General features: G+C 58.1%; 58 protein-coding genes (2 of these 58 only partly in view). 26 read left to right on the top strand and 32 right to left on the bottom strand.

Going from position 1 to position 56,096, the window contains the following annotated elements; all coding sequences use genetic code 11:
* The 8 genes in view from ACQUQP_RS18010 to ACQUQP_RS17975 are tightly spaced (at most 16 nt apart) and all read left to right on the top strand, a layout consistent with a single transcriptional unit that may run on beyond the window.
* Positions 1–860: the 3' portion of a carbon-phosphorus lyase complex subunit PhnI gene (locus ACQUQP_RS18010; protein WP_432696415.1), read on the top strand. The gene continues 232 nt to the left of window position 1, outside the view; only the last 860 of its 1,092 coding nucleotides appear in the window; the start codon falls outside the window, past its left edge; the stop codon is at positions 858–860.
* A complete protein-coding gene (locus tag ACQUQP_RS18005) occupies positions 857–1,717 on the top strand; it encodes an alpha-D-ribose 1-methylphosphonate 5-phosphate C-P-lyase PhnJ (RefSeq protein WP_432696414.1) in 861 nt (286 codons plus the stop codon). Before ACQUQP_RS18010 ends, ACQUQP_RS18005 begins: the two co-directional genes overlap by 4 nt.
* Entirely contained in the window at positions 1,714–2,490 is a 777-nt protein-coding gene (gene phnK, locus ACQUQP_RS18000; RefSeq protein ID WP_432696413.1) for a phosphonate C-P lyase system protein PhnK, read from the top strand. The genes ACQUQP_RS18005 and phnK overlap by 4 nt, the downstream gene beginning before the upstream one ends.
* 16 nt (positions 2,491–2,506) lie before the next feature.
* Positions 2,507–3,220: a phosphonate C-P lyase system protein PhnL gene (gene phnL / locus ACQUQP_RS17995; protein WP_432696412.1), complete on the top strand. Its 714-nt coding sequence runs from the start codon at positions 2,507–2,509 to the stop codon at positions 3,218–3,220.
* Positions 3,217–4,353 carry an alpha-D-ribose 1-methylphosphonate 5-triphosphate diphosphatase gene (gene phnM / locus ACQUQP_RS17990; protein WP_432696411.1) on the top strand — a complete coding sequence of 379 codons (1,137 nt, stop codon included), beginning with the start codon at positions 3,217–3,219 and terminating at the stop codon, positions 4,351–4,353. Before phnL ends, phnM begins: the two co-directional genes overlap by 4 nt.
* Positions 4,354–4,355: 2 nt before the next feature.
* Positions 4,356–4,925 carry a ribose 1,5-bisphosphokinase gene (gene phnN / locus ACQUQP_RS17985; protein WP_432696410.1) on the top strand — a complete coding sequence of 190 codons (570 nt, stop codon included), beginning with the start codon at positions 4,356–4,358 and terminating at the stop codon, positions 4,923–4,925.
* Positions 4,900–5,688, top strand: coding sequence for a phosphonate metabolism protein PhnP (gene phnP, locus ACQUQP_RS17980; protein ID WP_432696409.1), 789 nt, complete (start codon positions 4,900–4,902; stop codon positions 5,686–5,688). The genes phnN and phnP overlap by 26 nt, the downstream gene beginning before the upstream one ends.
* A complete protein-coding gene (locus tag ACQUQP_RS17975) occupies positions 5,678–6,532 on the top strand; it encodes an EamA family transporter (RefSeq protein ID WP_432696408.1) in 855 nt (284 codons plus the stop codon). Before phnP ends, ACQUQP_RS17975 begins: the two co-directional genes overlap by 11 nt.
* Before the next feature lie 260 nt (positions 6,533–6,792).
* On the opposite strand, the gene ACQUQP_RS17970 is transcribed toward ACQUQP_RS17975, so the two are convergent.
* The 16 genes from ACQUQP_RS17970 to ACQUQP_RS17895 form a co-directional block, all read right to left on the bottom strand.
* Positions 6,793–7,953 carry an alpha-D-ribose 1-methylphosphonate 5-triphosphate diphosphatase gene (locus tag ACQUQP_RS17970; protein ID WP_432696407.1) on the bottom strand — a complete coding sequence of 387 codons (1,161 nt, stop codon included), beginning with the start codon at positions 7,951–7,953 and terminating at the stop codon, positions 6,793–6,795.
* Between the two features lie 54 nt (positions 7,954–8,007).
* Complete coding sequence (gene phnE, locus ACQUQP_RS17965) at positions 8,008–8,814, bottom strand: phosphonate ABC transporter, permease protein PhnE (protein ID WP_432696406.1); 807 nt, start codon at positions 8,812–8,814, stop codon at positions 8,008–8,010.
* Between the two features lie 13 nt (positions 8,815–8,827).
* Complete coding sequence (locus ACQUQP_RS17960) at positions 8,828–9,625, bottom strand: phosphonate ABC transporter ATP-binding protein (RefSeq protein ID WP_432696405.1); 798 nt, start codon at positions 9,623–9,625, stop codon at positions 8,828–8,830.
* Between the two features lie 22 nt (positions 9,626–9,647).
* Positions 9,648–10,529 carry a PhnD/SsuA/transferrin family substrate-binding protein gene (locus ACQUQP_RS17955; protein WP_432696404.1) on the bottom strand — a complete coding sequence of 294 codons (882 nt, stop codon included), beginning with the start codon at positions 10,527–10,529 and terminating at the stop codon, positions 9,648–9,650.
* 411 nt (positions 10,530–10,940) lie between these two features.
* On the bottom strand, positions 10,941–11,510 hold the full coding sequence (locus ACQUQP_RS17950; protein WP_432696403.1) for a transglycosylase SLT domain-containing protein: 570 nt from the start codon (positions 11,508–11,510) through the stop codon (positions 10,941–10,943).
* 276 nt (positions 11,511–11,786) lie between these two features.
* Positions 11,787–12,332, bottom strand: a complete 546-nt coding sequence (locus ACQUQP_RS17945) for a hypothetical protein (protein WP_432696402.1) — start codon at positions 12,330–12,332, stop codon at positions 11,787–11,789.
* A 31-nt stretch (positions 12,333–12,363) separates the two neighbouring features.
* Positions 12,364–13,476, bottom strand: coding sequence for an extracellular catalytic domain type 2 short-chain-length polyhydroxyalkanoate depolymerase (locus ACQUQP_RS17940; protein WP_432696401.1), 1,113 nt, complete (start codon positions 13,474–13,476; stop codon positions 12,364–12,366).
* Between the two features lie 644 nt (positions 13,477–14,120).
* Positions 14,121–14,351 (bottom strand): hypothetical protein, encoded by a 231-nt coding sequence (locus ACQUQP_RS17935; RefSeq protein WP_432696400.1) that lies wholly within the window; start codon positions 14,349–14,351, stop codon positions 14,121–14,123.
* A 252-nt stretch (positions 14,352–14,603) separates the two neighbouring features.
* Positions 14,604–15,998 carry an aminotransferase gene (locus ACQUQP_RS17930; protein WP_432696399.1) on the bottom strand — a complete coding sequence of 465 codons (1,395 nt, stop codon included), beginning with the start codon at positions 15,996–15,998 and terminating at the stop codon, positions 14,604–14,606.
* 228 nt (positions 15,999–16,226) lie between these two features.
* Positions 16,227–17,648 carry an APC family permease gene (locus ACQUQP_RS17925; RefSeq protein ID WP_432696398.1) on the bottom strand — a complete coding sequence of 474 codons (1,422 nt, stop codon included), beginning with the start codon at positions 17,646–17,648 and terminating at the stop codon, positions 16,227–16,229.
* Positions 17,649–17,766: 118 nt separating this feature from the next.
* Positions 17,767–18,924: an acetylornithine deacetylase gene (gene argE, locus ACQUQP_RS17920; protein WP_432696397.1), complete on the bottom strand. Its 1,158-nt coding sequence runs from the start codon at positions 18,922–18,924 to the stop codon at positions 17,767–17,769.
* A gap of 188 nt (positions 18,925–19,112) precedes the next feature.
* The gene (locus ACQUQP_RS17915; RefSeq protein WP_432698718.1) at positions 19,113–19,745 is read right to left on the bottom strand and encodes a DUF1028 domain-containing protein; all 633 of its coding nucleotides are present in this window, start codon (positions 19,743–19,745) and stop codon (positions 19,113–19,115) included.
* Positions 19,746–19,793: 48 nt separating this feature from the next.
* Positions 19,794–21,476, bottom strand: a complete 1,683-nt coding sequence (locus ACQUQP_RS17910) for a GMC family oxidoreductase (RefSeq protein WP_432696396.1) — start codon at positions 21,474–21,476, stop codon at positions 19,794–19,796.
* Between the two features lie 26 nt (positions 21,477–21,502).
* The gene (locus tag ACQUQP_RS17905; protein ID WP_432696395.1) at positions 21,503–22,336 is read right to left on the bottom strand and encodes an ABC transporter ATP-binding protein; all 834 of its coding nucleotides are present in this window, start codon (positions 22,334–22,336) and stop codon (positions 21,503–21,505) included.
* A gap of 5 nt (positions 22,337–22,341) precedes the next feature.
* Positions 22,342–23,145, bottom strand: a complete 804-nt coding sequence (locus ACQUQP_RS17900; RefSeq protein ID WP_432696394.1) for an ABC transporter permease — start codon at positions 23,143–23,145, stop codon at positions 22,342–22,344.
* A gap of 14 nt (positions 23,146–23,159) precedes the next feature.
* On the bottom strand, positions 23,160–24,155 hold the full coding sequence (locus ACQUQP_RS17895) for an ABC transporter substrate-binding protein (protein ID WP_432696393.1): 996 nt from the start codon (positions 24,153–24,155) through the stop codon (positions 23,160–23,162).
* A gap of 649 nt (positions 24,156–24,804) precedes the next feature.
* On the opposite strand from ACQUQP_RS17895, the gene ACQUQP_RS17890 reads away from it, so the two are divergent.
* The 8 genes from ACQUQP_RS17890 to dnaB all read left to right on the top strand — a co-directional run bounded on the left by ACQUQP_RS17890 (position 24,805) and on the right by dnaB (position 30,677).
* Entirely contained in the window at positions 24,805–25,386 is a 582-nt protein-coding gene (locus tag ACQUQP_RS17890) for an anthranilate synthase component II (RefSeq protein ID WP_432696392.1), read from the top strand.
* A gap of 11 nt (positions 25,387–25,397) precedes the next feature.
* Entirely contained in the window at positions 25,398–26,432 is a 1,035-nt protein-coding gene (trpD, locus tag ACQUQP_RS17885; protein WP_432696391.1) for an anthranilate phosphoribosyltransferase, read from the top strand.
* 5 nt (positions 26,433–26,437) lie between these two features.
* Positions 26,438–27,247 carry an indole-3-glycerol phosphate synthase TrpC gene (gene trpC, locus ACQUQP_RS17880; RefSeq protein ID WP_432696390.1) on the top strand — a complete coding sequence of 270 codons (810 nt, stop codon included), beginning with the start codon at positions 26,438–26,440 and terminating at the stop codon, positions 27,245–27,247.
* Between the two features lie 20 nt (positions 27,248–27,267).
* Positions 27,268–27,675, top strand: coding sequence for an OsmC family protein (locus tag ACQUQP_RS17875; protein WP_432698717.1), 408 nt, complete (start codon positions 27,268–27,270; stop codon positions 27,673–27,675).
* A gap of 200 nt (positions 27,676–27,875) precedes the next feature.
* A complete protein-coding gene (rpsF, locus tag ACQUQP_RS17870; protein WP_432696389.1) occupies positions 27,876–28,286 on the top strand; it encodes a 30S ribosomal protein S6 in 411 nt (136 codons plus the stop codon).
* A gap of 17 nt (positions 28,287–28,303) precedes the next feature.
* Positions 28,304–28,534, top strand: a complete 231-nt coding sequence (rpsR, locus tag ACQUQP_RS17865; RefSeq protein ID WP_027852917.1) for a 30S ribosomal protein S18 — start codon at positions 28,304–28,306, stop codon at positions 28,532–28,534.
* A 145-nt stretch (positions 28,535–28,679) separates the two neighbouring features.
* The gene (rplI, locus tag ACQUQP_RS17860; protein WP_432696388.1) at positions 28,680–29,126 is read left to right on the top strand and encodes a 50S ribosomal protein L9; all 447 of its coding nucleotides are present in this window, start codon (positions 28,680–28,682) and stop codon (positions 29,124–29,126) included.
* A gap of 225 nt (positions 29,127–29,351) precedes the next feature.
* Entirely contained in the window at positions 29,352–30,677 is a 1,326-nt protein-coding gene (gene dnaB / locus ACQUQP_RS17855) for a replicative DNA helicase (protein WP_432698716.1), read from the top strand.
* 20 nt (positions 30,678–30,697) lie between these two features.
* Here the strand turns inward: dnaB and ACQUQP_RS17850 are convergent, their stop codons facing one another.
* The 11 genes from ACQUQP_RS17850 to ACQUQP_RS17800 all read right to left on the bottom strand — a co-directional run bounded on the left by ACQUQP_RS17850 (position 30,698) and on the right by ACQUQP_RS17800 (position 41,448).
* Complete coding sequence (locus ACQUQP_RS17850) at positions 30,698–31,132, bottom strand: acyl-CoA thioesterase (protein WP_432696387.1); 435 nt, start codon at positions 31,130–31,132, stop codon at positions 30,698–30,700.
* Between the two features lie 79 nt (positions 31,133–31,211).
* Positions 31,212–32,501 carry an adenosylmethionine--8-amino-7-oxononanoate transaminase gene (bioA, locus tag ACQUQP_RS17845; protein ID WP_432696386.1) on the bottom strand — a complete coding sequence of 430 codons (1,290 nt, stop codon included), beginning with the start codon at positions 32,499–32,501 and terminating at the stop codon, positions 31,212–31,214.
* A 95-nt stretch (positions 32,502–32,596) separates the two neighbouring features.
* Positions 32,597–32,818, bottom strand: coding sequence for a hypothetical protein (locus ACQUQP_RS17840; RefSeq protein ID WP_432696385.1), 222 nt, complete (start codon positions 32,816–32,818; stop codon positions 32,597–32,599).
* Between the two features lie 100 nt (positions 32,819–32,918).
* A complete protein-coding gene (locus ACQUQP_RS17835; protein ID WP_432696384.1) occupies positions 32,919–34,520 on the bottom strand; it encodes a cryptochrome/photolyase family protein in 1,602 nt (533 codons plus the stop codon).
* On the bottom strand, positions 34,517–34,756 hold the full coding sequence (locus ACQUQP_RS17830) for a DUF2256 domain-containing protein (protein ID WP_432696383.1): 240 nt from the start codon (positions 34,754–34,756) through the stop codon (positions 34,517–34,519). Before ACQUQP_RS17830 ends, ACQUQP_RS17835 begins: the two co-directional genes overlap by 4 nt.
* The gene (locus ACQUQP_RS17825; protein ID WP_432696382.1) at positions 34,677–36,158 is read right to left on the bottom strand and encodes an FAD-binding domain-containing protein; all 1,482 of its coding nucleotides are present in this window, start codon (positions 36,156–36,158) and stop codon (positions 34,677–34,679) included. Before ACQUQP_RS17825 ends, ACQUQP_RS17830 begins: the two co-directional genes overlap by 80 nt.
* Entirely contained in the window at positions 36,151–37,482 is a 1,332-nt protein-coding gene (locus tag ACQUQP_RS17820; protein ID WP_432696381.1) for a DASH family cryptochrome, read from the bottom strand. The genes ACQUQP_RS17825 and ACQUQP_RS17820 overlap by 8 nt, the downstream gene beginning before the upstream one ends.
* Positions 37,483–37,564: 82 nt before the next feature.
* Positions 37,565–38,284, bottom strand: a complete 720-nt coding sequence (gene tsaA / locus ACQUQP_RS17815) for a tRNA (N6-threonylcarbamoyladenosine(37)-N6)-methyltransferase TrmO (protein ID WP_432696380.1) — start codon at positions 38,282–38,284, stop codon at positions 37,565–37,567.
* Positions 38,285–38,292: 8 nt separating this feature from the next.
* Positions 38,293–39,039 (bottom strand): sulfite exporter TauE/SafE family protein, encoded by a 747-nt coding sequence (locus ACQUQP_RS17810; protein WP_432696379.1) that lies wholly within the window; start codon positions 39,037–39,039, stop codon positions 38,293–38,295.
* Positions 39,036–40,676 (bottom strand): Na/Pi cotransporter family protein, encoded by a 1,641-nt coding sequence (locus ACQUQP_RS17805; protein ID WP_432696378.1) that lies wholly within the window; start codon positions 40,674–40,676, stop codon positions 39,036–39,038. Before ACQUQP_RS17805 ends, ACQUQP_RS17810 begins: the two co-directional genes overlap by 4 nt.
* 67 nt (positions 40,677–40,743) lie before the next feature.
* On the bottom strand, positions 40,744–41,448 hold the full coding sequence (locus ACQUQP_RS17800; protein WP_432696377.1) for a ComF family protein: 705 nt from the start codon (positions 41,446–41,448) through the stop codon (positions 40,744–40,746).
* Between the two features lie 70 nt (positions 41,449–41,518).
* On the opposite strand from ACQUQP_RS17800, the gene bioB reads away from it, so the two are divergent.
* The 7 genes from bioB (at position 41,519) to ACQUQP_RS17765 (ending at position 47,363) form a co-directional block, all read left to right on the top strand.
* Positions 41,519–42,568: a biotin synthase BioB gene (gene bioB / locus ACQUQP_RS17795; protein WP_432696376.1), complete on the top strand. Its 1,050-nt coding sequence runs from the start codon at positions 41,519–41,521 to the stop codon at positions 42,566–42,568.
* 5 nt (positions 42,569–42,573) lie between these two features.
* Positions 42,574–43,740: an 8-amino-7-oxononanoate synthase gene (gene bioF / locus ACQUQP_RS17790; RefSeq protein WP_432696375.1), complete on the top strand. Its 1,167-nt coding sequence runs from the start codon at positions 42,574–42,576 to the stop codon at positions 43,738–43,740.
* On the top strand, positions 43,737–44,501 hold the full coding sequence (bioH, locus tag ACQUQP_RS17785; protein ID WP_432696374.1) for a pimeloyl-ACP methyl ester esterase BioH: 765 nt from the start codon (positions 43,737–43,739) through the stop codon (positions 44,499–44,501). Before bioF ends, bioH begins: the two co-directional genes overlap by 4 nt.
* Positions 44,498–45,289, top strand: a complete 792-nt coding sequence (gene bioC, locus ACQUQP_RS17780) for a malonyl-ACP O-methyltransferase BioC (protein WP_432696373.1) — start codon at positions 44,498–44,500, stop codon at positions 45,287–45,289. The genes bioH and bioC overlap by 4 nt, the downstream gene beginning before the upstream one ends.
* Positions 45,286–45,978 carry a dethiobiotin synthase gene (gene bioD / locus ACQUQP_RS17775; RefSeq protein ID WP_432696372.1) on the top strand — a complete coding sequence of 231 codons (693 nt, stop codon included), beginning with the start codon at positions 45,286–45,288 and terminating at the stop codon, positions 45,976–45,978. Before bioC ends, bioD begins: the two co-directional genes overlap by 4 nt.
* A gap of 118 nt (positions 45,979–46,096) precedes the next feature.
* Positions 46,097–46,366 carry a hypothetical protein gene (locus ACQUQP_RS17770; protein WP_432696371.1) on the top strand — a complete coding sequence of 90 codons (270 nt, stop codon included), beginning with the start codon at positions 46,097–46,099 and terminating at the stop codon, positions 46,364–46,366.
* Positions 46,367–46,427: 61 nt separating this feature from the next.
* Positions 46,428–47,363, top strand: a complete 936-nt coding sequence (locus ACQUQP_RS17765; RefSeq protein WP_432696370.1) for a putative metalloprotease CJM1_0395 family protein — start codon at positions 46,428–46,430, stop codon at positions 47,361–47,363.
* Here the strand turns inward: ACQUQP_RS17765 and ACQUQP_RS17760 are convergent.
* From ACQUQP_RS17760 to xseA, 4 genes are read right to left on the bottom strand one after another with little or no spacing between them, the layout of a single operon-like run.
* The gene (locus ACQUQP_RS17760) at positions 47,354–48,121 is read right to left on the bottom strand and encodes an alpha/beta fold hydrolase (RefSeq protein ID WP_432696369.1); all 768 of its coding nucleotides are present in this window, start codon (positions 48,119–48,121) and stop codon (positions 47,354–47,356) included. The two genes, ACQUQP_RS17765 and ACQUQP_RS17760, sit on opposite strands and share 10 nt — an antisense overlap.
* A 39-nt stretch (positions 48,122–48,160) precedes the next feature.
* Positions 48,161–48,787, bottom strand: coding sequence for an FKBP-type peptidyl-prolyl cis-trans isomerase (locus ACQUQP_RS17755; protein WP_432696368.1), 627 nt, complete (start codon positions 48,785–48,787; stop codon positions 48,161–48,163).
* A gap of 56 nt (positions 48,788–48,843) precedes the next feature.
* On the bottom strand, positions 48,844–49,683 hold the full coding sequence (locus ACQUQP_RS17750) for a peptidoglycan DD-metalloendopeptidase family protein (protein ID WP_432696367.1): 840 nt from the start codon (positions 49,681–49,683) through the stop codon (positions 48,844–48,846).
* Entirely contained in the window at positions 49,680–51,041 is a 1,362-nt protein-coding gene (xseA, locus tag ACQUQP_RS17745; RefSeq protein WP_432696366.1) for an exodeoxyribonuclease VII large subunit, read from the bottom strand. The genes ACQUQP_RS17750 and xseA overlap by 4 nt, the downstream gene beginning before the upstream one ends.
* Positions 51,042–51,180: 139 nt before the next feature.
* On the opposite strand from xseA, the gene guaB reads away from it, so the two are divergent.
* The 3 genes from guaB (at position 51,181) to tadA (ending at position 54,944) form a co-directional block, all read left to right on the top strand.
* Positions 51,181–52,650, top strand: coding sequence for an IMP dehydrogenase (gene guaB / locus ACQUQP_RS17740; protein WP_432696365.1), 1,470 nt, complete (start codon positions 51,181–51,183; stop codon positions 52,648–52,650).
* 95 nt (positions 52,651–52,745) lie between these two features.
* Positions 52,746–54,326 (top strand): glutamine-hydrolyzing GMP synthase, encoded by a 1,581-nt coding sequence (gene guaA, locus ACQUQP_RS17735; RefSeq protein ID WP_432696364.1) that lies wholly within the window; start codon positions 52,746–52,748, stop codon positions 54,324–54,326.
* An 81-nt stretch (positions 54,327–54,407) separates the two neighbouring features.
* A complete protein-coding gene (tadA, locus tag ACQUQP_RS17730; RefSeq protein ID WP_432696363.1) occupies positions 54,408–54,944 on the top strand; it encodes a tRNA adenosine(34) deaminase TadA in 537 nt (178 codons plus the stop codon).
* On the opposite strand, the gene mltF is transcribed toward tadA, so the two are convergent.
* On the bottom strand, positions 54,939–56,096 hold the 3' portion of the coding sequence (mltF, locus tag ACQUQP_RS17725; RefSeq protein ID WP_432696362.1) for a membrane-bound lytic murein transglycosylase MltF. It continues 345 nt past the right edge of the window; 1,158 of the gene's 1,503 nt are visible here — the last part of the coding sequence; the start codon falls outside the window, past its right edge — the gene reads right to left on this strand; its stop codon occupies positions 54,939–54,941. The genes tadA and mltF overlap by 6 nt on opposite strands.

Below are 56,096 nucleotides of genomic sequence, written 5' to 3'. Positions count from 1 at the left end.
TGCGCGCCTATCGCACCACGCTAAACCGTTTCTACAGCAGTGAACCGATCAATACCGACGCCATGGAAATAGAGCGTCGAATTTCCGCTACTTACAAGGATCTGCCGGGCGGACAGGTGTTGGGGCCAACATTCGACTACACCCATCGTCTGCTCGACTTCGCGCTCTTGGCCGAGGGGAAGGTCGGGGAGCTGACCACCGAAGAGATGGCTGAGCGTGTAGAGGAGTCCATGGCCCGAGTCTCCCAGCTGCTGGAGCAGGAAGGCCTGATGGTTTCCGAGTTGGACACCGGCTCTGAGCCTGCCGATATCACCCGCGACCCGCCTACCTATCCCAGTGATCGCAGCGCCCGGATGCAGGCGCTGGTCCGTGGCGACGAGGGCTTTCTGTTGGCTCTGGGGTACTCCACCCAGCGCGGCTATGGCCGCAACCACCCCTTTGCCGGAGAGATCCGCATCGGTGAGGTGGATGTGAGCATCGTACCGGAAGAGCTGGGATTCGAGGTGGAGATCGGCTCGATCCAAGTCAGCGAGTGCGAGATGGTCAACGGCTTTACCCGGCTTGAAGAGGGCGAGGTCAAGTTCACCCGTGGCTATGGTCTTGGCTTTGGTCAGTGCGAGCGCAAGGTGATGTCGATGGCACTGGTTGATCGTGCCCTGCAGGCCGGCGACTACGACGAGGAGGTCAAGTCTCCGGCTCAGCAAGAGGAGTTTGTGCTCGCCCATTGCGACAACGTGGAAGCAGCCGGTTTCGTGTCCCACCTGAAGTTGCCCCATTACGTGGATTTCCAGTCGGAGCTGGAGTTGATACGGCGAATTCGCCAGGCCGATGCGGCGTCGCAAGAGGAGAATCAATCATGAGTCGTTCCCCCATCAGAGCGGGCTACAACTTCGCCTATCTCGATGAACAGACTAAACGGATGATCCGTCGGGCGCTGCTCAAGGCGGTGGCCATTCCCGGTTACCAGGTGCCTTTCGGCGGCCGTGAAATGCCCATGCCCTATGGCTGGGGCACCGGAGGTATGCAGGTCACAGCAGCGGTTGTCGGTGATGATGACTGCCTGAAAGTGATCGATCAGGGTGCCGATGACACCACCAACGCGGTGAGTATTCGAGCATTTTTCCGTGACCTGACAGGGGTGGAAACTACCGAGCAGACCGAAGAGGCGACCCTGATTCAGACGCGTCACCGAATTCCGGAAAAGCCACTGCACGAGGATCAGATCCTGATCTACCAGGTGCCGATCCCGGAGCCGCTGCGCTTTATCGAACCCAGCGAGGTGGAAACACGCAAGATGCACGCGCTGGAGGATTACGGCGTCATGCACATCAAGCTGTACGAAGATATTGCCCAGTTTGGCCATATCGCTACTGCCTACGCCTATCCGGTGCAGGTCAACGGTCGTTTTGTGATGGATCCGTCGCCGATTCCCAAATTCGACAATCCCAAGATGGACAATTCACCGGCACTGCAGCTGTTTGGGGCTGGGCGCGAGAAACGGATTTACGCCGTACCGCCCTACACCGAAGTACGCAGTCTGGACTTTGAAGACCACCCGTTTGAGGTTCAGCGCTGGGAAGCGAGCTGTGCCATCTGTGGCTCCGAGGAGAGCTTCCTGGATGAGGTGGTGATGGATGACCAGGGTCACCACGAGTTTATCTGTTCCGATACCGATTACTGCCGGACGCGCCTGGCCCTGCAGGAGGAGAGCGCATGAGTACCGAACCTTTATTACAGGTGAGGGATATCACCAAGCTCTATGCGGCGAACAAGGGGTGTGCCGACGTCAGCTTCGATCTCTACCCCGGTGAAGTGTTGGGCATTGTTGGCGAATCAGGCTCCGGCAAGTCGACCCTGTTGAGCTGCCTTTCGGCACGCCTGGCCCCGGATAGTGGCTCGATCCACTATCACAATCGGCACGGGGAGTGTCTGGATCTGTACAGCCTGAGTGAGTCACGTCAGCGTCAGTTGCAGCGAACCGAATGGGGCATCGTGCATCAGCATGCCAGGGATGGTCTGCGTATGGGCGTTTCTGGCGGCGCAAATATTGGCGAGCGGCTGATGGCCACCGGTGAGCGCCACTACGGCAACCTGCGTGCGACCGCCGAGCAGTGGATGGGCGATGTGGAGCTGGATATCGACCGCATCGACGACAAGCCGACCACCTATTCAGGGGGGATGCAGCAGCGTCTGCAGATCGCCCGCAATCTGGTGACCCATCCGCGCCTGGTGTTCATGGATGAGCCTACTGGCGGCCTGGACGTCTCTGTGCAGGCGCGTCTGCTGGACCTGCTGCGACGCCTGGTGACCGAGCTGAATCTGGCGGTGGTCATTGTTACCCACGACCTAGCGGTGGCGCGTCTGCTGGCGCAGCGGTTGATCGTTATGCGTCGGGGGCAGGTGGTGGAGACGGGGCTGACCGATCAGGTTCTCGATGATCCTCAACACGCCTATACACAGTTGCTGGTCTCCTCGGTGTTGACCCCCTGATTTTGGAGCGATGAACATGCAAACCATGATTGAAGTAAAGGGGCTCACCAAGGTGTTCACCCTGCATAACCAGGGTGGTATCCAGCTCCCTGTTTTCAGCGGAATCGATTTTAGAGCGCACCAGGGTGAGTGCACCGTACTCTTTGGTGAGAGTGGCTCCGGTAAAAGTACATTGCTGCGTTCGCTCTACGCCAACTACCTACCCACCAGTGGCAGCATCCGGGTCCGTCATCGTGGTGAGATGGTGGAGCTAACCGGTGCACCCAGTCAGACATTGTTGGATATTCGCCGTGAGACCATCGGCTATGTGAGTCAGTTCCTGCGCGTCATTCCCCGTGTATCCACACTGGATGTGGTTGCGCAGCCCCTGCGCGAGCGCGGCGTGGAGCAGACGCTTGCTCATCAGCGAGCCGGTGAGCTGCTTGAGCGCCTGCATATCCCTGAGCGTCTTTGGTCATTGCCGCCGGGCACCTTCTCCGGTGGCGAGCAGCAGCGCGTCAATATCGCCCGTGGTTTTATTGTCGACTACCCCATTTTGCTGCTCGATGAACCCACTGCATCGCTGGACCAACGTAACGCCAATATTGTTGTCGAGCTGATCCGGGAAGCGCGTCAGCGCGGCACCGCGCTGGTCGGTATCTTCCATGACGCCGATGCCCGTGAGGCGGTTGCCGACCAGATATTTGAAATCGATCACACCCGAAAATCTGCAAACAGGGCTGCATCATGATTCTTACCAATGCCAAGATCGTTCTTAGCAACGAGGTGATTAATGGCAGCTTGCACATCAATCGGGGCTGCATCGAGGCAATAGACTCCGGCGGTGTCAGTCTGCCCGGTGCCGTAGACTGTGAAGGTGGCTACCTGATGCCGGGTATGGTCGAGCTACACACCGACAATATGGAAAAACACTTCACGCCCCGTCCCGGTGTAGCCTGGCCAGGCATGCAGGCGTTCAAAGTGCATGACGCTCAGATGATCAGTGCAGGCATCACAACGGTGTTTGATGCGATCTCCGTGGGTGATGTGGTGGAGGGCAGCGAGCGCCTGAATAATCTCAGCCGCATGGCGGATGCACTGCATGCAAGTCGCGACCGGGGGCTGACCCGCGCTGATCACCTGCTGCATCTGCGTTGTGAAGTAAGTCACCAGGATACGTTGCACAACTTCAGAACTCTGCTCGAGTCGCACCCGCCACAGCTGGTCTCGATCATGGATCACTCGCCGGGCCAGCGTCAGTTCGCCAATATCGATAAATACCGTCAGTACTACCAGGGCAAATACAAAATGTCCGATAGCGAGATGGAAGCGTTTATCGTGCGCCAGTCTGAGGCAAGTAATCTCTACAGTACCGATTATCGTCGTGCGATTGCCGATATCTGCCTTGGGCTGGGAATTCCGTTGGCCAGCCATGACGATGCCACGCTGGAGCATGTGACCGAGTCACTGGAGCATGGCATGGTAATCGCTGAATTTCCGACCACTGAGGTGTCGGCACGGGAAGCTCATCGCCATGGCATGGCGGTATTGATGGGGGCGCCCAATGTGGTTCGTGGCGGCTCTCACTCTGGTAACGTCGCTGCCCATAGTCTGGCCAGCGAGGGGTTGCTGGATGTTCTTTCCAGTGATTACTACCCGGCCAGCCTGCTTGATGCTGCCTTTAAACTGGCGGCAGATGAGCGTAATGGATATGACCTGGCTGCCGCCACGCGCCTTGTCAGTCAGCGTCCAGCCCTGGCAGCAGGGCTTGAGGATCGTGGCGAAATCGCCATTGGTAAGCGCGCTGATCTGGTTTGGTACGAAGGGCTTGAGGATCACGCCCATATCAAGCATGTCTGGAAAGATGGCGGCCGGGTATTCTGATCATGGCACACCTGTTTTACCTGATGGGCCCCTCGGGCAGTGGCAAGGACTCGCTGATCACCGGTCTGCGGCATCGGTTGGGTGGGCAGAGTCCGCTGCTGTTCGCTCACCGCTACATCACTCGATGTTGGCAGTCCGGCGGCGAAAACCATGTGGAGCTTTCGGAACGGGAGTTTGACCAGCGGATGAAGTCCGGTCTCTTCCTGTTGCACTGGAGTGCCAATGGCTGCCGCTATGCTGTCGGAAGAGAAGTGGAGTACTGGCTTGGCTCGGGTCACTCGGTGCTTGTCAACGGCTCACGCGGCCACCTCGATCAAGTGCGGCAATGCTTCGGAGCGACGCTGGTGCCGGTGCTGGTATGCGTAGAGCCAGAGCAGCTCAGAGAGCGGCTGACAGCACGCGGACGAGAGAGCGCCGAGCAGATTGAGGAGCGGCTCGAACGCAATCGGCTGTTTCAGCAGCAGCTGGAAGGGCAGGCTGAGCTTCTCGACAATAGCGGTGATCTCGAACAGAGCGTGATCCAGCTGACCCGGTTGGTTCGGCGTTATGGCGGAGCGCCAGTGGATGCTTGAGTTCGAGTTTCTGGGTACAGGCAATGCGGGTGGCGTGCCGTTGTGGGGCTGTCATTGTTCCGCGTGTGAGTCGGCGAGGCAGGACTCCCGGTTACGGCGAAAAAGCGCGTCTGCAGTCATCCGTTGTGGGCAAAAGGCGACCCTGATCGATGCCGGCATAACGGAGCTGGCTGAATATTTTCGCTTTGAGGAGGTAGAGCGGGTTCTGCTGACTCACTTTCATATGGATCATGTGCAGGGCTTGTTTCCGCTGCGCTGGGCTGAATGTGGGGAGCGGATCCCGGTCTACCGGCCGGATGATCCTGAAGGCGCCGATGACCTCTACAAGCACCCCGGTGCTTTTGAGTTTTTACCTCCCAGTGAGCTGTTTCGCGAGATAGATTTCGGTGAGTTTTCCGTAACGCCACTACCGCTGATCCACTCCCGCGTTACCCAGGGATTACTGATTCGGAAGGGCAACTGGCGTCTGGCCTACCTCACGGATACCGTTGGCCTGCCGGACCAGACACTGGAACATCTGCAAGCCTATCCGCTGGATGAGCTGGTACTTGATTGCAGCGAGCCGCCCAGAGAAGCACCGCCACGTAATCACAATGATCTGAATGCGGCCCTGTCGACCTGGCGTGAAACGGGCGCCAAACGATTGTGGCTGACTCATATCAGTCATCGACTGGAGAACTGGTTGATGGAGGGAGGCAAATTACCCGATGGCGTAGCACCGGCTTACGATGGCTTGATTTTAAGCCCCTCACATGACTTTTGATCCGCAACTCGCGATTCTGATTTCAGTGGCGATGCATGTAACCTGGAACCTGATTGCTCGTCATCAGCCTGCTGCGGCATTGCCGCTCTGGTGGGTACTGCTGGCTCACCTGCTGCTGCTAGCACCCTGGGGCTTCTGGTCGCTGCTAACCCGTGTTGATTGGAACCCGGATTTGCTGCTGCTACTTGCTACCTCGGCGCTGGCAAACAGCCTCTACTTCCTGGGGTTGCATCACGCCTATCGCAGGGCGTCCGCAGCACTGGTGTATCCATTGGTTAGAAGCTCGCCTTTGCTTATAGCGCTATGGAGTCTGCTTCTGCTGGACGAGCGGCTCTCCGGCACGGCGTGGTTGGGCATCGGTATCAGCGTTGCGGGGTTGTTGGTCATGGCCCGCAGCGCAGATGCTGGAGAGGGGCAGGGAGCACTACCCTGGGCATTTCTGGCCATGTTTGCCACCAGCGTCTACTCCATGAGCGACAAAGAGGCCGTTCAACATCTGCCCGATATGGGGTCTGTGATCGGGTTTATCTCCGTGGGTTATCTGCTCTCCTGGCTTACTATAACGATGCTGCTCAGAAAGGAAGCGGGGCGCTGGTGGCCCGAGGCGAATATCGGCCTGGGTCCCATGGTTATTGGCGGGCTCTGTGTAGGATTAGCCTATGCGCTGGTGGTCTATGCCATGCGTAGTCTGCCATCGGCGGTGGTAGTGGCCTTCTCCAACACAGGTATCGTCATCGCGGCGCTGATCTCTATCTTCTGGTTCCAAGAGTTCACAGCGTGGAAAAGTCGCCTGATCGGCAGTGTTGTGATTTTAGTCGGGATCCTGTGCCTGAAACTTGCTTGATTGGGGGGGGGGGATGCTCAATCGTCCGCGACGGGGTTGAGCTCCGGTAACGGGGCTATGCACTTTCTGGCTCGCGCTCCGCTGGGCGAGATCGGTGTCCCTGGCAGGATCGGGGTAGGATTGAGGGCGCGTGTCCCTGTCCAGCAAGGTGGGGTTCAAGAATGCGGTCAACATCAAAATGATAACCCCGACCAAGCACCACAGGGCCACGCCGATATTGGTGTTCTGATATTCGGTGATAGTGAACGACGGTGTTTCTTTTAGTCCACGCTCAAAACGCTACGACCTTTTACCCAAACACGTTTGATCGACAGTGGGGAACCGTCCAGACGATCCAGCAGCAGTAGATCTGCATCCTTGCCTTCCTCTATCGAACCGGTCACATCGTCAATACCAAGGGCTTTCGCCGGGCCGGTACTGACCCGTTGCCATGCGGACTCAAAGCTGCAAAGTCCTTCTTGGGCGGCGACAAAGGGTGCTCTGAAAAGAGAGGCGTAGTGGTAATCACTGCATAGCAGATCGGCGCAATCGTTCTGTATAGCATCCGCAGCCGCCAGTGCTCCAATGTGAGAGCCTCCCCGCACCAGGTTGGGTGCTCCAACCAGAACCGATACTCCCTTATCGCGCATGGCACTGGCCACTTCCAGAGTGAGCGGGAATTCGGCAATGGACACACCGAATGCTACTGCCCGCTCTACATCCTCCTGATTCCCATCGTCATGGCTGGCGATGGGAATCCCATGCTGACGCGCCAGGGATGAAAGTTCACCAAGCTGTTCCAGGCCGGTTTCACGCCGGGTCTGAAGCCCGGCGATAAAGGTATCGAGTTCTTCATCACTCATCTTCAGGCGCCGGGAAATACTGGTTTTGAAGCGTTTTACCTTGTACTCGTCGTCTGGCAGGGGCAGATGATTATTCAACGACAGTAGGTCGATTCGCCCTCCGCTCAACCATTCGCACAGCTCCTGATGGTCCTCAGTGTTCACCTGCTCATGGCGAATATGGATTCGGGTATCACATTTCAGCTGTTGCTTGTGCTTTTCGATCAGCGATAGCAGCTCACGTACCGTCTTACGCGAGCGCATCCCCGGCTCAAAGCCATCAGTAATGCTGAAATAGAATGTGGTAATACCGGCGCCCACCAACAGGTGATCGTTGGTCGCCAGGGCGAGATCAAGTGGAAACTCGCTGCCCGAACGTGGTGAAATCTCGCGCTCAAACGCATCACCATGGGAGTCGATAATGCCGGGCAGCAGGTAAGGGAGCTCCGGATCCGGTGTATCCACCTGTGGTTTTATAAAATGGATCTGGGCGATAAGCCCATCCTCCAACACGACCTGATCGGCAATGGCCCAGCCATTTGGAGTAAGCAGGTTCACCTGTCCGGTACGTTGTTGAAGTGGCTGTGAAAACTCTAGCATGGATTGATTACTCTTTATAATTCAATGACGTGTTTGGAATGTTCTGACTAATAATCAGAGGCACTTTTCTCGTGCCCAGCCACTCAGACGCTCGACGCCGTATACCAGGACAAACACCATCAAGATGATGGTCGCGGCCTGGTCGTAGCGGAACATCTCCATCGATACAGCCAGCTCTGCCCCGATACCGCCGGCCCCGACAAGACCCAGTACCACAGAGGAGCGAACCGCTTTCTCCAGCGAGAAGAGGCTGGAGTTGATCATGCTTGGCGCGGCTTCTGGCAATATTGCGACGACCCAACGGTCAAAGGTGTTTGCACCGATCGCTTTCAACGCTTCGTTGGGCTGAGGGTCTGCTTCCTCAATAGCCTCGGCAAAAAAGCGAGCACAGAAGCCAATGGTATCGACGATCAGCGTCAGCACCCCGGCAAAGGGACCCAGCCCTACAGAGGCGACAAAGAAGAGTGCCCAGGCCAAATCGGGGATTGTTCTGACTAGGCTGACCCAGGCACGTACCAGGCGGTAAACCAACGGGTGGGGAGAGGTGTTGCGCGCTGCCAGGAAAGCCAGGGGTAAGCTCAACAAAATGCCGATCACTGCACCAACAAGAGCCATCTGCAGGGTGACAAAGACCGACTTGGCGATGGGCCAGACACGTTCGGTATCTGGCGGCATCATCTCCGACATAATCACTCCCATATTGGGAATTCCCTCGATCAGATTGTTGAGGGAAAATTCCGACCCATAGAGAGCCCAACTGAAAAAGCCGATGAACAGTACAAAAAGCAGCCCCGATAACCACCCTGGATTATCGAAACGGCTCGGCATCACCGACGCAGAAGCGTCAGACTTAATAGCCATAGAGAACCTATCGTCAGAAGAAATCTTTGAGTTCGGACAGCGAGCAGTACTCAACGGGAGCATTTAACTTCACGCTTTTGTCGCGCAGACCAACTATCCGGTCCGAGAAGGTATGTGCATGGGACATGTCGTGGGAAACCATGAGTACCCCAAGGTTCTGCTCATGGCTGAGCCGCTGCAGAAGCTCCATGATTTCATTGCCTGACCGGGGGTCCAGACTGGCTGTTGGTTCATCGGCAAAGACCATTTCTGACCTTTGCATAAGTACCCTGGCAACAGCCACTCGTTGTGACTGACCTCCAGAAAGTTGATCAGCCCTACGCAGGGCAAGATCCTGTAGACCAACCTGCTGCAGACACTGGTAAGCGGCCTCCCGCTGATCGTTCGGCGCGAGCGCTTGAGCCCACAAGCGTGGCCCAGAATGTCGACCTAGTGCGCCATGTAGGACGTTTGAAAGCACGCTCATGCGGCCGATCAATTGATGTTTCTGAAATACGAAACCTACGCGTGTGCGGGCTTTTACCAACTGCCGGTGTGAAAGGGCAGTCAGTTCGCACTGCCCAATCTTCACCGAACCGCTATCCGGCTCGACCAGGCGTACACAGCATCTCAGCAGTGTACTTTTGCCTGCTCCGTTGGGGCCTATGATTGATACCACCTGCCCTTTGGGTGCTTCAAAATTGACATCGCGGAATATCACTTCCTGTCCGTCGTAGCATTTGCTGAGCGAAGTAACGCTCAGCAAGGGGGTTGCGGGCTTCGCAACAGTCCTCAAACCACTCTCGATAGCGCTAGCCATTCCCATATTCATCGCAACCCCCTCAAACGTTTACTCAGTCGCCGATGAAGTCGGCATATTCAGGGTAACCGGCGGTCGCATACATGGAGCGGACATAATCGTAGTCACTGTCCTGGATACCGGTCAGGAATTTCATTCCGGTATACTTTTTGTTGTCATCACCGGCCAGAATTGCAGCTATCAGTTCCTGGGAGTTTTCGGTGAATGCGGTGCGCATACGGTCAATGACAGCGGAATCCACATGTTCCCCGGACATCAGAACATCATTGGGCAAATCTGGACCACGTGCGATTACACGGAATGCGCCGGCTTCCAGTCCATCCTCTTTTTCAGCTTCCTTATCTCTTAACTTCAGGAAGTTAAGATGGTTCATGCCAACAGCAGCCACATCACCGCGCTTGAGGGATTCCCAGCCAACAGTGATCTTGGTGTGAATCTCGTCAATATCTTCACGGCTCAGTTGGTAGTCAGCCAGTGCCTGCATGGGTCCCAGGTGCTTTGAGGTGGAACCGACAGAACCAAAAGCGACTTTCTGTCCGGCCAGGGATTTCACATTGGAATAGGGGCTGTCGGATAGGGTAATAACGCTGGCGAAGTAATCGGGACGTGAAAAGCCTACAACGATATTAGCGTTGGTACGCTTTTTAATAACGACATACTCAGCGGGGCCGGTCATTACGAAATCGACTTTTTTGAAACGTAGTGCTTCCACCGCCGCAGTACGGTTGGTGACCGGGTAAAACTCAATATCGTCACCGGTCTTTTCTTCCAGGACCTTAACGAACTGACCGAATTCTCGTTGCAGTTCTTCCATGCCAACCAAGTCTGTCACTGCAAGCTTTACAGTTTCTGCTTGTGCGGCAAGAGAAGCCATACCAAGCACTGCCCCGGCGGCTAAAGACATCAAGCGGTTCATACTTCTTCCTTTAGATTTGAAAATTAATTTGGAAGAAGTCTATACAAGTTATATGACTGACTCAGTGACTTAAAATTTCAGTTACGTTTAAGGGTGGATACAATATTCTGACGGAAATCCTTCAGTTAAATTACGGTGCCGTGAATGAGAAAATGCATCTATTATTTAAGCCCTGTCAGCTTAAAGGGGGCATTATTTTTCAAATCCCAGATTAGGAGCAGAGCAAAATTTTATAATGTCCGCTATTTGCTGTAGCGGCGGTTGAGGCAGATTCTACCGAATGTCCGCTTTAAGGATTTCAGTTCGATCCTGTTACGTCAGTAAAGTGCGTGAAGAAGATTCTTTACTATCAGAGGACGGCTGCCCGTTTGGTAGCGATAGCTGGCACTTGCAGCTCTCATATCCAGGCGTTTAAAAAGGCCACCACCAGGGGGACGATCCCAGGCTATCCCTGCAGCCTCTGAGCTGCTCTCCATACATCCGGGCGTTCGCATCAACGTTCCTGGCGACCCTGACCAGCCAGCCCTTGCGGTTGTAGGTTTTCCGTTTCCAGCCTCCATGTCCTTCGTGGTACGCCAGATACTGGTTGTATGCGTCCCATTTGGAGATGCCCAGGGTGCGTTGAGACAGGTCGGCATACCACCCCATGAAATCGACGGCATCATCGTAATCATCACGGTCGGCTCCCCAGTTGCCCGTCTTATCCTTGTACCAATCCCAGGTACCGTCCTTCACCTGAGCATAGCCGTAGGCGCTGGACACACGCCACCACATCGGGATGCCCAGAAAAGTATCTCTTGGCGGGGCGGCATCATGCCTAAAACTTGATTCCTGCCGCATAATCGCCAGCTGTACCTGGATCGGTAATCCGTATTTCTGTTCAGCATCCAGGGATGCATCGAACCAGTCGGGCTTCTCGCGAAAGATTCTGCACGCGTTTTCCACGTTGGAGGGCGGTGAACTGGCACAGGAAGCCAGCAAGAGAGAGGACGCCAGGAGTAAAAAACTTTTCCGCATACACACATCAGAAATCAGATTGAAAAGGCAGGTGGCTATGAAGTCACCTTAGCGAAGCAACGCCAATTGTCTCACACTTTGGGTTCAGTCTAACTGATGCGTCCTTGACCTGCCCCCGACATTTACTCCAACCGGCTTCTGTTTATGTCGTTGGTTTACCGACACTTTTCACCAATTAAAGGCCACCCCTTCGCCGCTGTCGGTTGCTGCAAAAGGGTGGCTGGAGGCGTTTCTGCCGGATCAGTCCTGATCGGCTCGCTCTGTCAGGGTAGGTATCTCGGTGTTGTCAATCTGGTCTGCTTTGGCAGCCAAACTTGCCTGGGCCTCTGTTTTCTGCGAGATCCAGTAGGCCAGATCCACCTGGATGTTCTCCAGCTGTGAGGCCAGGTTGGTTGACTGGATCGTCATCAGCGATATCCACTGGCCAACCAGATCGCACTGCTGCTCCATGTATTTGGACAGGGTGTTGGCCTTTTTGAGCTGGCTTGCTTCGTTGGCGATCTGATTGGCGCCCTGCATCCACTGCTCGTTCTGCTCCATGAAGCGGCCGGCGATGGCCTGTTGCAGCTGGAATAGCTCGGACAGGGTATCGGGCTCACCTTTTGCCAGTGACATAAAGAACGGCATGCCGCGGCTCAGGCTGGTGCTTTGCAGGTTCAGGCTGTTATTGACCAGCGTTTGCAGTTGGCTGGTGCGATTCGACATCGCCGCCGCTGAATTGACGAACAGGGCCTGAGGCGAGAGTTTCAGGTCAGGATCATGCGGTATGGTTCGAGGTAGCTTCATTGTTGTAATCCCTTGACTGGAGTCTGTGTCTTCAGGCCGCTGGCTTGGTCGCGCGCTTTTCGCCCAAACGTTCGAGCATCCTGTTTATTGCCTTTATCTGGATCGCATTTTGGGAGTAATAATCCGGATTCTGCGGATCTTCGCTGGTATAGCCCCACCAGTCCCAGCAGCCATCCGGGTTCTGAACACCGTTACCATCGGCGCCCTGCGCCTGGGGGTAGAGAATGATCAGGTTGTTGCTGTCGGCGATCTGGTTGTAACCGGTGGTGGTGAAGTAGCGATTACCGTAGGGGGGCGAGTTTTGATAGTCCGGTTTGCCGTTCACATAGTTGATGTAGTTGTAACCCTGCTTGCAGCCATGCAGCGCGATATGCACCCGGCATTTCGCGCCCTCGGCGACCGCTTTGGGAATATAGGCATAGGCAAAGTCGCTCATGCTGGCCCGCTCCCGGTCCTGCTGCCGATTGTCGGGATCGAAAAACTCGCTCTGGTCGAACCGCACAATACTGCCGGACAGCTGTTCCGACGGATCTTCCAGATCACCGTAGATATGGCTGAGAATGTCCCAGGACTGCATAAAGCCGCCGTTGTTGATGTACGGCGGCTGATTCAGTGAGAGTGCGCTGTCCTCCGGGTTATCGGTGATGATCGAATGACCGGCGGGGATATCGTCCACATAGCGTATGTTTTTGACCGGAACGCCCAGCCGTTTGTAGAACTCTCGCGTGGTATTGACCACATCGGACTGGACCACTTTATCCTCCGAACCGGTGAAGATGTAGATCCTGTTTTTGGAGAGGTGTTTCAGATCGTCGATCAGGCCTGCATCTGCCGTCTCACGTGCGACCTGTACCAGCTTGTCGGGGTTGGGGCCGGTTTGCGGGATCAGCGGGTTCATGCAGGTGTACAGTGCATTCAGCGTAAAGGCATCCTCGGCGATCATCGCCGCGGCCCGGAACGATTCTGCACAGCGGAAAGGTCCACCGGCGATGATGCCGGCGCCAACAAATCGGGATGAATGCGCCAGGTGCATCTGTACTGTCATGAAGGCTCCGGATGACAATCCGGAGATCGAGCTTTGCGACAGGTCGGCACCAAATCCTTCCAGCCGCGGCGCAGTGGTTGTTTTTGTTGAGCTCGGCATAACGACTCCTATCGATTACTGGTGGTATGCGTGGGGTAGCGGTGTTCGGCAGCGCCGACAGCCCATGCATGTGACTCGGTTGATCGAAGTGAAACTCGCCTTTTACGCGGACATCAACAGGCTACAGGTGGACTGTGCTGCTGCCGTCTGCGCGATTAAGACAAATAACGGGTTAACCCGACACCGCCTGGTAACGGCGAGGTTCAGATTTACGTTTTGCTGATACAAGTTGTGCTGAGACAACAGGGGCGTTTCCGGAGCTATCCGGCGGGAGATCACCCTTGCCAAGAGAAGGGGCCTGCCGGTTATGGTTATAGTCCTTTGGGCCAGCGATCCATTGCTGCCTCCGGAAGGAAGGTTCCTGTTCTCGAGTGTAACAGCGAGTCTTGTATATGTCTGTCGGAATACTGTGCTCGATCAGTGTTACATCTGTGCAGTAGAGATCGGAGAAGTCCCGGTGCGGGAAACAACCTGAGGTTCTAAGTGATATGTGTATCGAAATAAACAGCTGAGGCTCAGCAGCCGGTCCGCTTATGAACATCACAGAGGCAGGAGCGGGCTATCCATTCCCGGGGTGTTTGAAGAAGCCGCTCGCTAACAACACGGCAGCAGAGCGGCTTGCCGGATTGACTGCTGCGAACCTGTCAAATCTTCTCGTCGTGAATAAAACTGTTCAGGCTGTCGTAATCCCAGGGCTCGCCGTCGGGTCTTAAATGGCCGTGCTCGTTAAGCTTGTCCACCATAACCTTGACGTTGTCCCCCTTCTTGCGCAGCCCTTGCACAAAGTGCAGCGCTTCATCGTGTTTGGCTGTCAGTTCCGGGTCTTCTGCTGCGTCGCTCTTGTGCTTCACAACAACCTTGATCGATTTGCTCATGACGTGGTCCCTGTATTGAGCCTTAGGTGCCTTTAGCATGGCTCGAGAAGCGGCATTGCTCAAGCGCTCGCGTCCCAGGGATAGGGCTTCATCAGTGGTTTGCTGCCGCGAATCAAAGCTGTGTCAGGTTCAGTGAATATCTTGAGGTGAGGTGGGGGGATCTCGGCGGGGGCGCTGCTCCTGCTGAATAGGGGGCAGACAAAAAAAGAGGAGCCCGAAGGCTCCTCGATAAGCGTCACTGACAGGGAGTGATTAGATAAAGCCTTCGGCTTTCAGATCTTCCATGGTCGCTTCGATGCTTTCGCGCAGGGTGGCGACCAGGAAGTCGATGTTCTCTTTGCTCAGGGTCAGCGGCGGAGAGAGCACGTTCATGTGAGCCAGCGGACGTACGATCAGACCGCGCGCCTGGCAGTGGTCGGCGATACGGTTACCGACCTTGGCGTCCGGGTTGATCAGTTCCTTGGTCTCTTTGTTCGCCACGTTCTCGATGCACATCATGAACTTGCGACCGCGCACATCACCGACGATCGGCAGATCGATCAGGGTTTTCACCTGGTCTTCGAAGTACTGACCCATATCCTTCACATGGCCGCAGAGGTTCTCGCGTTCCATGATCTCGATATTCTTCACGCCAGCCGCACAGCTGACCGGGTGGCCGGAGTAGGTGAAGCCGTGGGTGAACAGGGCGCCGTCCGCCTGGGGCTTGCTGATGACGTCGTAGATCTCGTCAGACAGGATTGTGGCACCCAGCGGCAGGTAGCCGGAGGTCAGGCCCTTGGCGCAGGTGATGATGTCCGGCACGATGCCAAACTCGTCTTCGGAGGCGAACATGTGGCCCAGGCGGCCGAAGGCGGTGACAACCTCGTCGGAGACGTACAGCACGCCATACTTGCGGCACACATCGAGGGTTTTCTTGTGGTAACCCTCGGGCGGAACGATAACGCCACCGGCACCCATGATCGGCTCGGCGAAGAAGGCAGCCACGTTGTCAGGACCCAGTTCCAGGATCTTGTCTTCCAGTTCCTGTACTTTCTCGTCACAGAACTCTTCGATGCTCTGGCCTGCCGGACGACGGTAGGGGTTAGGGCAGGAGATGTGCGACACCAGCTGCTCTTCGATATCGAAGCCGATGTGGTCGAATTTCACGCCGGTGATCGACATCGCCATGTAGGTGCTGCCGTGGTAGCCATCGATGCGTGAAATGATCTTCTTCTTGCTCTTCTTACCGAGCTGGTTGAAGTAGAAGTGGATGATACGTACCGCGGTATCGTTGGCGACGGAACCGCCGCAGCCGTAAAACACGTGGTTCAGGTTGCCCGGCGCCAGCTCTGCCAGTTTGGCAGCCAGCTGCGCTGCAGGCACAGTCGTGTGGTGACCGAAGCAAGAGTAATAGGGGATCTGGCGGATCTGGTCTGCGATCGCCTGCGCCATCTCTTCACGGGCATAGCCGATGTTTACGCACCAAAGCCCACCGATACCGTCCAGGTATTCGCGGCCTTCGCCATCTTTGACGTGCACATTGTCACTGTCGGCGAGTACCAGGGAACCCTCTTCTTTGAAGGTGGAGAAATCTGTCCAGGGATGGATGTAGTGGTCTCTGTCCTGCTGCCACACCTGCTGCATATCGGTTGTTTGCTTGTTGGGCATTTTCGAGAGTACTCCTGAATTTCTATTCTTAGCTGTTTGACCCCTCCAACCTTATCGGGGCCAGGGGTATTGATAAAATATTATTTTCCTCGATACAGGATTAGTAAAAGTGATGCAGAGCTCTGGTGCTGCTTCTTTCATTCTAGCCCCATAACGAGAAAGCCCCCGCACGCGGCGGGGCGTGCGGGGGCCAGGTTTTAGCCTTTAAGCGCTGAGCGCCTGTAAGGCTTACTCTGCGTTCAACGCTTTCTCTATCGGCTCGGCTTTGAACAGTGGTTTCTTCATCACCAGTTTTACCCAGAAAACCGCGATAACTGAGACGATGGCGAGAACGATACCGGCTGCGCCAAAGATCTGGCCGCTGAGTTCCGGCGCCGGCGAGGCATAGTAGATCGCATAGACCATACCGGCGATGCCAAGAATCTGCGGCAGCGGGTAGAAGGGCGTTTTGTACGGGCGCTTCAGATCCGGGTAACGCTTGCGCAGCACCATAACGTTGATGTGCGTGATGATGTAGGCGATCAGCCAGGCGATCGCGGCGGAGATCAGCAGCAGCCCGATAGCGTCCGGATTATCACCCATGAAGATCATTGGCAGGCCGGTGATTGCTGCAACGAAGAGCACCGCTACCCAGGGGGTGTTGGTACCGGGCAGACACTTCTTCAGCTGCGGAAACGCCTGACCGTTCTGTGCCATGCCGTAAAGCATGCGGGGAATGGCGGCAAGCGAGGTGTTAACGGTACTGCAGGTGGCGGTAATCGCGGCTACTGCAAGGAAGATCAAGCCGGCGTCACCGAACACCGCCTTGGCGAAATCGTAGTGCGGCAGCGGGGAGGAGGCGAGCTGGTCGGCCGGGATGTAGAACAGCGCACCCAGGCAGTAGATCGCGATGGTGACGAAAATGATGCTGACGCCGATGATCATGGAACGCGGGATGTTGCGCTCGGGGTTCTTCGCGTCTTCAACCAGCGGGCAGACGAACTCTGCACCTACATAGCCCCAGATGGCCAGAGCCACCAGCGAAATCACACCGGCGCCCAGCGGGTTCCAGTCGGCGGTCAGTTCGATACCGGCCGGGTGCGGGTTGGCGAAGCCGCCCACGGCGCTGAGGCCCAGCATCAGCAGTACCACCACCATAATGAACGCCAGAGCGGACTGGAGCTTGGCAAAGATGTCGATACCCATCAGGTTGAGCACGGTGAACACGCCGAGCAGACCAAAGCCCAGTGTCATCGGCGGGAACAGTCCGGGGTAGATCTTCTCAATGATGAAGTCGACCAGCAGCAGCTCGGCGGAGAGTGCAAACATGGCGACCACAACGTAGCCAGAAAACACGGCGAGTATGGCCGGGAAGTGGCCGATGGATACCTCGGTATAGCTGCTGAGGCTGCCGGCCCGGGGGATCATCAGGGAGAGTTCGGAGAAGGAGAAAACGTAGGTCAGGGCGAGCAGGAAGCCGATGGCGAGCGGGATGATAAAGCCAAGTCCGGCGATACCGGCGCCCTGCAGCATTAGGACCATGACGCCCTGGGAGACGACCAGACCGACGGCAACAGCAAGTAGTGAGCCCAGGCCCAGTACTTTACTGAAGCCTTTCTTGCTCTCGACCTTACAGGATGAATCTGCGGTTAGTGATTGGGAGTCAGACATATTTGCTCCTGATTAGTTTTTATAGTGTAGCTTTCAGGTGGATGACAAACGTTTTGGTCTGCGTGGGCATTGAGTGTCTCAGTCCCCGCCGCAGGCCGAAGCATTTACCTTCCGGTAGCTACGCCGTTAGCTGATGTATCAGCTTCTCCATAAAGAGCTCACAGCTCTGTAGCTGGCTCCCATGGATAAACTCGTCGGGTTTATGGCCCTGGTCCATGCTGCCGGGACCGCAAACCACTGTGGGTATACCCAGAACCCGGCTGAATAAGCCGCCCTCTGTGCCAAAGTTGATGCTGCCCGGCTCGTTTTCCTCGGTCAGGCCGCGCACGAAGGCGACAACTTCGGCGTCGTCTGCGGTGCTCAGGCCCGGGTATTCAGTGGTGATGTCGATATCGATGTCACACGTCTGATCGATCTCGCGCATCTCGGCAATCAGCGTGTCGGCATAGGCTTTAAAGTCCGCCATCATGGCGTGAGGATCATCGGCAGCGATATTTCTGATTTCGAACAGGAAGGAACACTGGTTGGGGACGATATTGAGCGCCGTGCCTCCCTGCACCGTGCCGGTATGTACGGTGCTGTAGGGAATGTCGTAGCCCTGTTCGAAAGGTCCCTGGTCGCGTTTGTCATGTGCCAGCTGTTCGAGCCAGTTAATGAGCCGGGCGGCGTAGTTCACCGCGTTGACTCCCCAGGGAGCCATGCCGGAGTGGCACTCCTTACCTTTTACCTTAACCCTGGCTGCCAGCTTGCCTTTGTGTGCAGTTACGACCTGCATACTGGTGGGCTCACCGATGATGCAGATACCGGGTTTCAGAGGATGCTTCTTGAGCATGTCGATCATCCGGCGTACGCCAACACACCCGATCTCCTCATCGTAGGAGAAGGCCAGGTGGATCGGGGTATGCAGATCGCGTTTGACGATCTCGGGTACGGCCGCCAGAACTACCGCGATAAAGCCTTTCATATCGCTGGTACCACGACCGTAATAGCGACCGTCTTCTTCACTCAGTTCGTAGGGGGCTTTATGCCAGTTCTGGCCGGTTACCGGCACGGTGTCGGTATGGCCGGATAACATGACACCGGGTTTATCCTGGGGGCCGAGGGTGGCGTAAAGGTTGGCTTTATTCTCTTCTTGGTCGTAGATCAGCTGGCTTTCGACACCCTGATTTTTGAGGAATGTCTGGATATAGCCCATCAGCGCGAGATTGGAGTTGGCGCTGGTGGTATCGAAGCCAATCAGGTTACGAAGAACCTCAAGAGTTAATGCGTTTGCCATTTCACGTCCTGAACTGAGTGTAATCGGTAAAGCGGTTATCGAAACTCAGGATAGGGCGGCGTAGATCATTCTTAAAATATTATTAATCTCTCGCTTGCATTCAAAAAACTTATAAAGAAGGCAGCAAGGCGCTGAGAAGGGTATCCACAAGGCGTACCTGGCGCTGTCTTGTGGATACCGATTGGCCTCTACGGGTCACCCGGAACGCCATAGCGTTCGGCATTGAGCGGATCTTGGGCGCGGGTGATATACGCCTGCATCTGGGGCTCATAGTTTCCCCAGATCATGTTCAGCTCATGGATGGGGTCGATATGCCAGTCCACCCTGAGATCGACAACGGGCCAGTGCTGGTCGGCACAGACCTGGACGCCAGCAGAATACACCGGTCCCATTTCTCCGCCCGCTTTTGACCCGGCGGAAAGGGCTTCCAATAAACGGCTGGCCAGGTGGCCCTTGCTGGATAGAAAGGCATCGACCATCGCCTGGGGTACATCCTCGTTTGCCAGCAGGTTACCCATTGCCAGGCAACCTCGATTCACTTGGGTGCAGTGGATGCCAAGGCTCTCCTGGCCGCTGAACGTGATACCTTCGCCCCGGGCGTCGAGTACCCCCAGTTGACGCCACTGGATGGCGCTGTCAGCCTGGTGAAGGAGCTGCATGACACGGTCGGGGGTATGACCGAGCTGCAGATAGTCCAAGGCCATTGGACCGAGGTTCGGGTTCGTGACGTTTTGGGTGAGTGCAACTCCGGTGCCTGTTCTTACGAAGGCACAGCGGCTTGCGACTGCGATGCTGGAGGAGCTGATTGCACAGCCAAGCATTCCGGTCTCTGGACAGAATCCAGCGATGGAAAAGGTCATACGGGCTCCTTAGCGTACCGTGTCCATTTCGGCAGTTTCCTGCACTTGTGACGTTGATTTAAATCCGGGCGTCGAACGGGTCGCGCTACCGTTTAGAATAAAGTCCGAGACCTTTTCGCCAATCATGATGCAGGGCGCGTTGGTATTACCGCTGACCAGCGTTGGCATAATCGAGGCGTCCGCCACGCGCAGGTTGTCGATGCCCCTTACCCTGAGGTCAGGCGTCACGACCGCCTGCTCGTCCACACCCATCTTGCAGGTGCCGACAGGGTGGAAAACCGTTGCGGCATACTCGCGGATGTAGGCCAGCAGCTCTTCGTCACTCTGAACCTCTTTGCCGGGCAGCATCTCTTTGCCGCGGTGCGGGGCGAAGGCCGGGTCGGCGAGGACTTTTCGAGCCAGGCGAATCCCCTCGATCAGTACTTTTGCATCGTCCATGTCAGCGAGGAAGTTGTAGTCGAGCTCAAGTTTGCGGTCGGGGCTCAGGCGCAACTCGCCGATGCTTTTCGGGCGCAGTACGCAGGTGTGAATCGCGTAACCGTGGCCCCACTCGAACAGACGGCCGCGATGGCTGCGGTAACCAGGTACAAAATGGAACTGAACATCGGGAAGGCCGTCGCTGAGCGGTGTTTTGGCGAAGCCGCCGGCCTCTACGTAATTGGTCGTTAACCAGCCCTTGCGCTTCGTCAGGTACTTGAAGGGAGATGCCAGGACCGCTGGCAGTGAGCCGAGAGAAAAGCCCAGTGTTCTGCTGCTTGATGAGCGCACCGTGACCAGGCCGTCCAGGTGATCCTGCAGGTTCTGGCCCACGCCGGGCAGGTCCAGTACCGTGTTGATGCCCGCGGCTTCAAGCTGCGCTTTGGGGCCGATGCCCGATTTCATCAGGATCTCGGGAGACCCTAAAGAGCCTGCGGCGAGAATCACTTCCTTGTTTGCGCGCAGTTCAAAAGACTGACCTTTGGCGCTCAGCTTCAGGCCGCTGGCACGCTTGCCCTCAAGCATGAGACTTTCTACCTGGCAGTCGGTTAATACCGTCAGGTTGCTGCGTTGCTGCAGTACCGGCTGGACGAACGCACGGTAACTCGACAGGCGCCTGGCATGCTTCTGGGTGAGGTTGTAGATGCCACAGCCTTCAAGATTCTTACCATTGAAATCATCGTTTGTCGGCAGGCCGATGTTGCTGCTGGCACGGACGAACAGCCTGGAAAAGAAGTTGGGGTCGCGTGCCTTGTCTACCAGCAGTTCGCCGTCGGTGCCGTGATAGTCGGGATCCTGGCCAAGCTGGTTGGCCTCCGATTTTTTGAAGTAAGGCAGTACGTCCTTCCATCCCCAACCGGAGCAGCCGGACTCGGCCCAGCGGTCATAGTCGCTGGCGTGTCCGCGGATATAGATCATGCTGTTCATCGAAGCGGAGCCGCCCAGAGCCTTGCCACGGGGGCAATGCAGGCTGCGATTGTTCAGAGCCTTCTGCGGCGTAGAAAAGTAGTTCCAGCTGAACCTGGGGCTTTTATACAGGGTGATGGTGCCAGCCGGTGTTTGTACGCGCGGGTTGGCATCGCTGCCACCGGCCTCGATCAAGCAAACACTGATGGCGGGGTCTGCACTGAGTCGGTTCGCGATAACACTCCCGGAGGAGCCCGCGCCTACGATGAGGTAATCGTAGGCTGTATGAGTCGGGGAACTGTGCGACATGTTTATCTCCAATCGATCACCGGGCCTCAGTGAATCTCTTCCAGGTCGTCGTGTAGCAGGGAGAGAATCTCTCGCTTGCGTGCAATGAACTCCGGTTCCATCACCATATCCAGAGTGCGCGGGTGGGGAATATCCACATCGAGAATCTTCTGAATGCGTCCGGGCTTGGCGCCCATCACGAAGACTCTGTCTCCAAGCAGGATCGCCTCGTCGATATCATGAGTGACGAAGACCACGGTCTTTTTACTGTGCTCCCAGACCTGAAGCAGCAGTTGCTGCATCTGCAGACGGGTCTGGCTGTCCAGTGCGCCAAAGGGTTCGTCCATCAGCAGAATCTTGGGATCGTTGGCCAGCGCGCGGGCGATGGCGACACGCTGCTTCATACCGCCGGACAGTTGCGCGGGGAAGTTATCGGCAAAGGCGTTCAGGCCCACCTCGTTGAGGTAGTACTTGACGATCTCCTTGCGCTCGGCTGCGGGCATCTTTTTACGCTTGAGTCCGAACTCAATGTTTTCCGCAACGGTTAGCCAGGGAAACAGGGTGTAACTCTGAAACACCATGCCGCGATCGGCACCCGGGCCGTCGACGACCTGGTCAGCCACACGGATTTCGCCGTCGCTCGGTGTATTAAGGCCTGCAGTCAGGTAAAGCAGACTGGATTTTCCGCAGCCTGAAGGGCCGACGATGACGGCGAACTCCTGGTCTTTGACCTCCAGGGAGACATTTTCAAGGGCAGTGAATTCGCCGCCATCCGGTTTGGGAAAGCGCAGGCTGACGTTATCGATATGCAGCTGGGTTGCGCGGGTATCAACAGCTGTCTCGGTGTCTTGTAGCAGTGTGTCATCGAATTGTTTAAACATCGCTTTTACCTGTCCCATGATCCAAGTTTCATTCGGAGGATGCGGAATGCCTGATCGGTGAGGAGGCCCAGCAGACCGATGATGACGATGGCCAGGAAGATGACATCGACCTGGAATCCGCGCATCGCTTTCAGGCTGATGTAGCCAAGACCGCTGGAGGCAGCGACCAGCTCTGCCACGACCAGGTAGGTCCAGGCCCATCCAATGGTGACGCGCAGGGCATCAAGTACGCCCGGCAGCGATGCGGGGGCGATCACATGCATAACCACGTCTTTGCGGCTGGATCCAAGTGTGTATGCCGCCTGCATCAGGTCCTTGGATACTCCGCGGGACACGTCGGCGATCATCACCAGCTGCTGGAAGAAAACGCCGAAAATGATCACGGTGACACGCTGCTCGAGGCCGATACCGATCCAAAGGATAAACAGCGGTACAAAGGAGGTGACCGGCAGGTAACGAATGAAGTTGACCAGCGGATCGAGCAGCGCCTGTACGATGCGGAAACTGCCCATCATCAGCCCTAGAGGTACCGATATCACGGAGGCAACAAAAAAGCCGATCAGTACGACTTCCAGGCTTGCCCAGATGTGGCCCATCAGAGAGCCGTCGTTGATTAGCCGGACGCCGGCATCGATAACATCAAAAGGCGAGGGTAAGAACATATCGGGAACGATGTCGCCGACGGAAAAAATCATCCAGATCGCGATAACGGCTATCCAGCCGGCGAGACCAGTGCCAAGCACGAGCTTCCGGGGAAGCTCCTGCTTGGGGGTCAGGCAATCGCGTACAAGAGAACTACGCTGTGACATGACCGGGCTACCTATTATTCAGCAGTGACAAAACGGGTATCGACGAGATCTCTATATTTCACGTCGTAGGTTTTCCCCTGCAGCTTGCTCCAGGTCTTGTTTGCCAGTTCGATGATGTCGGCAATATCACCGCGGCTGTCGTCCGTGCCGAGCAGTTGCTTGCTCATCGGGCTGTTGTAAAAGCGCACAGACTGGGCCGCAGCCGCCAGTTCTGCAGGGTCGGACAGGTAACCACCAACGCCCTTGGCCATGATTTCGTACGCCTTTTCCGGGTTTTCCTTGGTGTACTCGACCGCTTTGTACAGGCCTTTGACCAGTGCTTTGACGTCTTCCGGCTGGTTCTCGATAACGTCGCAGTTCAGCGCGACCACATCGACGATGACACCCGGCGTGGAGCTGCTGTCGACCAGAACCTTGCCGCCGGTATCGTGTGAACGAACCATCGACAGGTGCGGTTCCCAGGTCACGGCGGCGGGAATACGACCTGCAATAAAGGCGCTGGCTGCGTCATCAGCGGTCATGTTCTCGATCTGGAGGTCACTCATGTCCATCTGCTGCTGGCTAAGCAGGTAGGACAGCCAGAACTGGGAGACTGAACCTTCGTTCACGCCTACGCGCTGTCCTTTCAGGTCCTGGATAGATTTAATGGAATCGTTAACCAGTACACCGTCACCGCCAAAGCTCTCGTCCAGCGCGGCAACAGCCTTGAAGCAGAATTGCGGCCGGTATTTCAGAATTTCGTCGATTGTGGACGCCGAACCCGAGAGACGGCCGGAAGCCGCAGCGGCCATATACATGGAAGCTTCCTCAATGGTCTGAAGTTCGAGCTCAAGTCCCTGTTCTTCGAAGAAGCCCAGATCGCGCGCTAAATAAAGGGTGCCGTAGCCAACCCAGGTTGTGTGACCAAGTGACAGCTTTCCGGCGAAGCTGGGTGTTGATACCAGGGTAGAGGCAACCACTGAGGCGGCTGCGAGAGTCTTCAGACCTGTTTTAAAAGCTTTTGAGTTCATCAGTATGCGCTCCATAAAATTAGCTGTTCTGCATCGGTTTTTTATAAAGCTATATTTGATGTGCTTTTCTGACAATTATCATTTTATTGGGTTTTGGATAATGTTTTTTTATTTAGTTGTTAGTTTTTGTTTATTATTGGTGCGCGGTTTTGTTTTTGGCTCTAAAACAGTGCGTTTTTTTAAGTATTAGGCGGATTTTTCTTTTCTTTATTTTTATCGTTATGATTTTTAATGGTTTTGTTGCGGGGTTCTGGTGGTTTTTTTAAGCGCTTGATGCTGGGGGGGAAGGGAGTTGAAATGTTTCGCTAGCAGGTTTTGAGGATTTTTTTGGGGATGGGTTTTTTGCTGGTTATATTGAGTTCAGGTTAGCTTTTTAATCCTGACAACTAATACTATTGAAATGGATTTAATTACAATTAGTATTTTTTTATTTAATGCCTATAAAAAATCTATGCAAGGTTTTTTATCAGGGATTTCGAGCTTGGTGCTTGGCACCGTCTTCTCGCCGGGGCGGGTGCGCGCTGCGGGGGCGTTGTTGTATGATTGCACCTTTTCGAGCCTCGGACGGGGCGCTGGCGGTTGGGTATAGCGATAGCGGCAACCAGGCTGTGTTAACAGGTTCACGAATTAGCTAGAGGTTGCCTCGGGCATGCTGCTGATCATCGATAATTACGATTCCTTTACCTACAACGTCGTACAGTATCTGCAGGAGCTGGGCGCCGACGTGCGCGTCAGTCGCAATGACGAGATTGACCTCAGTGATATAGAGGCGCTGTCGCCGTCGCATCTGGTGATCTCGCCCGGTCCCTGCACGCCCAATGAGGCGGGCATCTCGCTGAAAGCCATAGAGCACTTTGCCGGCCGCCTGCCTATTCTGGGGATCTGCCTGGGACATCAGGCGCTGGGCCAGGTGTTTGGTGCAAAGGTCGTGCGGGCGCGTAAGGTGATGCACGGCAAGACCTCGCCGGTTTACCATCGCGGGGAGGGCGTCTTCGCCGGGCTGGATAATCCTGTGAGTGTTACGCGCTATCATTCTCTGATCCTGGAGAAGGAATCCCTGCCCGATGAGCTGGAAATTACCGCCTGGACCCAGGATGAACAGGGTAGGTTTGACGAAATTATGGGTGTCAGACATCGTCAGCTGGATGTCGAAGGTGTGCAGTTTCACCCGGAATCGATACTGACTCAGCAGGGCCATGAGCTGCTGAACAACTTTTTGAATCGCGGATAAGAGGCGACAGGATGGATATCAAAGAAGCGCTGGGGCGGGTGATCGAGCATATCGATCTGAGCCGCGACGAAATGGTAGACGTGATGCGTCAGGTGATGACCGGCGAGTGCGCCGAATCACAGATCGCCGGTTTCCTGGTCGCGTTGCGCATGAAAAGCGAGTCGATCGACGAGATCACCGGTGCCGCCCAGGTGATGCGTGAGTTGGCAACGCCGGTCAATGCCAAGAGCGGTCCGCTGGTGGATATCGTTGGTACCGGCGGTGATGGCGCCAACCTGTTTAACGTTTCATCCGCCAGTGCCTTTGTCGCTGCGGCCTGCGGTGTGCACATCGCCAAGCACGGTAACCGTGGTGTCTCATCGAGCAGTGGCAGTGCCGATCTGCTGGAACAGGCCGGTATCAACCTGGACTTGGGTGCAGAGGCGGTGGCGCGCTGTATCGACGAGGTGGGCGTGGGCTTTATGTTCGCCCCCGGTTATCACGGCGCTATGAAACACGCTATCGGCGCCCGCCGGGCGCTGGGTACCCGCACGCTGTTTAACATCCTCGGCCCGATGACCAACCCGGCTGGCGCCAAACGCCTGGTGATCGGCGTGTTCACCAAGAAACTTTGCCGCCCCATGGCCGAGGTGATGCAGAAGCTCGGTGGTGAACATATTATGGTGGTTCACGCCGAGGACGGGCTCGATGAGATCAGCCTGGCAACCCACACCTATGTCGCCGAGCTGAAAGATGGCGAAATCACTGAATACCGGCTTTCACCGGAAGATCTGGGCGTCGAGAGCCAGAGCCTGATCGGGCTGGTTGTGGATAGCCCGGCGCAGTCGCTGGAACTGATTAAGGCGGCCTTTAACGGCAGTGAAGAGACTGCTGCGCGCAAAGCGGTATCGATGGTTGCGTTGAATGCGGGTGCAGCCATTTACCTGGGCGGCCAGGCCGCCAGCCATAAAGAGGGCGTTGCCAGGGCGATCGAAGCGATCGCCTCCGGTGCGGCGATTAAGAAAATGCAGGAGCTGGCGACGTTCAGCCAGTCACTGAAGGACTGAAAACGATGACCGATACTCCTACGGTGCTGAAGAAGATCATCGCGCGCAAGCATGAAGAGATAGAAGAGCGTTCCGCGAAAGTATCCGTTCAGCAACTGACCGACCGGATTAAGGCGCAGCAGGGGACCGAGGCGGATCCGCGCGGCTTTGTCGCCAGTATGCAGCGGGCGCTCGATGAAGGCCGCTCCGCGGTGATCGCCGAGATCAAGAAGGCCAGCCCCTCCAAGGGCGTGATTCGTGACCCCTTCCACCCGGCGGAGATTGCTCGCTCCTACGCCCAGGGTGGTGCCAGCTGCCTGTCGGTGCTGACCGATGTGGATTTCTTCCAGGGACACGATGAGTACCTGATGGAAGCCCGGGCGGCCTGCAACCTGCCGGTGATTCGCAAGGACTTTATCGTCGAGCCTTACCAGGTGTATGAGGCTCGCGCGATCGGCGCTGACTGTATCCTGTTGATTGTGGCCGCACTGAGCGATCAGAAGCTGGCGGAGCTGAATGCGCTGTCGCTGTCGCTGGGTATGGATGTGCTGATCGAAGTGCATAACGAAGCAGAGCTTGAGCGCTCGTTGCCGCTGGGGAACAAGCTGGTCGGCATCAACAACCGTGACCTGCACACTTTCGAGGTTTCCCTGGACCACACCTTCCGTATGCTGGATAAGATTCCGTCCGATCGGCTGGTGGTCACCGAGAGCGGCATTCTGGCACCGGATGATGTGGCCGCTATGCGTGAGCACGGCGTTAATGCCTTCCTGGTGGGCGAGGCATTTATGCGTGCGCCGGAACCGGGCCAGAAACTGGCTGAACTGTTTAACTGAGGAAAAGCGAAAAAATGACGATGAACGTCAATGTACGCTGGGACGGTGACGAGCGCTTCAACGCGACAACCGATTCCGGTTTCGATGTCATGATCGATCGCGACCTGAAGCAGGGCCCGCGCCCCATGGAGTTGCTGCTGGCCGGTCTTGGCGGTTGTACCAGCGTCGATGTGATGAGCATTCTGCGCAAGGCGCGCCAGGATGTGACCGATTGCGTAGCGCAGATCGAGGCCGAGCGGGCGGATACCGTGCCGTCCGTGTTTTCCAAGATCCACGTCAAGTTCGTTGTGACCGGCCGCAAGCTCAAACCGGCCGCTGTCGAGCGTGCCGTCAAACTCTCTGCCGAGCAGTACTGCTCCGCATCGCTGATGCTGGAGAAGGGCGGTGTCGAGATCAGCCACAGCTTCGAGATCATCGAAGCGGAATAATCCCCGCCCGGCGACCTGTCCGCCGCCTGGCTTGTAATCTGGCTTGGCGGCGGGTATGATTTCGCGTCCGATATTTTCGGCATATACTGTTAATACTTAACTCCTTGCTTTCGGTCGGCCGGCAATACGCCTCTGTTCATGGCTGTTTATGAACTGCGGCGCTGTCTGATGCGAAGGCTACTAACCCGTAAGGAGCAATAATGCGTCATTACGAAATCGTCTTTCTGGTTCACCCGAACCAGAGCGAGCAGGTTCCGGCTATGATCGAGCGTTACAAAGCCCTCATCGAAGGTGCTAACGGTCAGATCCATCGCCTGGAAGACTGGGGCCGCCGTCAGCTGGCTTACCCGATCAACAATGTTCACAAGGCACACTACGTGCTGATGAACGTTGAATGTGGTCAGGAAGAGCTGGACGAACTGGCTAACCTGTTCCGTTACAACGACGCCGTGCTGCGTAACATGGTTATCCGTTGTAAAGAAGCAATCACTGAACCTTCTCCGATCAAAGCTGCTGAAGCACGCGAAGATCGTAAACCGCGTCGCGAAGAGCGCTCCGAGAAGCAGGAAAAACCTGCTGAACAGAACGCTGAAGCCGCTTCAGAAGAGTAATTTAAAGGAGAGTTCAGATGGCACGTTTTTTCCGTCGTCGCAAGTTCTGCCGTTTCACCGCTGAAGGCGTTAAAGAGATCGACTACAAGGATCTCGATACCCTGAAAGGCTACATCACCGAAACTGGCAAAATCGTTCCGAGCCGCATCACCGGTACCAAAGCGCGTTACCAGCGTCAGCTGGCCACCGCTATCAAGCGTGCGCGTTACGTGGCTCTGCTGCCGTACACTGACAGCCACGACATCTAAGGCCGTTCCGGCCCGACCGGAACCCTGCGTATGGCGGCTCATGCCGCTGTACGGATGAAAGGTTAGAGGTGAGACGGGGCAGTCCCGTCAACCGGATAGGAATTAAACCTGCAGCCACGGCTGCAGATATGATGAGGTTAACGAGATGGAAGTAATTCTGCTCGAGAGCATCGGCAAGCTGGGTCAGCTTGGCGACAAGGTTTCAGTAAAGGGTGGTTTCGGCCGCAACTTCCTGATCCCGCAGGGCAAAGCCGTACCGGCTACCGAAGGCAACGTAGCACGTTTCGAAGAGCGTCGTGCAGAGCTGGAACAGGCTGAAGCTGAAAAGCTGACTGCTGCTCAGGCTCGCGCTGATCAGTTCAACGATCTGGAGCTGTCCGTTGTCGCCAAAGCTGGTGACGAAGGCAAGCTGTTCGGTTCTATCGGTACTCGTGATATCGCTGATGCGATCTCCGAAGCCGGTATCGCTGTAGAAAAGAGCGAAGTTCGTCTGCCGGCTGGTGTTATCCGCACCGTTGGCGAATTCGACGTTGCTCTGCAGCTGCACCCGGAAGTTATCGCAAACATGAAGCTGACTGTTGTCGCTGAATAAGTTGCGCTAACGCTTGAGAAAACGCCGCATCCTTCGGGATTGCGGCGTTTTTTATGCCCGAAATATGGCCCGGTGACGGACAATCCGGGTCGGCTCTTTTTAGTCAGTAAAAGAGCCTTTAGACTAGACTCCTTTCAGACTCCCCATGATGCGAGACAGGTAGTAGTGGATATCGCGGAACAGACCGACGAGGCGTTTGAAGGCGCCAAAGTACCGCCTTACTCAATGGAGGCCGAGCAGTCCGTGCTGGGCGGCCTGATGCTGGATAACAACGCTTGGGACACCGTGTCCGAGGTGGTGCTCGAGCAGCATTTTTATAGCGGTAATCACCGTTCGATCTACCGCACCATGCAGAAGCTGATCGATGACAGCCGTCCCATCGATGTGGTGACCCTGTCGGAAGAGCTGGACCGTATCGGCGAGCTGGAGCAGGCGGGCGGGCTCGAGTACCTGGTGTCCCTGGCGCGTAACACCCCCAGTGCCTCGAACATTCGCGCCTATTCCGAGATCGTGCGTGACCGCGCGCTGCTGCGGCAGATGATCTCGGTCGCCAACGAGATCGCCGACAGTGCGTTTCAGCCCCAGGGGCGGGCCTCGGACGAGATTCTCAACGAGGCGGAGCAGAAGATCTTTGAGATCGCCGAGAGTCGGCCCAATCAGGGCGGACCCGAGCCGATCAATCCGCTGCTGAAGCGGGCTGTGGATCGCATCGATACCCTGTTCAACAACTCTGACGCGCTCACCGGCACCACCACCGGTTTTGACGATCTGGATGCGCGTACCGGCGGTCTGCAACCGTCCGATCTGATTATCGTCGCAGCACGTCCCTCCATGGGTAAGACCACTTTCTCCATGAACCTGGTGGAGAACGCGTTGATGGGCACCGACAAGCCGGTGCTGGTTTTCAGTCTCGAGATGCCGGCGGACCAGCTTGTCTCGCGTATGCTGTCATCGCTGGGTCGTATCGATCAGACCAAGGTGCGTAACGGTCAGCTGGAAGAGGATGACTGGCCGCGCCTGACCGCAGCGGTCAATATGCTCAAGAACAAGCCGCTCTACATCGATGATCAGGCCGGTATCAGCCCCAACGAGATGCGCGCCCGCGCCCGTCGTATCGTCCGTGAGCACGGCGAGCTTGGCATGATAATGATCGATTATCTTCAGCTGATGTCGATGAAAAACGGCAAGAACGAAGGCCGTACCCAGGAGATCTCGGAGATCTCCCGCTCATTGAAGGCGCTGGCGAAAGAGATGGAGTGCCCGGTAGTGGCGCTGTCGCAGCTTAACCGCTCCCTTGAGCAGCGCCCCAACAAACGCCCGGTTAACTCGGATCTGCGTGAATCCGGCGCCATCGAGCAGGACGCCGACGTCATCATGTTTATCTACCGTGATGAGGTCTATAACGAGGACAGTCAGGAGAAAGGCGTGGCCGAGATTATTATCGGTAAGCAGCGTAACGGTCCTATCGGCACCACGCGACTGGCGTTTATCGGTAAGTACACCCGCTTTGAAAACCTGGCACACGGTTACGATTACGGCCCGGACGAGTAAGTCCGGGCGCAGGTCTGGGCTTAGCTGGTGATTTTCAGCATCTGCGAGCGGAATGCATCCGGTATCGGGCGTACCTTGCGGGCGTCATAGTCGAAGAAGACGACACCTGTCTTGGCATGTGCGACCTCTACGGCGGTCTTCTTGTTGGTCAGCAGATAATAGATATCGCAGCCGTACTTGTTGAAATCACCCACGGTGACATCGACCTGAATATGATCGCCGTAGAACCCCTCCGCCTTATACACGATCGCCGTATCTGACATGATCAGGCTGGCGCCCTCCACATCCATTTCCGTGTAGTGATACTGCTTCAAGAAACGGACTCTCGCCTCGTGGATAATCGACAGGACGGCGTCGTTACCGAGGTGCCCGCCGTAATTGATATCGCTGATTCTGAGTGGGATTTCGGTACTGAATAGATAGTTTTCCGGCATCTCGATGCGAATGCGTGCCATGAATACAACTCCCTGAATATTCTATTCTTATGAGCCTTATCCTAGTTCAAAAACCGCTCAGAGGGACAGGGCTGAGCGGTTAATTTTCCAGCTGGCCGAGCACGTCGATAATGGCGCTGCACAGGGTGGCCAGGTCAGCGTTGCTCATCACATAGGGCGGCATCACGTAAACCAGCTTGCCGAACGGACGCACCCAGACACCGGCGTCGACAAACAGCGGCTGGATCTCGGCCAGGGATACGCCCTGGTGCAACTCCACCACACCGATCGCGCCCAGTGCGCGGACCTCGGCCACGTTGCTCAGTTCAGCCGCTGGTGCGAGCCGCTCCTTGAGCTGCCCCTCGATACGTTGAACCTCGGCCTGCCAGTCCTGTTCCTGCAGCAGCGTCAGGCTTTCGTTGGCGACGGCGCAGGCCAGCGGGTTACCCATAAAGGTGGGGCCATGCATGAAGCAGCCGGCGCCGCCTTTGGAGATGGTTTCGCCGATATGGGCGGTGGTCAGTGTTGCCGCCAGGGTCATGTAGCCGCCGGTCAGGGCTTTGCCCAGGCAGATAATATCCGGGCTGATACCGGCGTGTTCGCAGGCAAACAGCTTGCCGGTGCGACCGAATCCGGTGGCGATCTCGTCGGCAATCATCAGGACGTCATAGCGGTCGCAAAGCGCGCGGGCGCCCTTGAGCCACTCCGGCGAATAGAAATACATGCCGCCGGCACCCTGAACCACAGGCTCGAGGATCAGTGCAGCGATCTCGTCGGCGTGCTCGCTGAGCATCGCTTCCAGGGGCTCCAGGTCGCCATCGAGCAGCGGCTGACCGAAGCGGCTTTCCGGGCGCGGAATAAAGAACTGCTGGGCCAGCACCCCGCTGAACAGCTCATGCATGCCGGTGACCGGGTCGCACACCGACATGGCGCCGAAGGTGTCGCCGTGATAACCGTTACGCAGGGACAGCATCCGGTGCTTGCCCGGTTTACCGCGGGCGTGCCAGTACTGGATCGCCATCTTCATGCTGACTTCGGCGGATACCGAGCCCGAGTCGGCAAGAAAGACGCGGTCCAGTCCTGCCGGCGTCATCGCCACCAGCTTGCGAGACAGCTCAATGGCCGGCTCGTGGGTAATGCCACCAAACATCACATGGGACATTTTGTCGATCTGGCCATGGGCGGCGGCGTTCAGACGCGGGTGGCTGTAGCCGTGGATCGCCGACCACCAGGAGGCCATGCCGTCGATCAGTTCGCGTCCGTCACTGAGTTTCAAACGTACGCCGGAGGCGGATTCCACCGGCGTCATCGGCGGCGGATTGATCATCGAGGAGTAGGGGTGCCAGATATGGGCCTGGTCAAAGGCCAGCTGCTCTTCGTTGATGCTCATACTACCTCCGGTGAAAAAAGCGGGGACGCTGGGTATCTGGAGGCGGGCAGTGTAACACAGGGGCTTTCTCAAACACTGTGGGTTGAACGTCGGGTTTAATGGACTCTTCGGTGCGGTTTGTGGCCTGGCTTTTTGGGGTTGGCCGGATGCAGATCCGAAGAGGGCGCGAGAAAGTGGTGCTGCCTGTCGGTGAGTTTTGCCTCACCGGTATAACCTGCAGGTACCTGCTGGATTTTGCCGCCGGACTTCAGGTAGGAGCGGGTCTGCTCGGCAATGGATTGGTGAGTTTCCTTGAAAACGGTTTTCTTGTGCGACATGGAAAGGTCTCCGTATTAATGGACAACTAACAAGTGTAGACCTTCCACTGTTCTCTGCCGGTGAAAAATTAAACAACTCTTCGGTGCCTGTTTTCCGCCCCTAAAGCTGCTCCAGTTGCGCCAGGTAATCCTGGGCCTGGGTGAGGATCGCAGCGCGGGTTGCATCGTCCTGGCGCTCCCAGTTGCGGTAAATCATTGCGACGCGGGGATTGGCTTCAAAGCGTTCGCGGTGCCTGAGCATGAAATGCCAGTAGAGGCTGTTGAACGGACAGCTGCGGGGGCCGGAGCGCTGGCTGACTTTATAATGGCACTCCTTGCAGTAATCACTCATGCGGGCTATGTACTGGCCGGAGCCAGCATAAGCCTTGCTGGCCAGAAGGCCTGCGTCGGCGAACTGGCTCATGCCGCGGGTGTTGGGCAGCTCGACCCACTGGATCGCATCGACGTAAACACCGAGATACCAGTTATCCACAGCGTCCGGGTCCAGGCCTGCGATCAGGCAGAAGTTACCGATCACCATCAGGCGCTGGATATGGTGGGCGTAGGCGTATTCCAGCGACTGTCCGATCGATTCACGCAGACAGCGCATACGGGTATCGCCGTTCCAGAAGTAGCCGGGCAGCTTGCCCCGGGCGTCAAGCGCATTGAGCTGCTCATAGCCTGGCATATTAGCCCAGTAAATACCGCGCACGAACTCCCGCCAGCCCAGTATCTGGCGCACGAAACCCTCCAGCTGCGCCAGGGAAATGCGCTGCGGGTCGGCTTTCCAGGCCGCTATCGCTTTGTCGATCACCTGCCGTGGATGAAGGATTTTTGCATTCAGTGCAAACGACAGTCGCGAGTGGTAAAGACTCCAGCGCTGCCCGGTTTGTCGGGTCATGGCGTCCTGAAAACGGCCGAAGTTGGGCAGCAGATGCTCACAGAAGTAATCCAGCAGTTGTCGTGACTGGCTGCGAGTGATTGGCCAGATCAGTTGCTGCTGCGCCTGGCCAAATGTATCGATCCGGTGGCGCTCCAGTCGTTCAAGAACCTCGCCGGCAGCATTGGCAAACAGCAGCGGTTGGGGCAGCAGGTCCAGATCATCGGCCTTGAGTGACTCGCGATTCTCCTTGTCGAAGTTCCACTGGCCCCCCGCCGGTTTGCCGTTATCCAGCAGGATGTCGTGCCGTTTGCGCATACGCCGATAGAACGCCTCCATGCGATGCGCCGTACCCGCCTTGAACTCTTTTGGAAGTTCTTCGAACGGAAGCAGGAAGTGCTCGGTATCCACCTCCCGGCTGGGCAGGTCGAGATCGGCGGCATAGGTGCGCAGCTGCTCCAGCAGACGGTATTCGTCGGGCCGTTGGAACTCGAACGCTGTGATCGCGTAATCGGCAATAACCTGGTCGAGCAGCTGCGGCAGGTTGGTGCAGTGGGCGGTGTCGTCCAGCGTCAGGTGAATCACCCGGTGACCCGCTTTCTCAAGTGCGCAGGCGAATGCCTGCATAGCCAGAAAAAACGCGCAGACCTTCTGCACATGGTGACGCACGTAGCCGGTTTCCTGTTTCAGTTCGGCGATCAGGTAGATGCAGTGTGGGTTCTTTTCCCGGAACCAGCTGTGAGAGGCATTCAGTTGATCGCCGAGGATCAGACGGAGGGTAGTGGAGTTGCTCTCAGCCTCGGAGTTCGAACCTGGTGTCGAATCTGTTGTGGAATGCGTCATGTTTCGCTTCCTGGCGGGTTGTCATTCATAGGTCGGCTCTTTGTGCGTCGGCAACGTTCTGAACAGTAGATCACCGAATCCCAGTCCCTGGCCCATTTTTTACGCCAGTTGAACGGACGCTGACAGACCGGGCAGATCTTACTGGGTAGATGCGGCTTAGCGTGCACGGGCCTGTCTATCCTCGCCGGGCGGTCGCACGTGGCGCTTGAGAATACGCTCGGCTTCGCTGCGCACATCCTGCCGTTCCCGCCAGCGCCAGAGCCGCTCACGGGCTGCGGCGCTGGCGCTTTCCAGATCGATGATCGCCTCCGGGTAGCGCTCCAGTCCGAGCATCTGTCGCTCCAGCGGACCGGCGGACCAGGGCTGGTGGATAAGGTCGGTAGGGATATCCCGCAGTTCCGGCACCCATTGGCGAATAAAACGGGCCTCTGGGTCCTGCTCTCTGGATTGCTTGAGCGGGTTATAGATGCGAATGGTGTTGGTGCCGGTGACGCCCGCCTGCATCTGTATCTGCGGGTAGTGGATACCGGGTTCGTAGTCCAGAAAGAGTCTTGCCAGAGGCCGGGTGCAGAGTCGCCAGTCGATATTCAGGTGATGGCAGAGAAAGCTGACCAGCATCGCCCGCATCCGAAAGTTGATATAGCCCGTGGCGTGCAGCGCGCGCATACAGGCATCCACCAGCGGGAAGCCGGTTCTCCCGGCAAGCCAGGCGGCGAGGTCCTGTTCTACCCGTGCATCCTGTCGATAGGGCAGCTGTTCATAGGCTCGGTTGACCGGGCGAAACTCCATCTCGCACTCGCTTTCGAACTTCTGGATAAAGTGGCAGTGCCAGTGCAGCCTGGAGCTAAAAGCGCGCAGGCTGTCGCTCCACTCTCGCTGGTGGCGCTGCCGGCAGGTCTGCCGGTACACCTGGCGCAGGCTCAGGTTGCCCCAGGCCAGGTAGGGCGAGAGTCGGGAGCAGTGTTCGCGGCTCCTTTCCGGGCTTGAGAGCGAATAGCGGTAGGACAGGCCACGGTCGGTCAGAAAGCTCTCCATCACCGCGTTGGCCTGTCGTTCGCCGCCGCGCTGGAACTGCAGAGAATCCTCAGTGCTAGCCTGGGGCCAGATCAGTTGGGACAACGGCTCCAGGTAAACGGGTATCAGCCGGTGCAGGTCGGGCTCGGCGAGTGGCGCGCGCATCACCCGGTACCAGTGCGCGTCCCAGTCATCCCGTGTGTTTAAACCGCGGATCACCGCGCCGGTTGGAAACTCCCGCCAGTTGATCCCCTGTTGCCGACACCACTGCGAGACCCTTCGATCTCGCTGGAAGCTGATATCCGTCCCGGTCTCCTCATGGCTGAACAGGGTCGTTATCCGGTAGCACGTCGAAATTTGCGCCAGGATGTCGGGCAGGGTGCCGCACTGAATGCTGATGCGGGCATCGAAGGGACGAAGCTGCTGATCCATCGCCTCCAGGGACTGACGGATAAAGCGCCAGTGACGACCGCTCAGATGAGGATCCAGGTCGGTCCCTGTTTCCAGCACATAGAGCAGCAGCGTTGGCAGGCCGGTCGATATGGCTTCAACCAGGGGCTGGTGATCGCTCAGGCGCAGGTCGCGCTTGAACCAGACGATCTGGATCGGCGGGCGGTCACTCACGCCGCTGATTCCCGTCGAGGCTAATTGGCCAGTCCGCACAGTCGACGCTGTCCAGTGGCAGTGCCGGCTGATTATCTGTCCAGCGTTGCACATATTGGCCATCGGGATCGTACTGGCGCCCCTGCCATTCGATATCGAAATGGCGGCCGCCGCGCGGATCGGCGCCGACCCCGGCGATATACTGCCAGTTACCCCAGTTTGCCGCCGGGTCGTAGTCCACCAGTTGCTGTTCGAACCAGGCGGCGCCGTAGCGCCAGTCCACACCGAGCTCATTGACCAGGTAGCTGGCGGCGAGCTGCCTGCCGCGGTTGGAGAGCCAGCCGGTTTCGCGAAGCTCGTTCATGCAGGCGTTTACCAGGGGGCTTGGCGTGCTGCCCTGGGTCCATTTGCGAAAGCGCGCCGGGTAGAAGGTGGTCAGTGGCGGTTGCGTCTTGATGCCGCGGAACTGGAACAGCTGTGAACCCTGTTTGTAGGCATACCAGTGAAAGTATTCCCGCCAGAGCAGCTCAACGTAGATCCAGCGGGAGGATTCGCTGGCGCCGTGCCGGGTTTCATACTGGTACAGGGCTGTTGAAATCTGTCGTGGTGACAGCGCACCGTTGGCCAGCCAGGGGCTGAAGCCGGTGCTGTTATCGCCGCCTTGAAGCGCATTGCGTGTCGCCTTGTAGCTGTGCGGAAGACGCGTTGAAAAGTAGTAATCCAGCCTCGCCGCGGCGCCTTCGCTGCCACCGCTCAGGTCGCTTCCGCCTCTGGATGCATCCGGTAGTTGATTCCAGTCCGAGAACGGCAGAGTGAGTGGTGGCGGCGGCAGCAGGCGTCCCGGTGGGGACAGAGTGTCGGGAACAGTTAGCGGCTCCACCTCTTTGCGAAAGGCGGTGAAATAACTCGGCAGCTGTTCGACCGGAAACGGCAGGTGGTCCGGGGTGAACAGTGTATGGGTCCAGATCAGTCTTTTGTGAACGCCGGGAAACTCCAGCCGGTCCCACTCCGTCAGCTCGTCGAAGCAGCTGGGATGGCTCTGTAGCAGCAGATCCACGTTGAGCGCCGAGCACAATCTGCGCAGGCTGGCTTCTGGCTGGTCGAAAAGTACCAGCAGGCGCTGTCCCAGCGCTTCCAGGTGGCGGTCGAGATCGCGCAGAGACTGGTACAGAAAGCGCCAGCGATGCTCACCCAGGGGGCGCGACTGATATCTGCCCATGCGAAACCAGCCAGGGTTTACGCAGTAAACGCAGATCAGTGTGTCGGACAGGCTGGCTGCCTGTGCCAGCGCGGCGTTATCGGTCAGTCGCAGGTCGTTAGTGAAGCGGTACAGCGTCGTGGTCATCTTGATCTCCCGGAAGCCTAAGCAGTTACGTGCCGGGAGGTCAGAGTAGATCATTCGCGAGGCTGGACCAGCATTGCGGCGGTTACAGCAGTGTGGCCGCCGCTGTGATGCTGAGCACGTGGATCGACTCGTCGCTGATGCGGAAGCGGATATTGAGCTGGTGCAGGCTGACCCCGTACTCGCGCTCGGGGTCGCGCTGGTAGGCGGGTCTCGGATCGCAGCGCAGCAGCTCCTCTATCTGTGTCGTCAGCGGCTGCTGCTTGAGTCGACTCTGCTCGTTGATCGCCTGTTGCGCCTGCTCGCTCCAGTGTATCGGCAGGTCCAGGGTTTCGATCTTTTCCGCCAGTGCAAACTGAGCCTCGGGGATAATATCGGCGTAGGGCAGGTAGGGTTTGATATCGAGAATCGGCGTGCCGTCGAGCAGATCCGCGCCGGCCACGTCGAGCAGGATGCGGTCCCCGTCCTGGCGAATGCCGTTCAACTGCACGGGGGAAAGGCCGATGGGATTGGGGCGAAACGGCGAGCGGGAGGCAAACACGCCGAGGCGTTTGTTGCCGCCGAGACGTGGCGGTCGTACCAGTGGCTTCCAGCCCTGCTCGGCGGTGGCGCTGAACAGAAAGATCAGCCAGATATGGCTGGCCTGCTCCAACCCGCGTACCGCTTCCAGTGAAGCAAAGGGCGGGTAGAGCTCGATGGTTGCACTCAGCGAGGGGGTCAGCCCCGGCTGGCGTGGGATACCGAACTTCTCGTCAAAAGCGCTGTGGATCACGCCGATGGGCTCAAAATTGATCGGGGTGCTCATGGGTTTCCTCAGCCAATCAGGGCGTCGAACAGCAGCTTGCTGCCGGTGACAAACAGAAAGATGAAACAGATGCGGTAGAACCACTTCTCGTCGATGCGGTGGTGCATCCAGTAACCGAGCCGCACCCCCACCGGTGCCAGTACCGCCAGCACGGCGGCGGTGCTGAGGTTGGCCAGACTGAACTGCCCGAGCAGGGCATAAGGTATCACTTTCAGATAATTGATCGCTGCGAACATGATGATCGTGGTGCCGATATAGATGCTCTTATCCAGCTGCAGCGGCAACAGGTAGATATTCAGTGGCGGTCCGCCGGCGTGGACGCTGAAGCTGGTGAAGCCGGTCACCCAGCCCCAGAAACTGCCGCGGGCCAGGCTGGGCTCTTTCGCTTCCCGCCGCGCCGGCCTCAGCCAGTAATTCAGTGTAAACAGCACGGCGATGCTGCCGACGATGAATTGCAGGCTGCGCTCGCTGAGATAGCTGAAGCTCAGCGCGCCGACGATAATGCCGACCAGTGAGGCCGGGATCAGCACTTTCAGCAGGCTGAAGTCGCCCTTGCCGCGAAAGCTCCAGAGCCCTACCAGATCCATCAGGCAGAGAATCGGCAGCATGATCGCCGCTGCCTGCACCGGACTGATCACCAGTGACATCATCGGTACGGCGAGCAGACCCAGACCACCACCGAAGCCACCCTTGGAAATGCCGACAATAAGTATTGCCGGCACGGCGGCGAGGTAAAACCAGGGATCGGTGATCATGCGTGTTCAGGTTCCTTGTGCAGGTGGCTGCGGTCCTGAACCGGCAGTGTTGAGCTCCAGTGGCTGGAGGCTTTTTCCGCCTGCTCGGCCAGGCGCTGCAGCTGGCTGATCGCATCCAGCAGAGACATGCTCTCGGTGTTGTCCATGCGCCCACTGACCGCCTGCTCCAGCAGCAGGCTCTTCAGCTGTTGGTAGATCCCCTTTACTTCGCGCATCAGCTGATGGGTCTGATAACCCTGGCTGCTGCTGTCTTCACGGATCTCGGCCAGGTCGACCAGGCGGATGATCGCCTGCTTGAACTCGAACAGGCTGTTCTTGACGCTGGCATCCTGAATGGCATCGAACTGTGGATAGTACTCCGGCAGGGCAGCACTCAGGCGGGCCATTTCACTGAAATAGCGCGCCACGCGCAGGGAGATCGGCAGCGTCTCGCTGATCTCCGGGTTCAGGTTCTGCCGCGCCAGTTCCTGGTTGAACTCGGCAATTTTGCCGACCAGCTGGTAGATACCCTGGGCCTCGGCTTCGATCTTATCCCGGGAGGCGCTTTCGGCGCTCAGTGCCTCCTTGGTCAGGCGGGTGCAGTGCCGACTGACGCGGGCCAGTTCCTGGTTCATCGCCTCCACCGCGAGAGAGGGAGTGGTGATGATGTTCTTATCCAGATGGCGTGGGCGCGCCTCGTTCTCCTCCAGGCTGCGGAAACGGTTGTTGAGCATCTTTTCCATGCGATCGGTCAGCGGCCAGATCATCGCCACACCGGTGAGGTTGAACAGGGTGTGGAAGAGTGCCAGCAGGCTGACCAGGTCGAACCGGCTGGCATCCAGCTGGTCGAGCCAGCCCGCCAGCAGCATCAGGAAAATCAGTCCCACTGCGCCGGTGAGCAGGTTGAAAATTACGTGGGCGGCGGAGATGCGCTTGGCATTGGGAGTGGCGCCGATGGCGGCGATCAGTGCAGTGGTTGTGGTACCGACGTTGGCGCCGATCACCAGTGCGGCGGCCGCAGACAGGGTAATGGAGCCGGTGTGGACCAGTGACAGGGCGATGGCCATAACGGCCGCGGAGGCCTGCATCAGGAAGGTGAGCAGGAAACCAGCGGCGACAAAGATCGCCAGGGCCAGCGGGCCGTGGCCGATGCTATCCAGCGGAATGTTCTCCGACAGGCCATCAAAGCTGGCGCGCAGGAAATCGAGGCCGATAAAGAACAGGCCAAAACCGGCAACCGCCGTACCGATGTGGCCCATACGCCCGTTTTTGCTGATCGTGCGCAGGGCGATGCCGGCGCCAATCATCGGGAGCGCGAAGGCGCTGATCTTGATCTTGAAGCCGATCAACGCCACCAGCCAGCCGGTCATGGTGGTGCCGATATTACAGCCGTAAATCACCGCGATAGATTGTCCCAGTGTCAGCAAGCCCGCGTTTACGAAGCCCAGTGTAGCCACTGTCACCGCACTGGAGGACTGGACCGCGGCCGTGATCAGTGTGCCGGAGAGCAGACCGCGAAGGCGGGAGCGGGTGGCTGCCTCCAGCGCCTGTTTCAGGGAGCGTCCCGCGGCCTGTTTAAGGCCCGCCGTCATCAGTTGCATCCCCAGTAGAAAGAGGCCGATGCCACCGACCAACTGGCCAATCATCTCTAGTGTCATTTCCCTGCTCCGCAAACGAGTCTGTCCAGACGGACAGTTTACCAGATGTTGTTTTTATTACCGTTTATCAATTGGATGGCGTTCTTGCCAGAACCCATACCTGGACCTCGTTCGAGCCCGCTTTTTTCAGCAGTTTTGCCAGCTCATTGGCGGTGGCGCCGGTGGTCAGGATGTCGTCAACGATTGCAACGCGCTCAGGCACACGACCACTCAAGGCAAAGCTGCCTCTGAGGTTGATGGCGCGGGACCGGCGATCCAGTTCCGCCTGGTGGCCGGTTCTGCGGACCTTCCTGAGAGTGCTGTGGCTGACGGGGATATCGAGTCGTTTGCCCAGCTCGCTGGCCAGCAGTGCAGCCTGGTTGAAGCCACGCACGGATTCCTGCCAGGGGTGCATCGGCACCGGCAGCAACAGATCGGGCGGGGTTTCGATCCGCTCCTGCAGCAACCCGGCCAGGGTAGCGGCCAACCCGCCCAGCAAAGCGGGGCGGCGGTGGTACTTGATGCCGGGAATCATCTGGCTGAGTGGAAAGGCATAGCCAAAGGCTGCGATCACCCGGTCGAAACCGGGCGGCGAGGTCTGGCAGCGACCGCAGGGCTGATCGGGCGGGATTCGGGGCGAGCGCGGTTCGGCGCAGCGGGGACAGCAGCCGATCAGCCAGGGGAGGTCGGCATGACAGGCATCGCACAGGCCGCTGGCGCCGGCAGTATGCAGGCGGCAAAGAAAACAGGGTTGGTTAAAAAATAATCTAAGGTAGACCTTGCTGTTTTTCATAAGTTGACAGTTCCTTCTGTCTGTTTATGATTTGCGTCCAATGCCAATTCAAACCGGGGAGCCACACCCAATGCAAACCCACGCTGAAGTACGCCACGACTGGACAGAGGCGGAGATCCAGGCGCTGTTCGACCTGCCGTTCAATGATCTGCTGTTCCGTGCCCAGACGGTGCATCGCCAGCATTTCGATCCGAACGAGGTGCAGGTGAGCACGCTGCTGTCGATCAAGACCGGCGCCTGCCCCGAAGACTGCAAATACTGTCCGCAGAGTGCGCACTACGACACCGGCCTGGAAAAGCAGCGCCTGATGGAAGTGGAAGCCGTGCTGGCCAAGGCGAAGCAGGCGAAGGCGGCGGGCTCCACCCGTTTCTGCATGGGTGCAGCCTGGAAACACCCCACTGACCGTGACATGCCCTATGTACTGGAAATGGTCAAAGGCGTAAAGGAGCTGGGGCTGGAAACCTGCATGACCCTGGGGATGCTGAAAGAGCATCAGGCCGATCAGCTGGCCGAGGCCGGACTGGACTATTACAACCACAACCTGGATACCTCGCCGGAGTTCTACGACAAGATCATCACCACCCGCACCTACCAGGATCGTCTCGATACCCTGGGCCATGTGCGCGATGCCGGGATGAAGATCTGCAGCGGCGGAATTCTTGGCATGGGCGAAACCGCCAACGACCGTATCGGCCTGCTCAAACAGCTGGCCAACCTGCCGCAGCAGCCGGAATCGGTGCCGATCAATATGCTGGTTAAAGTGGAAGGCACGCCGCTGGAAAATGTCGAAGACCTGGACCCGCTGGAGTTTGTCCGCAATATCGCGGTAGCGCGAATACTGATGCCGAAATCCCATGTGCGTCTCTCAGCCGGTCGCGAGCAGATGTCCGATGAGATGCAGGCGATGACCTTCTTCGCCGGCGCCAACTCGATTTTCTACGGCGAGTGCCTGCTGACCACACCGAACCCGGAAACCAACCGCGATCTGCAGCTGTTCAAGCGCCTGGGCATCAATGTGGAACAGCGTATCGAGCAGACCGACGCCGAGCAGGAAGAGGCGATCGCCCGCAACCTGCAGGCGCGCCAGGACGATGCACTGTTCTACGACGCGGTGAACTGATCCCGATGTCCTTCGATCAGCTGGAAGTGGCGCTGCAGGAGCGCCGTGATGCCCACCTTTATCGCCGCCGTCGGCTGCTGCAGTCGCCCCAGGGGCCGGAGGTCAGCGTCGATGGTCAGGCTTGCCTTGCGTTCTGCTCCAACGACTACCTGGGTCTGGCTAACCACCCGGCCCTGAAGCAGGCGATGATCGAGGGCGTCGAACGCTTTGGGGTCGGCGGTGGTGCATCCCACCTCGTGATGGGACATTCCAGCGCTCATCATGAGTTGGAAGAGGCGCTGGCTGAGTGGACGGGACGGCCGCGCGCGCTACTGTTCTCCACCGGCTATATGGCCAATCTCGGTGTTATCAATGCACTGCTCGACAAGCAGGATGCCGTTTTCGAAGACCGGTTGAATCATGCCTCACTGCTCGATGGCGGCCTGCTCTCCGGCGCCCGTTTCCAGCGCTACCTGCACAACGACGCCGCAAGCCTGCAGCAGCGTCTGGCAAAGAGTGATGCCCGTCGCAAGCTGGTGGTCACCGACGGTGTGTTCAGTATGGATGGTGATATAGCGGATCTGCCTGCACTGGCCCGTACCACCCGCGAAGCTGGTGGCTGGCTGATGGTGGACGATGCTCACGGCATGGGTGTGCTGGGTGAGACAGGCGCTGGCTGTGTCGAGCAGTTTGGCCTGAGTCAGTCCGATGTGCCGGTGCTGATGGGTACGCTGGGTAAGGGCTTCGGTACAGCTGGTGCGTTTGTCGCCGGCAGCGAAGCGCTGATCGAAACGCTGATCCAGTTTGCCCGCAGTTATATCTACACCACCAGCATGCCGCCGGCCGTGGCCTGGGCTACGCTCGCCAGCCTGAAACTGGTGCGCGAAGAGAGCTGGCGCCGGGAAAAACTGCAGTCACTGATTCAGCGTTTCCGCCGTGGTGCACAGCAGCTGGGTTATGAGCTGATGGCCTCGGAAACGCCGATTCAGCCGATCCTTGTTGGCGATGCCGCCGAGGCGATGCGTCTCAGCGAGGGGCTGGAAGCCCGAGGACTGTTTGTATCCGCGATCCGTCCGCCCACGGTGCCGGTTGGCAGCTCGCGGCTGAGAGTGACGCTGAGCGCGACACATACCGAGCAGCAGGTCGATCGTCTGCTGGCGGCGCTTGAAGAGTTGCGCGGAGGTGTGGCGTGAGCCTGCATGTTGAACGCTACGGGAGTACAGGTCCGGAACTGGTGCTGCTGCATGGCTGGGGACTCTCCAGCGCAATCTGGGCACCGGTGGTGGAAAGGTTAAGCCGGCAATACCGTCTGACGCTGATCGATATTCCTGGCCTGGGCCGTTCCCCGGCACTGGATACCGGCTCGCTCGATGCGCTGGCCACTGCGCTGTTGGCGCAGGCTCCGCAGCGGGCCATCTGGGTCGGCTGGTCTCTCGGCGGCGCACTGGCATTGAAGGTTGCCAGCCTGCAGCCGGCGCGGCTAAGTGCACTGATGCTGGTAGCGGCAACGCCCTGTTTTGTGCAGCGCGAAGGCTGGCAGCCCGCCATGGATCCCGCCCTGTTCGACGCCTTTGCCGAGGGTGTGGCGCACTTGCCCGCTAAAACCCTGGGCCGCTTCGCCATGCTGCAGACCCAGGGCAGCCAGAGTGCGCGCACTGAGCTGAAAATGCTGAAACAGGTGATAGCTCAGTCGGAGCCTGACAACCTGGCTGGCACGCTTGAGCTGCTGCGCGAGGATCTGCGGGCTGAACTGGCCGAGCTTTCGGTGCCCGCAAGCCTGGTGCTGGGGCGGTATGATCAGCTGGTCCCCGCTTCATTGGCGGATGCGGTTGTGCAGATCAATCCAGCTATCGAGGTACAGAGTTTCGAGGCTTCGGCGCATCTTCCGTTTCTTAGCGAACCGGAGCACTTTGACGAGGCTCTGGCCAGTCTGACAAGGCGGACCTGCCTATGACCGCCATGCTTAGAGACAAGCGGCTGGTGGCCAGCTCTTTCAGCCGCGCGGCGGCGACCTATGACAGCGTTGCCGGGTTACAGCGTGATACCGCCGACAGGTTGCTCACCTGGCTGCCGGATATGGAGCCAGAGGTGGTGATGGATCTGGGCAGCGGCACCGGTTACGCCTCGCCGAAACTGAGGGCGCACTATCCACAGGCGCTGCTGCTGAGTCTGGATCTGGCCGAAGGGATGCTTGCCTATGCCCGCGGTCAGCATCAGCTTGCGCAGCATTGTCAGGTTTGCGGTGATGCAGAGCAGCTCCCGTTGGCCGATAACAGCGTTGATCTGGTGTTCTCCAGCCTGGCGATCCAGTGGTGTGAGCGTCCCGAGCTGCTGTTCGCCGAGCTTAGGCGGGTGTTGAAGCCCGGCGGCCGGGTGATTGTGGCAACGCTGGGGCCGGCCACACTGGCCGAATTGAAGCAGGCCTGGGCCGCGGTGGATGCAGACCGTCATGTGAATGAGTTCTGGCCACTGGCGCGGATCCAGGATGCCGCGAAATCGCTGCATCAGGTGGAGCAGCAGACGCAGCTCCGAGTGCTCGAATATGGCAAACTTGGCCAGCTGATGCATGAGCTCAAGGCGCTGGGTGCCCACAACGTCAATGCCCGCAACCATCAGGGGCTCTCAAGCAGGACGCGGCTGAAGACCCTGACCCAGGCTTACGAAGGCATGCGTCTGACATCCGGGAGCCTGCCGGCGAGTTACGAACTTTATTACTGTCACTGGAGAAAACCGCAGTCGTGAAACAGACCTTTTTCATTACCGGAACCGATACCGATGCAGGCAAAACGCTGGTCAGCGCCGGGATGCTGCACCACGCCAATGAGCTGGGGCTGAGAACCATTGGGCTGAAGCCTGTTGCCGCCGGCTGCGAGGATCGGGGGGAAGGGCTGCGCAACAGCGATGCGGAAATTCTGCTGCAGACCGCCAGCGTAAAGCTGGCCTATCAGCAGGTTAACCCCGTTGCGCTGGCAGAGCCGATGGCACCCCATGTGGCGGCGCAGCGGGAAGGGCGCAGTCTCAGTGCCGATCGTATCGCCGCCTACTGCCGTGGCGCACTGATGCAGCCTGCCGACTTTGCTCTGGTGGAGGGTGCCGGTGGCTGGCGTGTGCCGTTGAGCAGCCGTGAAATGCTGTCGCGCATCCCGCAGCTGATGGAGCTGCCGGTGATACTGGTGGTGGGTATGAAGCTGGGCTGTATCAGTCATGCGCTGCTGACCGCCGAGGCGATCTCCCGCGATGGCCTGCAGCTGGCCGGCTGGGTAGCCAATGTGGTGGATCCGGAAATGGCGGTACTGCAGGAAAATATCGATACCCTCAAAGGGGCGTTGCGCGCGCCGCTTCTGGGCGTGGTGCCTCATCTGGAAAGCCCATCGGCAGAGCAGGTTGCCTCGCATCTGGATCTTGGGGCCATAGGTGTGTTTAAAAAGTGAACACCCTGGGTTTTTAGCGCTATACTGGAACCCGCGATGGAGATCAGGGCGGGTGGCCGTTAATGTCGGCGACCCGTTGGCGATGGTTTGGATGCGCGATCAATTCACAGGTGCGTTAATGATCAATGGTTTGACAGCTCAGAACGCGGCGCTTTATGCGACCAACCGCAGCCTCGATGGCGTTCAGCGAGCTTCCAGTGATCTGCAGGGCAGTGGGCAGCCCGAGTCACCGGAGCAGGCTTCCGGCGTGACAGCGAACCCCAGCCTGCAGGAAGCGGTGGTGGATGCCAGCGCACCGGCGGCCACTACCCAGGTCGTTGAGGAGGCTGCCGACGCGTCCGAGGCGCTGGGGCTGAGGCTGGGACAGAGCGTGGACACCTTTGCCTGAGGTCGCAACGACGCAGGCTACTGACAGAGAAATTTCGTTCAACTGAGTTCAGGTGAGCAGGATGATTACGGCGATAAGTTCGTACAACTCCTTTTCACGATGGTCTGGTTCGGAAAATACGCAGACCAGGGGCTCGGACGACCCTGAATCGAAAGAATCGTCACCTTCCGGTAACAATTTATCCTCTACGACTTCTTCCTCTGCTGAGAGCCGCGATTCTGATCTGAGTACCGGTCAGCGGGTCAGTGGCACCGCCTCGGCCACGCAGGCAGACCTGAATCTGCAGGATCAGCAAATTGTTCAGGCGCTCAGCGCCCGGGATCGTGAGGTGCGCACTCATGAGCAGGCGCATCAGAATGCCGGAGGGGCGCTGACGGGTGCTGCTTCCTACACCTACGAGAAAGGCCCCGATGGTCGTCTTTACGCCGTTGGGGGCGAAGTCAGCGTACAGATGCCGAGCAGAAGCGGCGACCCTCAGCGTGATATAGAGAGAGCGCGGCAGGTGGCTAGTGCCGCACTTGCTCCGGCGGAGCCTTCCGCTCAGGATCGGCGCGTAGCCCAGGCGGCCCGTCAGGTGATCAATGAGGCCCAGGCCGAACTTGCTTCCATTGATCAGCAAGAGGTTAAAAACCCCCTCGCTGGTGAGGAAGCGCCTGAGCAGGCACAGACAATGTCTGATCAGGCAGCGGCTCCAGTACAGAGTCCGGCACCCGTCCAGACGCCTGTCGCTGAAAGCGCTGTGTCTAGGATATCTGCAGCCGAGTCTGAGCTGCCCGGCAACGCTAGCGAGCGCCACGATGCGCTGGCCGGCAGGCTTGGGGAGTATTTTGATACATTGCAGCAGCAGGACGCAGCGCGTAGTCAGCGACTGGCCGAATACCAGGCATCGAGAGAGGAGTTGAGCCAGCGTCTGCGCGAGTTCAACCAGAAACTGGTCGATATGGGTGTACTCAATCCTGACTACTATATCGGTGCGGTGATCAACGATCAGGCCTGATCGTTCAAAAACTTTTCCACAATACGGTTAAAGGCGGCCGGCTTTTCCGCGTGGAGCCAGTGCCCCGTTCCCTCGATAATCTTGAAGCCCGCGCCGGGAAAGCGCGCCTTGATGGCATCGGCATGCTCGGGTTTCAGGTAGTCTGAGTCACCACCCTTGATAAACAGAGTCGGGCCTTCGTATTGTCCTTCCCTGGGGGCTGCTGATATTTCGTGATATTCACGGTGCAGGGCCTCCAGGTTCATCCTCCAGGCAAAATTGCCCGCCTCGTCCCGCTGCAGGTTTTTCAGCAGGAAGGCACGGATACCAGGAATCTCTACATGCTCTGCAAGCTGTTTGTCGGCGGCGGAGCGTGACTTCAGTCCATCCAGCTCGACGTTAAACAGACCCTGAAAGACGTCATCATGATGACGGCCATAGGTGACCGGTGCGATATCCGCCACGATCAGCTTCTGCACCCGTTCGGGGTGATCCATCGCCAGCTGCATCGCCACCTTGCCGCCCATGGAGTGACCGAGCAGCATGACCTGGTCGAGCTGCAGGCTGTCCATCAGCTCGATCATATCCTCGGCCATCAGGTGATAACTGAACCTGTCGCTGTGGGGCGATGCGCCGTGGTTGCGCAGATCGGCGGCGATGACATCGTACTGCCCTGACAGCATCTTGATCTGCGCGCCCCAGTTCTCCCAGGTGCCGAAGAGACCGTGCAGAATGATCAGCGCAGGCCCCTGGCCGGTACGGTGGTAATTCAGTTGCATAGGGCCTCTCCTTGAGTGCTTGCCTGGTGGAAGTGCGGTTTACAGAACGTCGATCAGTTCAACGTCGAAAACCAGGGTAGAGTAGGGCGGAATGCCACCCGGTGAACCCTGAACGCCGTAGGCCAGCTGATAGGGGATGTACAGCTTCCATTTGGAGCCGGCGGTCATCAGCTGCAGAGCTTCGGTCCAGCCCGCGATGACGGCGCCCACCGGGAACTCCGCCGGGGTACCGCGCTGGTAGGAGCTGTCGAATACTTTGCCGTCAATGAAGGTGCCGTGGTAGTGAACGCGTACCTTGTCGCTGGCGGCCGGTTTGGCGCCGTCTTCGCTACCTGCTTCGACCACTTCGTACTGCAGGCCGGATTCCAGGGTGAACACACCGTCGCGCTTGGCGTTTTCGGCGAGGAACTCTTCACCGACCTGAATGGCGGCCTTGGCTTCCTGCTCCTGCTTTTCGCGCAGGCGCTGGTTCAGCTCGTTGAATGCGGCGGTCAGCTCTTCGGCGCTGACGCGCAGGCCTTCGCCGTTGAATGCATCACGCAGGCCGGCGGCGGCCGCTTCAATATCCACGCCGTCGAAGCCGTTCTGAGCCAGTTGGTCGCCCATCTGGCGGCCGATGCCATAGCTGGCGCGTTGCTCGGTAGTTTCCAGAGTCAGTTCGCTCATTGTTGTCTCAATCAATTGCTTGGTTTGAAGCGCGAAAGGCTATCACAGCCCCGGTTTTATTTCCCCTCGACAAACAGCAGCGGGTCGACCCGGGTGTTATTCAGGCTGACGCTCCAGTGCAGATGGGGCCCGGTGACCCGGCCGGTGGCGCCGACGCGGCCGATCGGGTCACCGGCGTTGAGTTGATCGCCCATTGCCACATCGATGGCGCTCATATGGCAGTACATCGACGTCAGGCCAAAGCCGTGGTCAAGGATGACCGTGTTGCCGTTAAAGAAGTAGTTGCCCACCGCCACGACTTCTCCGGCCGCCGGTGCTGATATTAGCGACCCGGTCGGGGCCGCAATGTCCAGGCCGCTGTGCGGTTTACGCGGTTGTTCGTTGAAAAAGCGGCGCAGGCCAAAGGCGCTGCTGAAGCGTCCTTCAAGTGGCAGTGCCATCCTGTCTGCCACCTGGTCAGGTGCCGACCAGCGCACAAAGGCGGCGTTCATCTCCGCTGACTCGCGCTTCCAGCGGGCCAGAGCTTCGGGGTCAGGGTCCACATGACGCTTGTTGGGCACGGTCAGGTACTGCGACTCGTACTCTTTGGGCGCGATGCTGAATGTGAACGTTTGACTGCCAAGTGTCAGCGCCTGGGCTTCAGCGGGGTTGGCACTCAGCGGGATACCGACCACGGCGATCCAGTCCGCATTGTCGGTGCTTTCCTTGCTTGCGACGACCATGACACGCTGGCCGGCATAGTGGGCGATCGGGGCTAGGTCGCTGTGAATACCCGTGAGCGGGATCAGCGCGATGCCGCCGGGGATCCGCGCCTCCTCCGGTAACGCCTGGGCCAGGGAGGGGATAAGGCCGAGACTCAGCAGGGCGGTGCCCAGAGCGTTGCGCCAATTGATCATGTGCTCTCCTCATCGATTCGGTCGATCGTACATTGCAGGCGTCCCCTGTGAAGCCGCGCTTCGACAGCGTCGCCCACCTGGACCCGCGCACTGTCTGTTACCGCTTGCCCGGTGCTGTCCAGCAGGATCGAGTAGCCGCGCTCCAGCGTTGCCAGGGGGCTGACGGAGTGAAGTTTCCCGCTTTGTTGTGCCAGGCGCAGCCGGCTGCGCTCCAGGTGCTGCTGCATCAGGCGCGGCATCAACTGATCTATCTGGCTCAGGCGTTCGCGGTGTTGAGCGATCCGGTTTAGGGGTGTCACCCGTTGCAGCCGGCGCTGCAGCTGGTCAATACGCGCGCGCTGGAGCTGTATATGCCGTGTGGTCGCGCGGGTCAGGCGCAGTTCGAGCCGGTCCAGCGCCTGCATATGTTCTCGCACCTTGTCGCCCGGGTGGCGCAGACGCTGGCGGGCCGCGTTCACCTGCTGGCGTTTCTTCTCCAGCTGCCAGCGCATGCGGCTTTGCAGGCGGCGCTGCAGTTGCTGCAGGCGCAGGTTCAGTGCGTGCCGGTCGGGACTGAGCAGTTCCGCCGCCGCCGACGGGGTTGGCGCGCGCTGGTCCGCCACCAGGTCGCTGATGGAGATATCCACCTCGTGACCGACCGCGGAAACCACCGGGATCGGTGAGTTGAGGATAGCCCGGGCCACCGCCTCTTCATTGAAGGGCCAGAGATCCTCCAGCGAGCCGCCACCGCGACCGACGATCAGTACGTCACAGGCGGCGTGCCGGTTGGCCAGCTCGATCGCCCTGACGATCTGTGCCCTGGCCTCCTGCCCCTGAACCGCCGTGGGGTAGAGGGTGACAGGCAGGCCGGGAAAACGGCGCTTCAGCACCGTCAGGATATCGTGGATAGCGGCACCGCTGGGCGAGGTGATGACACCTATATGTTTCGGGTGGGTCGGCAAAGCGCGCTTGCGGCCCTGCTCAAATAGCCCCTCTTTCTGCAGTTTTGCCTTCAGTGCTTCGAACGCCTGCTGCAGTCGGCCGAGGCCGCTCTTCTCCATGCGTTCGCAGATCAGCTGGTAGTCACCGCGTCCCTCGTAGAGGCTGACGCGGGCGGTGACGACCACCTCGTCACCTTCACGCGGGACAAAGCCGGTCGCCAGGTTGCGGCCCCGGAACATGGCACAGCGTACCTGGGCCCTGCTGTCTTTCAGGGTGAAGTACCAGTGCCCGGAAGAGGGGCGGGCAAAGTTGCTGATTTCGCCGATCACCTGAATCGACAGGAAGGAGTTTTCCAGCAGCGATTTAACCTGGCGGTTCAGGGCGCTTACAGACAGCGCGCGACTGGATGCGGCCAGGGTGTGGGAGGATATAGTCATGGCGTTCATTCTACCGCTGTTTTTTCCTGAAGGGGCAACGGACTTTCTATTGTAAATATCGCCAGTTAAATTGTGATCAGCGGGTGATTTCTGTAGAATTGCTCGTTTCATTTTTCATAGATAGACAGGCTGGCTAACAATGTTGCGAATCGTCGAGGAAGCTCTCACTTTTGATGATGTTTTGCTGGTGCCTGGTTACTCCGAAGTCCTGCCCAAAAGCGTTTCGTTGAAGACCCGACTGACCAAGGGAATCGAGCTCAATATCCCGTTGGTCTCTTCGGCGATGGATACAGTAACCGAAGCGCGTCTTGCGATTGCGATGGCACAGGAAGGCGGTATCGGGGTTATCCACAAGAACCTGACGGTAGAAGAACAGGCTGCCCAGGTTCGCAAGGTTAAGAAATACGAGTCCGGCATCGTCACCGATCCGGTAACCTGCACCTCAGAAACCACGGTGCGCGAGGTTCTCGATCTTGCCGACCAGTACGGTTTCTCCGGTTTCCCGGTGGTTGATGGCAACGAACTTGTCGGTATTGTCACCAGCCGCGACGTTCGTTTCGAAAGCGATCTGGATGCCCGGGTCGGCAAAATCATGACCCAGAAAGAGAAGCTGGTCACGGCTCGCGAAGGCGAAGACACCTCGGTGATCAGTGATCTGCTGCGCAGGCACCGCATCGAGAAGATCCTGCTGGTTGATGATAACTTTGCCCTGCGTGGCATGGTGACCGTCAAGGATATGAACAAGGCGCAGGCGTTCCCGAACGCGGCGAAAGACAGTCAGGGTCGCCTGATCGTCGGTGCTGCTGTCGGTACTGGTGCCGAGACTGAAGATCGTGTCGCTGCGCTGGCCGCTGCAGGCGTGGACATGATCGTTGTTGATACTGCGCACGGTCACTCCAAGGGTGTTATCGATCGCGTCGCCTGGGTTAAGCAGAACTTCCCTCAGGTGCAGGTCGTGGGCGGCAACATCGCCACCGCTGAAGCGGCCATCGCACTGGCTGAAGCCGGCGCGGATGGCGTCAAGGTCGGTATCGGTCCGGGCTCTATCTGTACTACCCGTATCGTTGCCGGTATCGGCGTTCCGCAGATCTCCGCTGTCGCCAACGTGGCGGAAGCGCTCAAGGATCGCGGTATCCCGCTGATCGCCGATGGCGGTATCCGTTTCTCCGGTGATATCGGCAAGGCGATCGCTGCCGGTGCATCTGCGGTGATGGTCGGCTCCATGCTGGCCGGTACCGATGAAGCGCCGGGCGAAGTGGAACTGTTCCAGGGCCGCGCATTCAAGTCTTACCGTGGTATGGGTTCCCTGGGCGCCATGTCCGGCAGCACCGGTTCTTCCGACCGCTATTTCCAGGACGCCAAAGCGGGTGTCGACAAGCTGGTTCCGGAAGGAATCGAAGGCCGCGTACCCTGTAAGGGGCCGATGGGCGGCGTAGTGCATCAGCTGATGGGTGGCCTGCGTGCCTCCATGGGCTACACCGGCTGCGCGACCGTGGACGAGATGCGTACCAAGCCCAAGTTTGTACGCATCACCAGCGCGGGCATCGGCGAGAGCCATGTCCACGATGTGAGCATTACCAAAGAGGCGCCGAACTACCGTATCGGCTAACGCTAAATAGAAATAGCGACCAGAGTGGGGCGAGTGCCGCCCCACTTTTCGTTTCTGGCGCTGTAAAACTGCGGGTTTCGGTGGAGTTACCTGAGATGTCCAAAGATATTCACGCACAACGTATCCTGATTCTTGATTTCGGTTCGCAGTACACCCAGCTGATTGCACGTCGCGTGCGTGAGATCGGTGTCTATTCCGAGGTTCATGCCTTCGACATGACCGAAGAGGAGATTCGGGAGTTCGCACCCAAGGGGATTATCCTGGCGGGTGGTCCCGAGTCGGTCACTGAGCTGGATTCACCGCGAGCACCGGCCTGCGTTTTTGATATGGGCATTCCGGTGCTGGGTATCTGCTACGGCATGCAGACCATGGCCACTCAGCTCGGCGGCAGTGTCTCCAGCTCGGACAAGCGCGAATTCGGTTATGCCCGCGTTCGCCTGGCCGATAGCCCGAGCCGTCTGCTTGAGGGTATCGAAGATCACATCGCCAACAACGGCGCGCTCTCTCTCGATGTGTGGATGAGCCACGGCGATAAGGTGGTCGATCTGCCGGAAGGCTTCCACGTGATTGCCGGCACTGAATCTGCGCCTGTATCTGCAATGTGCGATCCGAAGCGCAGTCTCTACGGTGTACAGTTCCACCCGGAAGTGACGCACACCAAACAGGGCCTGCGCATCCTTGAGCGTTTCGTGCGCGAGATCTGTGATACCGAGGCGCTGTGGACGCCGGCCCGCATCATCGATGACCTGATCGAAAAAGTGCGTGACCAGGTGGGCGACGCGAAGGTGCTGCTCGGTCTGTCCGGCGGTGTCGACTCCTCAGTCGTAGCGGCGCTGCTACATAAGGCGATCGGCGATCGACTGACCTGCGTATTCGTCGATAACGGTCTGCTGCGTAAGCATGAAGGCGATCAGGTGATGGAGATGTTTGCGCGCAACATGGGCGTGAACGTGATCCGCTCCGACGCTGAGGATCAGTTCCTGAGTCGTCTGGGCGGCGTCAATGACCCTGAAGCCAAGCGTAAGATCATCGGTAACACCTTTATCGAGGTGTTCGATTATGAAGCGGCGCGTCTGACTGACTGCCGGTTCCTGGCCCAGGGCACCATCTACCCGGACGTGATCGAGTCCGCCGCTGCCAAGACCGGCAAGGCGCACGTGATCAAGTCGCACCACAACGTGGGCGGCCTGCCGGAAGATATGAAGTTCGAGCTGGTCGAGCCGCTGCGCGAACTGTTCAAGGATGAAGTACGCAAGATCGGTCTGGAACTGGGTCTGCCGTACGACATGGTCTACCGTCACCCCTTCCCGGGACCGGGTCTGGGTGTGCGTATCCTTGGCGAAGTCAAAAAGGAATATGCCGACATCCTGCGTGAAGCTGACGCGATCTTCATTGAAGAGCTGCATAACGCGGACTGGTACCACAAAACCAGCCAGGCATTCGCCGTGTTCCTGCCGGTGAAGTCCGTGGGTGTTGTCGGTGACGGCCGTCGCTACGAGTACGTGATCGCACTGCGCGCCGTGGAAACAATCGACTTCATGACCGCACGCTGGGCGCACCTGCCGTATGAGCTGCTGGAGAAGGTTTCCAGCCGTATCATTAACGAGATCGCGCAGGTGTCCCGTGTCACTTACGACGTATCGAGCAAGCCGCCTGCCACCATCGAGTGGGAGTGATGCTTCGGTATTAGTCTGGTTTTAAAAAGGCCCGCATTCGCGGGCTTTTTTTGGGTTTGAGAAAGGCTTTAGAGTTCGGGTATGAGCGTTGTGCAAGGTGAAGAATCTCAGGGTAAGACGTCGCAGGACGAGCGCTGGATGGAGCAGGCGCTACTTCTGGCTGAACGTGCAGCCGAACTGGACGAGGTTCCGGTAGGCGCGCTGGTGGTGCTTGATGGCGAGGTTATCGGTGAGGGCTGGAACCGGCCGATCAGCGGCTGCGACCCGACCGCTCATGCCGAGATTCTGGCGCTGCGAGATGCGGCTGCCAGGGTGGGTAACTATCGCCTGGTCGGGGCTGATCTCTATGTGACCATCGAGCCCTGCTCCATGTGTGCCGGTGCGATAGTCCATGCCCGTATCCGCCGTGTTGTCTTCGGTGCAAGCGAGCCCAAGGCCGGGGTCGTAGCCAGCCGCGGAGCGTTTTTTGATCAACCCTGGCTGAATCATCGGGTGCTCTGGCAGGGTGGAGTACTCGGGCAACGCTGCAGTGAGCGCATCAGCGAGTTTTTCGCCCGGCGGCGCGAGCAGAAACGACTCGAACGGGAGCTAAAGCGCAGTCGGGACGAGGAGCTATAGGGCGGGCAGCAGCTCTTGGATCTCGTCCTCCGTGGTCTGCTCAGTGTCTGGCTCTTCTGACGGCGGTGCCTCGGGGCGGGTGGCTGCAGTGCCGTGGCTTCTGCGGGCCTGGGCGACCTGTTCTTCCCAGCGCAGCATCTCCATGTACTTGCGGATATTCGCTACGTAGGTCACAGGTTCGTAACCCCGGGCGTAGCCGTACCTCAGGGTTGAATAGTATTTCTCGTTGGACAGCAAGGGCAGGTATTCGCGCACGTGCTGCCAGCGATCGGGATCCTTGCCCTCGCGCTGGGTCAGAATACGCGCATCTTCCAGGTGACCGAAGCCGATGTTGTACCCTGCCAGCGCAAACCAGGTGTGGTCCGGTTCCGGGATTCGGTCGGGGATCTTGGCGCGCACGCTAACCAGGTATTCGGCGCCACCTAGAATACTCAGGCGTGGATCGGTGCGGTCGCTGACGCCGACTTCACCGGCCGCGTCGTTGGTCAGCATCATGATGCCTTTCACCCCGGTGGGGGAGACCGCATCGGCTTTCCAGTGAGATTCCTGGTAGGCGATGGCGGCCAGTAACAGGTGGTCTATCCCGGTTTCCTGTTCGGCCAGCATGAAGAACTGCTCCAATGGGGCGTAGCGCTCCTCCAGTGCCCGGCGAAATTCGCTGGTGTCGAAAAAGTTAAGCTGGTTCTGGCGTGAGAAATAGCGCTCTTCGAGTGTGTCGATCAGCTGTCGAGTTTCCGGCAGGGCGAAAAACTCGTCTACGGCCTGCTTCAGTGAGCCGTCGTAATGCTTGGGCAGCATCCAGGCGATCGGCTGGGGATTCTCCAGTTCAAACCCCTTGGCCAGGCCCGGGTAAAACGACTTTTGTGCATCGAAGACTGCCGAGTCCATGACGGTAAAGTCGATGCTGCCGTCATGGACCTTGTTGAGCAGTTCGCTGGCGGCATCATCTTCCGATGCCAGCCACTGCAGCTCGGGGTGGTTTTTCTGCAGCCTGGTCAGAAGCTCTGCCTGGGCCGAGTCCTGCAGTACCAGAATCGTCTTGCCGAACAGGTCGTCCAGAGATTCTGGCCGGGACTGTCCCTGACGGATGCGATAGATAACCGTTGGCGCGCTTTTACGATAGGGCGGCCCGAAGTCGAACTGTTTGCGGCG

It is taken from the genome of Marinobacterium sp. YM272 (genome assembly GCF_050908845.1).
Taxonomy (GTDB): Bacteria; Pseudomonadota; Gammaproteobacteria; order Pseudomonadales; family Balneatricaceae; genus Marinobacterium_D.
The sequence above is the reverse complement of the archived record's forward strand: the minus strand, read 5'-3'. Positions and strand labels throughout refer to the sequence as shown.

Coding starts and splice junctions, on each gene's coding strand:
- ACQUQP_RS17820 (WP_432696381.1), bottom strand. CDS start 37,482: ATGACCACGACGCTGTACCGCTTCACTAACGACCTGCGACTGACCGAT.
- ACQUQP_RS17850 (WP_432696387.1), bottom strand. CDS start 31,132: ATGGCACGCATTCGCATCGAGATGCCGGAAAACTATCTATTCAGTACC.
- ACQUQP_RS17900 (WP_432696394.1), bottom strand. CDS start 23,145: ATGTCACAGCGTAGTTCTCTTGTACGCGATTGCCTGACCCCCAAGCAG.
- trpC (WP_432696390.1), top strand. CDS start 26,438: ATGACCGATACTCCTACGGTGCTGAAGAAGATCATCGCGCGCAAGCAT.
- rpsR (WP_027852917.1), top strand. CDS start 28,304: ATGGCACGTTTTTTCCGTCGTCGCAAGTTCTGCCGTTTCACCGCTGAA.
- ACQUQP_RS17970 (WP_432696407.1), bottom strand. CDS start 7,953: ATGCTAGAGTTTTCACAGCCACTTCAACAACGTACCGGACAGGTGAAC.
- ACQUQP_RS17765 (WP_432696370.1), top strand. CDS start 46,428: ATGATTACGGCGATAAGTTCGTACAACTCCTTTTCACGATGGTCTGGT.
- ACQUQP_RS17940 (WP_432696401.1), bottom strand. CDS start 13,476: ATGCCGAGCTCAACAAAAACAACCACTGCGCCGCGGCTGGAAGGATTT.
- phnM (WP_432696411.1), top strand. CDS start 3,217: ATGATTCTTACCAATGCCAAGATCGTTCTTAGCAACGAGGTGATTAAT.
- phnN (WP_432696410.1), top strand. CDS start 4,356: ATGGCACACCTGTTTTACCTGATGGGCCCCTCGGGCAGTGGCAAGGAC.
- phnP (WP_432696409.1), top strand. CDS start 4,900: ATGGCGGAGCGCCAGTGGATGCTTGAGTTCGAGTTTCTGGGTACAGGC.
- tsaA (WP_432696380.1), bottom strand. CDS start 38,284: ATGAGCACCCCGATCAATTTTGAGCCCATCGGCGTGATCCACAGCGCT.
- ACQUQP_RS17760 (WP_432696369.1), bottom strand. CDS start 48,121: ATGCAACTGAATTACCACCGTACCGGCCAGGGGCCTGCGCTGATCATT.
- ACQUQP_RS17755 (WP_432696368.1), bottom strand. CDS start 48,787: ATGAGCGAACTGACTCTGGAAACTACCGAGCAACGCGCCAGCTATGGC.
- ACQUQP_RS17935 (WP_432696400.1), bottom strand. CDS start 14,351: ATGAGCAAATCGATCAAGGTTGTTGTGAAGCACAAGAGCGACGCAGCA.
- ACQUQP_RS17910 (WP_432696396.1), bottom strand. CDS start 21,476: ATGTCGCACAGTTCCCCGACTCATACAGCCTACGATTACCTCATCGTA.
- ACQUQP_RS17960 (WP_432696405.1), bottom strand. CDS start 9,625: ATGAATATGGGAATGGCTAGCGCTATCGAGAGTGGTTTGAGGACTGTT.
- ACQUQP_RS17895 (WP_432696393.1), bottom strand. CDS start 24,155: ATGAACTCAAAAGCTTTTAAAACAGGTCTGAAGACTCTCGCAGCCGCC.
- ACQUQP_RS17800 (WP_432696377.1), bottom strand. CDS start 41,448: ATGAAAAACAGCAAGGTCTACCTTAGATTATTTTTTAACCAACCCTGT.
- bioF (WP_432696375.1), top strand. CDS start 42,574: ATGTCCTTCGATCAGCTGGAAGTGGCGCTGCAGGAGCGCCGTGATGCC.
- bioA (WP_432696386.1), bottom strand. CDS start 32,501: ATGAGCATCAACGAAGAGCAGCTGGCCTTTGACCAGGCCCATATCTGG.
- dnaB (WP_432698716.1), top strand. CDS start 29,352: ATGGAGGCCGAGCAGTCCGTGCTGGGCGGCCTGATGCTGGATAACAAC.
- bioB (WP_432696376.1), top strand. CDS start 41,519: ATGCAAACCCACGCTGAAGTACGCCACGACTGGACAGAGGCGGAGATC.
- ACQUQP_RS17810 (WP_432696379.1), bottom strand. CDS start 39,039: ATGATCACCGATCCCTGGTTTTACCTCGCCGCCGTGCCGGCAATACTT.
- ACQUQP_RS17925 (WP_432696398.1), bottom strand. CDS start 17,648: ATGTCTGACTCCCAATCACTAACCGCAGATTCATCCTGTAAGGTCGAG.
- guaA (WP_432696364.1), top strand. CDS start 52,746: ATGTCCAAAGATATTCACGCACAACGTATCCTGATTCTTGATTTCGGT.
- guaB (WP_432696365.1), top strand. CDS start 51,181: ATGTTGCGAATCGTCGAGGAAGCTCTCACTTTTGATGATGTTTTGCTG.
- ACQUQP_RS17805 (WP_432696378.1), bottom strand. CDS start 40,676: ATGACACTAGAGATGATTGGCCAGTTGGTCGGTGGCATCGGCCTCTTT.
- phnE (WP_432696406.1), bottom strand. CDS start 8,814: ATGGCTATTAAGTCTGACGCTTCTGCGTCGGTGATGCCGAGCCGTTTC.
- phnK (WP_432696413.1), top strand. CDS start 1,714: ATGAGTACCGAACCTTTATTACAGGTGAGGGATATCACCAAGCTCTAT.
- bioC (WP_432696373.1), top strand. CDS start 44,498: ATGACCGCCATGCTTAGAGACAAGCGGCTGGTGGCCAGCTCTTTCAGC.
- rpsF (WP_432696389.1), top strand. CDS start 27,876: ATGCGTCATTACGAAATCGTCTTTCTGGTTCACCCGAACCAGAGCGAG.
- ACQUQP_RS17975 (WP_432696408.1), top strand. CDS start 5,678: ATGACTTTTGATCCGCAACTCGCGATTCTGATTTCAGTGGCGATGCAT.
- trpD (WP_432696391.1), top strand. CDS start 25,398: ATGGATATCAAAGAAGCGCTGGGGCGGGTGATCGAGCATATCGATCTG.
- ACQUQP_RS17890 (WP_432696392.1), top strand. CDS start 24,805: ATGCTGCTGATCATCGATAATTACGATTCCTTTACCTACAACGTCGTA.
- argE (WP_432696397.1), bottom strand. CDS start 18,924: ATGGCAAACGCATTAACTCTTGAGGTTCTTCGTAACCTGATTGGCTTC.
- xseA (WP_432696366.1), bottom strand. CDS start 51,041: ATGACTATATCCTCCCACACCCTGGCCGCATCCAGTCGCGCGCTGTCT.
- ACQUQP_RS17955 (WP_432696404.1), bottom strand. CDS start 10,529: ATGAACCGCTTGATGTCTTTAGCCGCCGGGGCAGTGCTTGGTATGGCT.
- ACQUQP_RS17770 (WP_432696371.1), top strand. CDS start 46,097: ATGATCAATGGTTTGACAGCTCAGAACGCGGCGCTTTATGCGACCAAC.
- ACQUQP_RS17750 (WP_432696367.1), bottom strand. CDS start 49,683: ATGATCAATTGGCGCAACGCTCTGGGCACCGCCCTGCTGAGTCTCGGC.
- ACQUQP_RS18005 (WP_432696414.1), top strand. CDS start 857: ATGAGTCGTTCCCCCATCAGAGCGGGCTACAACTTCGCCTATCTCGAT.
- ACQUQP_RS17930 (WP_432696399.1), bottom strand. CDS start 15,998: ATGCCCAACAAGCAAACAACCGATATGCAGCAGGTGTGGCAGCAGGAC.
- rplI (WP_432696388.1), top strand. CDS start 28,680: ATGGAAGTAATTCTGCTCGAGAGCATCGGCAAGCTGGGTCAGCTTGGC.
- ACQUQP_RS17835 (WP_432696384.1), bottom strand. CDS start 34,520: ATGACGCATTCCACAACAGATTCGACACCAGGTTCGAACTCCGAGGCT.
- phnL (WP_432696412.1), top strand. CDS start 2,507: ATGCAAACCATGATTGAAGTAAAGGGGCTCACCAAGGTGTTCACCCTG.
- ACQUQP_RS17905 (WP_432696395.1), bottom strand. CDS start 22,336: ATGTTTAAACAATTCGATGACACACTGCTACAAGACACCGAGACAGCT.
- ACQUQP_RS17875 (WP_432698717.1), top strand. CDS start 27,268: ATGAACGTCAATGTACGCTGGGACGGTGACGAGCGCTTCAACGCGACA.
- ACQUQP_RS17830 (WP_432696383.1), bottom strand. CDS start 34,756: ATGTGCGCAGCGAAGCCGAGCGTATTCTCAAGCGCCACGTGCGACCGC.
- ACQUQP_RS17840 (WP_432696385.1), bottom strand. CDS start 32,818: ATGTCGCACAAGAAAACCGTTTTCAAGGAAACTCACCAATCCATTGCC.
- tadA (WP_432696363.1), top strand. CDS start 54,408: ATGAGCGTTGTGCAAGGTGAAGAATCTCAGGGTAAGACGTCGCAGGAC.
- ACQUQP_RS17915 (WP_432698718.1), bottom strand. CDS start 19,745: ATGCTTGGCTGTGCAATCAGCTCCTCCAGCATCGCAGTCGCAAGCCGC.
- ACQUQP_RS17945 (WP_432696402.1), bottom strand. CDS start 12,332: ATGAAGCTACCTCGAACCATACCGCATGATCCTGACCTGAAACTCTCG.